The organism is Bradyrhizobium sp. USDA3010 (assembly GCF_056429065.1).
Genome location: NZ_JBWJZD010000011.1, coordinates 170,922 through 226,080, shown reverse-complemented (window position 1 = coordinate 226,080; position 55,159 = coordinate 170,922). Strand labels below are relative to the sequence as shown.

The 55,159-nt window shown below is 65.1% G+C and carries 56 protein-coding genes and 1 tRNA gene (2 of these 57 only partly in view); 30 read left to right on the top strand and 27 right to left on the bottom strand.

Annotated elements, in window-relative coordinates; all coding sequences use genetic code 11:
- Nucleotides 1-556 carry the final stretch of an NAD(P)/FAD-dependent oxidoreductase gene (locus AC066Y_RS19530; protein WP_478275300.1) on the top strand. Its footprint begins 797 nt before the window's first position, so the window shows 556 of its 1,353 coding nt (coding positions 798-1,353); its start codon lies off the left edge, out of view; the stop codon is at nt 554-556.
- A gap of 17 nt (nt 557-573) precedes the next feature.
- Complete coding sequence (locus tag AC066Y_RS19525) at nt 574-1,809, top strand: ABC transporter substrate-binding protein (protein ID WP_478275299.1); 1,236 nt, start codon at nt 574-576, stop codon at nt 1,807-1,809.
- Nucleotides 1,810-2,043: 234 nt separating this feature from the next.
- On the opposite strand, the gene AC066Y_RS19520 is transcribed toward AC066Y_RS19525, so the two are convergent.
- Both AC066Y_RS19520 and AC066Y_RS19515 read right to left on the bottom strand, forming a co-directional pair.
- Nucleotides 2,044-2,685 carry a glutathione S-transferase family protein gene (locus AC066Y_RS19520; RefSeq protein WP_478275298.1) on the bottom strand — a complete coding sequence of 214 codons (642 nt, stop codon included), beginning with the start codon at nt 2,683-2,685 and terminating at the stop codon, nt 2,044-2,046.
- A 304-nt stretch (nt 2,686-2,989) separates the two neighbouring features.
- Nucleotides 2,990-4,318, bottom strand: a complete 1,329-nt coding sequence (locus AC066Y_RS19515) for a dicarboxylate/amino acid:cation symporter (protein WP_478275297.1) — start codon at nt 4,316-4,318, stop codon at nt 2,990-2,992.
- A gap of 141 nt (nt 4,319-4,459) precedes the next feature.
- Here AC066Y_RS19515 and AC066Y_RS19510 point away from each other — a divergent pair, with 141 nt between their 5' ends.
- A complete protein-coding gene (locus AC066Y_RS19510) occupies nt 4,460-4,618 on the top strand; it encodes a DUF5993 family protein (protein WP_176531827.1) in 159 nt (52 codons plus the stop codon).
- 8 nt (nt 4,619-4,626) lie between these two features.
- The gene (locus AC066Y_RS19505) at nt 4,627-5,181 is read left to right on the top strand and encodes a disulfide bond formation protein B (protein ID WP_478275296.1); all 555 of its coding nucleotides are present in this window, start codon (nt 4,627-4,629) and stop codon (nt 5,179-5,181) included.
- On the opposite strand, the gene AC066Y_RS19500 is transcribed toward AC066Y_RS19505, so the two are convergent.
- Complete coding sequence (locus AC066Y_RS19500) at nt 5,178-5,882, bottom strand: glutathione S-transferase family protein (RefSeq protein WP_478275295.1); 705 nt, start codon at nt 5,880-5,882, stop codon at nt 5,178-5,180. The two genes, AC066Y_RS19505 and AC066Y_RS19500, sit on opposite strands and share 4 nt — an antisense overlap.
- A 79-nt stretch (nt 5,883-5,961) precedes the next feature.
- Between AC066Y_RS19500 and AC066Y_RS19495 the strand changes: the two genes are divergently transcribed.
- Nucleotides 5,962-6,831, top strand: coding sequence for an SDR family oxidoreductase (locus AC066Y_RS19495; protein WP_478275294.1), 870 nt, complete (start codon nt 5,962-5,964; stop codon nt 6,829-6,831).
- Nucleotides 6,832-6,861: 30 nt separating this feature from the next.
- Here AC066Y_RS19495 and AC066Y_RS19490 read toward each other — a convergent pair whose 3' ends face one another.
- Complete coding sequence (locus AC066Y_RS19490) at nt 6,862-7,206, bottom strand: Lin0512 family protein (RefSeq protein WP_229170061.1); 345 nt, start codon at nt 7,204-7,206, stop codon at nt 6,862-6,864.
- A 63-nt stretch (nt 7,207-7,269) separates the two neighbouring features.
- Nucleotides 7,270-7,563: a hypothetical protein gene (locus tag AC066Y_RS19485; RefSeq protein WP_478275293.1), complete on the bottom strand. Its 294-nt coding sequence runs from the start codon at nt 7,561-7,563 to the stop codon at nt 7,270-7,272.
- 250 nt (nt 7,564-7,813) lie between these two features.
- Between AC066Y_RS19485 and AC066Y_RS19480 the strand changes: the two genes are divergently transcribed.
- On the top strand, nt 7,814-9,727 hold the full coding sequence (locus AC066Y_RS19480) for a right-handed parallel beta-helix repeat-containing protein (RefSeq protein ID WP_478275292.1): 1,914 nt from the start codon (nt 7,814-7,816) through the stop codon (nt 9,725-9,727).
- A 40-nt stretch (nt 9,728-9,767) separates the two neighbouring features.
- Here the strand turns inward: AC066Y_RS19480 and AC066Y_RS19475 are convergent, their stop codons facing one another.
- The 3 genes from AC066Y_RS19475 to AC066Y_RS19465 all read right to left on the bottom strand — a co-directional run bounded on the left by AC066Y_RS19475 (nt 9,768) and on the right by AC066Y_RS19465 (nt 11,879).
- Entirely contained in the window at nt 9,768-10,463 is a 696-nt protein-coding gene (locus AC066Y_RS19475) for a GNAT family N-acetyltransferase (protein WP_478275291.1), read from the bottom strand.
- A 121-nt stretch (nt 10,464-10,584) separates the two neighbouring features.
- Nucleotides 10,585-11,235 carry an O-methyltransferase gene (locus tag AC066Y_RS19470; RefSeq protein WP_478275290.1) on the bottom strand — a complete coding sequence of 217 codons (651 nt, stop codon included), beginning with the start codon at nt 11,233-11,235 and terminating at the stop codon, nt 10,585-10,587.
- Between the two features lie 23 nt (nt 11,236-11,258).
- Entirely contained in the window at nt 11,259-11,879 is a 621-nt protein-coding gene (locus AC066Y_RS19465) for a PadR family transcriptional regulator (protein ID WP_478275330.1), read from the bottom strand.
- Nucleotides 11,880-12,367: 488 nt separating this feature from the next.
- Here AC066Y_RS19465 and AC066Y_RS19460 point away from each other — a divergent pair, with 488 nt between their 5' ends.
- A complete protein-coding gene (locus tag AC066Y_RS19460; RefSeq protein ID WP_478275289.1) occupies nt 12,368-12,721 on the top strand; it encodes an MmcQ/YjbR family DNA-binding protein in 354 nt (117 codons plus the stop codon).
- A 21-nt stretch (nt 12,722-12,742) separates the two neighbouring features.
- Here AC066Y_RS19460 and AC066Y_RS19455 read toward each other — a convergent pair whose 3' ends face one another.
- Both AC066Y_RS19455 and AC066Y_RS19450 read right to left on the bottom strand, forming a co-directional pair.
- Nucleotides 12,743-13,309: a histidine phosphatase family protein gene (locus AC066Y_RS19455; RefSeq protein WP_478275288.1), complete on the bottom strand. Its 567-nt coding sequence runs from the start codon at nt 13,307-13,309 to the stop codon at nt 12,743-12,745.
- An 83-nt stretch (nt 13,310-13,392) separates the two neighbouring features.
- Nucleotides 13,393-14,358 (bottom strand): GlxA family transcriptional regulator, encoded by a 966-nt coding sequence (locus AC066Y_RS19450; protein WP_478275287.1) that lies wholly within the window; start codon nt 14,356-14,358, stop codon nt 13,393-13,395.
- A gap of 225 nt (nt 14,359-14,583) precedes the next feature.
- On the opposite strand from AC066Y_RS19450, the gene AC066Y_RS19445 reads away from it, so the two are divergent.
- Complete coding sequence (locus tag AC066Y_RS19445; protein WP_478275286.1) at nt 14,584-15,225, top strand: HD domain-containing protein; 642 nt, start codon at nt 14,584-14,586, stop codon at nt 15,223-15,225.
- A 46-nt stretch (nt 15,226-15,271) separates the two neighbouring features.
- On the opposite strand, the gene AC066Y_RS19440 is transcribed toward AC066Y_RS19445, so the two are convergent.
- Nucleotides 15,272-18,616 carry a DEAD/DEAH box helicase gene (locus tag AC066Y_RS19440; RefSeq protein ID WP_478275329.1) on the bottom strand — a complete coding sequence of 1,115 codons (3,345 nt, stop codon included), beginning with the start codon at nt 18,614-18,616 and terminating at the stop codon, nt 15,272-15,274.
- Between the two features lie 156 nt (nt 18,617-18,772).
- Nucleotides 18,773-19,231 (bottom strand): SRPBCC family protein, encoded by a 459-nt coding sequence (locus AC066Y_RS19435; RefSeq protein ID WP_478275285.1) that lies wholly within the window; start codon nt 19,229-19,231, stop codon nt 18,773-18,775.
- 77 nt (nt 19,232-19,308) lie between these two features.
- On the opposite strand from AC066Y_RS19435, the gene AC066Y_RS19430 reads away from it, so the two are divergent.
- A complete protein-coding gene (locus AC066Y_RS19430) occupies nt 19,309-20,400 on the top strand; it encodes an adenylate/guanylate cyclase domain-containing protein (protein WP_478275284.1) in 1,092 nt (363 codons plus the stop codon).
- A gap of 5 nt (nt 20,401-20,405) precedes the next feature.
- On the opposite strand, the gene AC066Y_RS19425 is transcribed toward AC066Y_RS19430, so the two are convergent.
- Nucleotides 20,406-20,594 (bottom strand): hypothetical protein, encoded by a 189-nt coding sequence (locus AC066Y_RS19425; RefSeq protein ID WP_229172537.1) that lies wholly within the window; start codon nt 20,592-20,594, stop codon nt 20,406-20,408.
- A gap of 152 nt (nt 20,595-20,746) precedes the next feature.
- Between AC066Y_RS19425 and AC066Y_RS19420 the strand changes: the two genes are divergently transcribed.
- Together AC066Y_RS19420 and AC066Y_RS19415 are read left to right on the top strand one after the other, a co-directional pair.
- Nucleotides 20,747-21,967, top strand: coding sequence for a helix-turn-helix domain-containing protein (locus tag AC066Y_RS19420; protein WP_478275283.1), 1,221 nt, complete (start codon nt 20,747-20,749; stop codon nt 21,965-21,967).
- Nucleotides 21,968-21,995: 28 nt separating this feature from the next.
- Nucleotides 21,996-22,640: a Vgb family protein gene (locus AC066Y_RS19415; protein WP_092113305.1), complete on the top strand. Its 645-nt coding sequence runs from the start codon at nt 21,996-21,998 to the stop codon at nt 22,638-22,640.
- A 28-nt stretch (nt 22,641-22,668) separates the two neighbouring features.
- Here AC066Y_RS19415 and AC066Y_RS19410 read toward each other — a convergent pair whose 3' ends face one another.
- Nucleotides 22,669-23,886, bottom strand: a complete 1,218-nt coding sequence (locus tag AC066Y_RS19410; protein ID WP_478275282.1) for an MFS transporter — start codon at nt 23,884-23,886, stop codon at nt 22,669-22,671.
- Between the two features lie 665 nt (nt 23,887-24,551).
- Between AC066Y_RS19410 and AC066Y_RS19405 the strand changes: the two genes are divergently transcribed.
- From AC066Y_RS19405 to AC066Y_RS19395, 3 genes are all read left to right on the top strand, one after another.
- On the top strand, nt 24,552-25,892 hold the full coding sequence (locus tag AC066Y_RS19405; protein WP_478275281.1) for an RtcB family protein: 1,341 nt from the start codon (nt 24,552-24,554) through the stop codon (nt 25,890-25,892).
- 24 nt (nt 25,893-25,916) lie between these two features.
- Nucleotides 25,917-25,991, top strand: a tRNA-Cys gene (locus tag AC066Y_RS19400).
- Nucleotides 25,992-26,141: 150 nt separating this feature from the next.
- Complete coding sequence (locus tag AC066Y_RS19395) at nt 26,142-26,693, top strand: AAA family ATPase (protein ID WP_478275280.1); 552 nt, start codon at nt 26,142-26,144, stop codon at nt 26,691-26,693.
- Nucleotides 26,694-26,741: 48 nt separating this feature from the next.
- On the opposite strand, the gene bamA is transcribed toward AC066Y_RS19395, so the two are convergent.
- Nucleotides 26,742-29,255, bottom strand: coding sequence for an outer membrane protein assembly factor BamA (bamA, locus tag AC066Y_RS19390; RefSeq protein ID WP_478275279.1), 2,514 nt, complete (start codon nt 29,253-29,255; stop codon nt 26,742-26,744).
- A gap of 288 nt (nt 29,256-29,543) precedes the next feature.
- Between bamA and AC066Y_RS19385 the strand changes: the two genes are divergently transcribed.
- Both AC066Y_RS19385 and AC066Y_RS19380 read left to right on the top strand, forming a co-directional pair.
- Nucleotides 29,544-30,266: a response regulator gene (locus tag AC066Y_RS19385; RefSeq protein WP_456762988.1), complete on the top strand. Its 723-nt coding sequence runs from the start codon at nt 29,544-29,546 to the stop codon at nt 30,264-30,266.
- Nucleotides 30,263-31,606 carry an ATP-binding protein gene (locus tag AC066Y_RS19380; RefSeq protein WP_478275278.1) on the top strand — a complete coding sequence of 448 codons (1,344 nt, stop codon included), beginning with the start codon at nt 30,263-30,265 and terminating at the stop codon, nt 31,604-31,606. Before AC066Y_RS19385 ends, AC066Y_RS19380 begins: the two co-directional genes overlap by 4 nt.
- A gap of 4 nt (nt 31,607-31,610) precedes the next feature.
- On the opposite strand, the gene AC066Y_RS19375 is transcribed toward AC066Y_RS19380, so the two are convergent.
- Together AC066Y_RS19375 and AC066Y_RS19370 are read right to left on the bottom strand one after the other, a co-directional pair.
- Nucleotides 31,611-32,039, bottom strand: a complete 429-nt coding sequence (locus AC066Y_RS19375; protein WP_478275277.1) for an EF-hand domain-containing protein — start codon at nt 32,037-32,039, stop codon at nt 31,611-31,613.
- Between the two features lie 211 nt (nt 32,040-32,250).
- Nucleotides 32,251-32,718: a MarR family winged helix-turn-helix transcriptional regulator gene (locus tag AC066Y_RS19370; protein WP_478275276.1), complete on the bottom strand. Its 468-nt coding sequence runs from the start codon at nt 32,716-32,718 to the stop codon at nt 32,251-32,253.
- Between the two features lie 147 nt (nt 32,719-32,865).
- On the opposite strand from AC066Y_RS19370, the gene AC066Y_RS19365 reads away from it, so the two are divergent.
- Entirely contained in the window at nt 32,866-33,267 is a 402-nt protein-coding gene (locus AC066Y_RS19365) for an Ohr family peroxiredoxin (RefSeq protein WP_057019809.1), read from the top strand.
- A gap of 101 nt (nt 33,268-33,368) precedes the next feature.
- Entirely contained in the window at nt 33,369-33,773 is a 405-nt protein-coding gene (locus tag AC066Y_RS19360) for a cupin domain-containing protein (RefSeq protein WP_478275328.1), read from the top strand.
- 52 nt (nt 33,774-33,825) lie between these two features.
- Here the strand turns inward: AC066Y_RS19360 and AC066Y_RS19355 are convergent, their stop codons facing one another.
- Nucleotides 33,826-35,343: an MFS transporter gene (locus AC066Y_RS19355; protein WP_478275275.1), complete on the bottom strand. Its 1,518-nt coding sequence runs from the start codon at nt 35,341-35,343 to the stop codon at nt 33,826-33,828.
- A 214-nt stretch (nt 35,344-35,557) separates the two neighbouring features.
- Here AC066Y_RS19355 and AC066Y_RS19350 point away from each other — a divergent pair, with 214 nt between their 5' ends.
- A complete protein-coding gene (locus tag AC066Y_RS19350; protein WP_478275274.1) occupies nt 35,558-36,469 on the top strand; it encodes a LysR family transcriptional regulator in 912 nt (303 codons plus the stop codon).
- A 27-nt stretch (nt 36,470-36,496) separates the two neighbouring features.
- Here the strand turns inward: AC066Y_RS19350 and AC066Y_RS19345 are convergent, their stop codons facing one another.
- Nucleotides 36,497-37,408: a LysR family transcriptional regulator gene (locus tag AC066Y_RS19345; RefSeq protein ID WP_478275273.1), complete on the bottom strand. Its 912-nt coding sequence runs from the start codon at nt 37,406-37,408 to the stop codon at nt 36,497-36,499.
- 124 nt (nt 37,409-37,532) lie between these two features.
- On the opposite strand from AC066Y_RS19345, the gene AC066Y_RS19340 reads away from it, so the two are divergent.
- Both AC066Y_RS19340 and AC066Y_RS19335 read left to right on the top strand, forming a co-directional pair.
- Nucleotides 37,533-38,969 (top strand): MFS transporter, encoded by a 1,437-nt coding sequence (locus AC066Y_RS19340; RefSeq protein WP_478275272.1) that lies wholly within the window; start codon nt 37,533-37,535, stop codon nt 38,967-38,969.
- Between the two features lie 20 nt (nt 38,970-38,989).
- A complete protein-coding gene (locus tag AC066Y_RS19335; protein ID WP_478275271.1) occupies nt 38,990-39,499 on the top strand; it encodes a DUF1993 domain-containing protein in 510 nt (169 codons plus the stop codon).
- 3 nt (nt 39,500-39,502) lie between these two features.
- On the opposite strand, the gene AC066Y_RS19330 is transcribed toward AC066Y_RS19335, so the two are convergent.
- The 3 genes from AC066Y_RS19330 to AC066Y_RS19320 all read right to left on the bottom strand — a co-directional run bounded on the left by AC066Y_RS19330 (nt 39,503) and on the right by AC066Y_RS19320 (nt 42,770).
- Entirely contained in the window at nt 39,503-40,966 is a 1,464-nt protein-coding gene (locus AC066Y_RS19330) for a M20/M25/M40 family metallo-hydrolase (protein WP_478275270.1), read from the bottom strand.
- A gap of 71 nt (nt 40,967-41,037) precedes the next feature.
- The gene (locus AC066Y_RS19325) at nt 41,038-42,216 is read right to left on the bottom strand and encodes an MFS transporter (RefSeq protein WP_478275269.1); all 1,179 of its coding nucleotides are present in this window, start codon (nt 42,214-42,216) and stop codon (nt 41,038-41,040) included.
- On the bottom strand, nt 42,213-42,770 hold the full coding sequence (locus tag AC066Y_RS19320; RefSeq protein WP_478275268.1) for an N-acetyltransferase family protein: 558 nt from the start codon (nt 42,768-42,770) through the stop codon (nt 42,213-42,215). Before AC066Y_RS19320 ends, AC066Y_RS19325 begins: the two co-directional genes overlap by 4 nt.
- A gap of 99 nt (nt 42,771-42,869) precedes the next feature.
- On the opposite strand from AC066Y_RS19320, the gene AC066Y_RS19315 reads away from it, so the two are divergent.
- A complete protein-coding gene (locus AC066Y_RS19315) occupies nt 42,870-43,772 on the top strand; it encodes a LysR family transcriptional regulator (protein ID WP_478275267.1) in 903 nt (300 codons plus the stop codon).
- A 34-nt stretch (nt 43,773-43,806) separates the two neighbouring features.
- On the opposite strand, the gene AC066Y_RS19310 is transcribed toward AC066Y_RS19315, so the two are convergent.
- The gene (locus tag AC066Y_RS19310; RefSeq protein WP_478275266.1) at nt 43,807-44,604 is read right to left on the bottom strand and encodes a DUF899 domain-containing protein; all 798 of its coding nucleotides are present in this window, start codon (nt 44,602-44,604) and stop codon (nt 43,807-43,809) included.
- A gap of 214 nt (nt 44,605-44,818) precedes the next feature.
- Between AC066Y_RS19310 and AC066Y_RS19305 the strand changes: the two genes are divergently transcribed.
- The 4 genes from AC066Y_RS19305 to AC066Y_RS19290 all read left to right on the top strand — a co-directional run bounded on the left by AC066Y_RS19305 (nt 44,819) and on the right by AC066Y_RS19290 (nt 47,721).
- Nucleotides 44,819-45,328: a MarR family winged helix-turn-helix transcriptional regulator gene (locus tag AC066Y_RS19305; protein ID WP_478275265.1), complete on the top strand. Its 510-nt coding sequence runs from the start codon at nt 44,819-44,821 to the stop codon at nt 45,326-45,328.
- Nucleotides 45,325-46,185, top strand: a complete 861-nt coding sequence (locus AC066Y_RS19300; RefSeq protein ID WP_478275264.1) for a DMT family transporter — start codon at nt 45,325-45,327, stop codon at nt 46,183-46,185. The genes AC066Y_RS19305 and AC066Y_RS19300 overlap by 4 nt, the downstream gene beginning before the upstream one ends.
- 99 nt (nt 46,186-46,284) lie before the next feature.
- On the top strand, nt 46,285-47,154 hold the full coding sequence (locus AC066Y_RS19295; protein WP_478275263.1) for a bifunctional helix-turn-helix transcriptional regulator/GNAT family N-acetyltransferase: 870 nt from the start codon (nt 46,285-46,287) through the stop codon (nt 47,152-47,154).
- 69 nt (nt 47,155-47,223) lie between these two features.
- A complete protein-coding gene (locus AC066Y_RS19290; RefSeq protein ID WP_478275262.1) occupies nt 47,224-47,721 on the top strand; it encodes a peptide deformylase in 498 nt (165 codons plus the stop codon).
- Nucleotides 47,722-47,728: 7 nt separating this feature from the next.
- Here AC066Y_RS19290 and AC066Y_RS19285 read toward each other — a convergent pair whose 3' ends face one another.
- Both AC066Y_RS19285 and AC066Y_RS19280 read right to left on the bottom strand, forming a co-directional pair.
- Nucleotides 47,729-48,991, bottom strand: a complete 1,263-nt coding sequence (locus AC066Y_RS19285; RefSeq protein WP_478275261.1) for a serine hydrolase domain-containing protein — start codon at nt 48,989-48,991, stop codon at nt 47,729-47,731.
- A gap of 253 nt (nt 48,992-49,244) precedes the next feature.
- Nucleotides 49,245-49,718, bottom strand: a complete 474-nt coding sequence (locus tag AC066Y_RS19280; RefSeq protein ID WP_478275260.1) for a VOC family protein — start codon at nt 49,716-49,718, stop codon at nt 49,245-49,247.
- 1,041 nt (nt 49,719-50,759) lie between these two features.
- Between AC066Y_RS19280 and AC066Y_RS19275 the strand changes: the two genes are divergently transcribed.
- On the top strand, nt 50,760-51,413 hold the full coding sequence (locus AC066Y_RS19275) for a glutathione S-transferase family protein (protein ID WP_478275259.1): 654 nt from the start codon (nt 50,760-50,762) through the stop codon (nt 51,411-51,413).
- 181 nt (nt 51,414-51,594) lie between these two features.
- On the opposite strand, the gene AC066Y_RS19270 is transcribed toward AC066Y_RS19275, so the two are convergent.
- Nucleotides 51,595-52,248 (bottom strand): glutathione S-transferase, encoded by a 654-nt coding sequence (locus tag AC066Y_RS19270; RefSeq protein ID WP_478275258.1) that lies wholly within the window; start codon nt 52,246-52,248, stop codon nt 51,595-51,597.
- Between the two features lie 114 nt (nt 52,249-52,362).
- On the opposite strand from AC066Y_RS19270, the gene AC066Y_RS19265 reads away from it, so the two are divergent.
- Nucleotides 52,363-52,926: a TetR/AcrR family transcriptional regulator gene (locus AC066Y_RS19265; RefSeq protein ID WP_478275257.1), complete on the top strand. Its 564-nt coding sequence runs from the start codon at nt 52,363-52,365 to the stop codon at nt 52,924-52,926.
- Nucleotides 52,927-53,081: 155 nt separating this feature from the next.
- Here AC066Y_RS19265 and AC066Y_RS19260 read toward each other — a convergent pair whose 3' ends face one another.
- Nucleotides 53,082-53,978, bottom strand: coding sequence for a LysR family transcriptional regulator (locus AC066Y_RS19260; RefSeq protein WP_478275256.1), 897 nt, complete (start codon nt 53,976-53,978; stop codon nt 53,082-53,084).
- A gap of 289 nt (nt 53,979-54,267) precedes the next feature.
- Between AC066Y_RS19260 and AC066Y_RS19255 the strand changes: the two genes are divergently transcribed.
- Nucleotides 54,268-55,002 carry an SDR family NAD(P)-dependent oxidoreductase gene (locus tag AC066Y_RS19255; protein WP_478275255.1) on the top strand — a complete coding sequence of 245 codons (735 nt, stop codon included), beginning with the start codon at nt 54,268-54,270 and terminating at the stop codon, nt 55,000-55,002.
- A 47-nt stretch (nt 55,003-55,049) separates the two neighbouring features.
- Nucleotides 55,050-55,159, top strand: the start of a protein-coding gene (locus AC066Y_RS19250; RefSeq protein WP_478275327.1) for an NADPH-dependent F420 reductase. It continues 490 nt past the right edge of the window; the window shows 110 of its 600 coding nt (coding positions 1-110); it begins with the start codon at nt 55,050-55,052; the stop codon falls past the right edge of the window.

The following is a 55,159-nucleotide window of genomic DNA, read 5'->3' as shown; positions in this document are numbered from 1 at the left end:
CTTCATCGCATCGGTCAGGACGCTGCGGACACAGACGATTTATGCCGCGATCAAGGACGCCGTGCCCATCGGTCCGATCCACCGATTCGTCTTTCCGTCGAGCGTTCGCCGCCGATTCGAGGCCCTTGAGCGCTTTCCGGATCGTCTGCTGCTGCTCGGCGATGCGATCTGCCGCTTCAATCCAGCGTCTGGCCAGGGCATGAGCGTAGCCGCGCAGGAAGCCGCTGTCCTGAAACGGCTGATCGAAGTGCGGGCCTTGGATGCGCAGCCGCTCAAGGGGATCGCGCGATCCTTCTTCGCGTCGATACAGGATCTTCTGGCTGCGCCGTGGGCGACTGCGGAGAGCGACTTCATTTATGAAAAGACACGCGGAGAGCGTCCGCATGATCTCAGCGAGCGCATGAATTTCAATGCGGCCCTGCAGCGCCTGGCGAGCCAGGATGCCGCAGTGCATCGGATCATGAGCGAGGTGGTACACCTCGTGAAGCCGTCCAGCGCTTTGCGCGATCCCCGGATCGTCGGTCGGGTCACAGCGCTGATGGCTGCCTCCGCTTGATCCCTGGAGAAGAGCCAATGTGCAGCCTCGTGCGAAAATTCGTGATGCTTTCCGCCTTGCTCGTCATGTTCGTCGGCAGTGCATCCGCTCAGAAGCAATACGGTCCCGGCGTCAGCGACACCGAGATCAAGATCGGCAACACCATGCCGTACAGCGGTCCGGCATCGGCCTACAGCGTCATCGGCAAGACGATGAGCGCCTATTTCCGCATGATCAACGACAATGGCGGCATCAACGGCCGCAAGATCAACTTCATCTCCTATGATGACGGCTACAGCCCGCCAAAGACCGTGGAGCAGGCGCGACGGTTGGTCGAGAGCGATGAGGTGTTTCTGATGTTTGCACCGCTTGGCACCGCGACCAACGCTGCCATCCAGAAGTATATGAACACCATGCGCGTGCCGCAGCTCTTCGTGCTGAGTGGCGCCTCGCGCTGGGGCGACCCCGAGCATTTTCCATGGACAATCGGCTTGCAACCCAACTACCGCGCTGAAGCGCGCGTCTATGCCAGCTATGTTCTCGGGCAACATCCCGGCGCCAAAATCGGCATCCTCTATCAGAACGACGATTTCGGAAGGGACTACCTACTGGGATTGAAGGATGTGCTGCAGGACAAGTACGACGGGATGGTCATTGCCAGCATGCCGTATGAAACCACGACGCCAACGATCGACTCGCAGGTGGTCGCGATCAAGACTGCCAACCCTGACATCTTCCTCGATATCGCCACGCCGAAATTTGCAGCCCAGGCGATCAAGAAGATCGCCGAACTCGATTGGCACCCCGTCCATATCGTGACGAATATATCGGTTTCTGTCGGAGCCGTGCTGAAGCCCGCCGGACTCGACAACGCCAAAGGCATTCTCAGCGCGGGTTTCCAGATGAATGTCACGGATCCGCAGTGGGACGGCCACCCAGGCATGCAGCGCTTCCGCGCCTTCATGGCAAAATACTACCCGGAAGCAGATCGTTCGGAGAGCAGCCCCATGATCGCCTTCAACGCATCGAACGCTCTGGTCGAGGTGCTCAAGCGTTGTGGCGACAATCTCACGCGCGAGAACGTCATGAAGATCGTCGCCAACCTCGATTTCGAGATCGATGGCTTGATTCCCGGCATTCGCGTGAAGACGACCGAGACGGATTTCTATCCGATTGAACAGGTGCAAATGATGCGCTTCACCGGCGAGCGGTGGGAGGCATTCGGGCCGATATTGGATGGCCATGTGGGGCAAATTGCTCCCTCCTCGAACTAGGCGCGGCTGCAAACGGTCGTTGGTGAAGCATGGCTTCACTTGCCCACATATCGCCCCAGCGGGGCCGCTTCTTTGGTTTCGCTCACGTCGCTTGTTGGCCCTTCGGCGATCTCGGGAGATGTCCGCTTTTCCGCCGCTGTTGCGCTCAAGCGGACATCAGGCGCCGGCCGCTCAATGAGTACACGGCTTACGCGGTACTACTCCAGTCGCTTGGCCGCTCCGATGAAGCGAGCGCTACAATCCCGGTGATCTCGCCGCCCAAGCCTTGGTGGCCTGGCAGCTTTCCATCGCTCTGGTGTAGGCGGGGCGTGACGTCGTCCGGGCGAGATAGTCCCGCTCGGTCAAACCGGGGACGTAGTTGCCGGTTCGCATGCCGAGCAGGAGGGCGTAGCTCACCGAGATATCGGCAGCAGTGAATCGGTCGCCGGCGAGATAGGGACAATCCGCGAGGCGGCGGATAACCAACCCCAGCCGGCTCTCGAAGGTCTCGCGTGCCCAGCAGGTCACCCGGGCATCTCGCTCGGCTGCGGGCGCCAGTTGGCGACCGACAATGACGGCGTTCATCGGCCCGGCGAGCCCGGCCTCGCCCAGGTGGAGAAATTGCAGATAGGAAGCGAAGGCGGGATCATCAGGGGCGACGACAAGCGAACCTGAGCCGTGGCGGGCGAGCAGGTATTCGAGAATCGCGATCGATTCGACCATGATCGTCTCGCCGTCCTGCAGTGCGGGAATGAAGCCGGCGGGGTTGATCGCGAGGAAATCGCGATCGTTCCCGACTGCGAGCAGATCGACCGGGCGCAGCCGATAAGCCAATCCCAATTCCTCGAGCAGCCAAACGACACGGAAGCCACGACCTTCGCCATAGACGGTGAGCATAGTTGAGCATTCCTGGATTGGGCTGGATGAGGCGCATTCCCTCTTCCCGCCTGCGCTATGGAAGCATCAGTTGCAAACGCCGCAACTGCCATAGGGCAAAAGGCAAACGGCAAAAGGCAAAAGGCAAAAGCCTTGGGGCGAGCGGACGCTGGCGCAATTTCTGAATATTAGAAATATATTCCTGATTTGCCCGACGTGTCAAGTTGCCTGGTCGAACGCCGGCCGCCGCCGGCTCCTTTGCATGGGGTTGTTTTCGATATTTTGGCAGCGCCCCCCTGCGACGGCCCCATAACTTCATATTGCTCTAGCCGGAGCCGCCCGGCTCGAGCGCTTCGCCGAGCTCGAGCGGATGCGCCATGGTCTCGTGCAACGCGTCCTTGTCGAGCTCGCCCTCGGAGAGGCTGATCACGACGCAGGCGACGCCGTTGCCGATCAGATTGGTCAGCGCGCGGCACTCGCTCATGAACTTGTCGATGCCGACCAGGATCGCGATCGACTGGATCGGAATGTCGGGCACGATCGACAGCGTCGCGGCGAGCGTGATGAAGCCGGCGCCGGTGACGCCGGAGGCGCCCTTCGAGGTGATCATGGCGATGCCGAGGATGCCGAGCTCCTGCCAGATCGTCAGATGGGTGTTGGTGGCCTGCGCCAGGAACAGCGTCGCCAGCGTCATGTAGATGTTGGTGCCGTCGAGATTGAAGCTGTAGCCGGTCGGCACCACGAGGCCGACCACCGAGCGCGAGGCGCCGAGATGCTCCATCTTCTGGATCATCTGCGGCAGCACCGTCTCCGACGACGAGGTGCCGAGCACGATCAGGAGCTCGTCCTTGATATAGGCGATGAAGCGGATGATGGAGAAGCCGGATAGCCGCGCGATCGCACCGAGCACGATCAGCACGAACAGGACGCTGGTGAGGTAGAAGGTGCCGATCAACGCCGCCAGATTCACCAGCGAGCCGAGGCCGTAGGCGCCGACCGTGAAGGCCATCGCGCCGAACGCGCCGAGCGGCGCGACGCGGACGATCATCCGGATGATGCCGAAGAACATCTTGGACGCCTTGTCGATCGCCTCGGCGATCGGCTCGCCGGGCTTGCCCATCAGGGCGATGGCAAACCCCGAGAGGATCGAGATCAGCAGCACCTGCAGCAGGTCGCCGCGCGCCAGCGCGCCGAAGAAGCTGTCGGGAATGATCGCCATCAAATGGGCAACGATGCCCTGCTCCTTCGCCTGCGTCACGTAGGTGGAGACCGATTTCGGATCGATCGTGGCGGGATCGATGTTGAAGCCGCGGCCGGGCTGCAGCAGCTCCCCGATCAGAAGGCCAACTGCGAGCGCGACCGTCGACACCGCCTCGAAATAGACCAGCGCCTTCAGCCCGACCCGGCCGACGCGCTTGAGGTCGCCCATCGAGGAGATGCCGTGCACCACGGTGCAGAAGATCACCGGCGCAATCATCATCTTGATCAGCGCGATGAAGCCGTCGCCGAGCGGCTTCAACTGCTTGCCGAGGCCGGGGTAGAAGTGTCCGATCAGGACGCCCGCCACGATCGCGATCAACACCTGGATGTAGAGGATCTTGTACCAGGGCTGATGTTTGTGATGGGCGGCGGGCTTGATCGCGTCTGTGGCCATGAGATGTCCCGGGCTGGAATGAACTCAACTGGTGATGCCATCTTGGCGGAGCCGCGCGCAAGCGACAATGGCCATTCGCGCCCGCCGCGTGCGCACACGAATCTGTCATAGACTACGGCCGGTTCGCATCCGGAGGCTGAGATGGAATTCACCGCGCTGTTTCTCGCCATCACCATCGCCATGCTGGTGGCCTGGCGTGGCCCGCGTCCGGTCGCGATCGGATTGTTCGCGGTGATCCTGGTCGCCTGCGTCGCGACCTTGCTGCACCACGCCACCGACCGTCTCACCCTGTCGTTCTGAGGCCAGCCATGACCGACACGCAGGCGGTGACCCTCAATGCCTTCGCGCTCTATGGCCTCGCGCTGTTACTGGCCGCAGCTTTTGCGGCCCAGCTGCTGCTTCACGAGCTGCCCTGCCCGCTGTGTTTGTTGCAGCGCATCCTTTTCGCCCTGCTGGCGATCGGACCGATCCTGAACATCCGCTTCGGACCGCGGCCGAGTCATTATGCCTTGTCGCTGCTGACGGCCGTGCTCGGCGCCTCGGTCTCGACCCGGCAGGTGCTGCTGCACATCCTCCCCGGCGACGCCGGCTATGGGTCGGCGCTGCTCGGCTACCACTATTATACCTGGGCGCTGATCGGATTCATCGCCGCGATCGTCCTGCTCGCCGCCATGCTGCTGTTCGACCGCCAGTTCGACCACCGCGCGGCGCCAGGCGCCTCACCCGGCCGGTTCGCACAAGGTGCGGTGTGGCTGGTGGTCGGGCTAACGGCGCTGAACGTGCTCTCCACCCTGCTCGAATGCGGCTTTGCCGCCTGCGCCGACAATCCGATCATCTATGAGCTGCTGAAGCAGACGCGTTAGGGCCGGTTGGGAATATTCAACCCGCGTTCCACCGCCGGTCGCTTGAGACCGCGCTCCAGCCAGGCCGCGACATGGGTGAACTGGTCGAACTCGACGAGTTCGCGCGCGCCGTAGAAGCCGATCAGATTGCGCACCCAACCGAGCATCGAGATGTCGGCGATGCTGTATTCATCGTCCATGAACCATTGCCGCCCGGCGAGATGCGTTTCCATCACGCCGAGCAGGCGCGCGGATTCGGCGACATAGCGCTCAAGCGGCCGCTTGTCCTCATAATCCTTGCCGGCGAATTTGTAGAAGAACCCGACCTGGCCGAACATCGGCCCTAAGCCGCCCATCTGGAAGTGCACCCACTGGATCGCCTGGTAGCGGCGCGCGGCATCCGCCGGCAACAACTTGCCGGTCTTCTCGGCGAGATATTGCAGAATCGCCCCGGACTCGAACAACGGCAGCGGCTTGCCGCCGGGACCGTTGGGATCGAGGATCGCCGGGATCTTGCCGTTCGGATTCAGCGACAGGAACTCCGCCGTCTTTTGGTCGTCCTTGTTGAAGTCGACGAGATGGACCTCGTAGGGCAATCCGATCTCCTCGAGCATGATCGAGACCTTCACGCCGTTCGGCGTCGGCAGCGAATAGAGCTGCAGGCGGTCCGGATGCCGGGCGGGCCAGCGTTTTGTGATGGGAAAGGCTGACAGATCGGTCATATCAGACATTCTTTGCACGGTTGTTGTTGGGCGGCTAATGTACGGAGCTCATTGAAAGCCGCAAGGTCTGCAACCGCCCATGAACGATCAAGAGACAGCGGCAACGCTCGGCCCCTCCGACGACGAACTCGCGGCACATCCGACCGTGTTTGCGGCAGACGCGTTGGCCGGTCAGGTGGTTGTCGTATCCGGCGGCGCCGGCGGCATCGGCCGCGCCATCACGTGGCTGTTCGCCCGGCTCGGCGCGCATGTCGTGATCGTGGGACGCAATGCCGACAAGCTCGATGCGCTGGTCGATTCTCTCGGCCATCGCGGCCTCAAGATGTCTGCGCATGTTGCAGACATCAAGGATCCCGACGCGGTCAATGCGATGTTCGATGCGCTGTGGGGCGAGCATGGCTGTATCGATCACCTCGTCAACAGCGCCGGCGGCCAATTCCCGCAAGCCGCGATCGATTTCTCGATCAAGGGCTGGAACGCGGTCATCAACACCAACCTCAACGGCACCTGGTACATGATGCAGGCCGCCGCGCAGCGCTGGCGCGACCACAAACATCCCGGCAGCATCGTCAATATCGTCGTGGTCACGACGCACGGCCTCTACGGCATCGCGCACACGATCGCCGCGCGCTCCGGCGTGATCGGCCTGTCGCGCGCGCTCGCGGTCGAATGGGCGCCGCTGAACATCCGCATCAATTGCATCGCGCCGGGCGCGATCGAGACCGACGGCTGGAACGTCTACAGCGAGGCGGCGCGCGCCGCCTATCCACGCTCCAACCCGATGATGCGTCCGGGCACGCCCTGGGACATCGCGGAGGCCGCGGTCTATCTCGCCGCGCCCTCCGGCAAGTTCATCACCGGCGAAACGCTGACCGTCGACGGCGGCGGCCAGCATTGGGGCGAGACCTGGACGACCGGCAAGCCCGACTACTTCAAGGGCGACGAATAACGCACGCATACGCCGCCCGCGCTCCCTCGACTACTTGCCGTCGTCGAAGCTGACGATGACGGCGGCGTTCGCGATCAGGATCGGGTCGTTGCCGAGATCGGACGGAATCTCGAGCCCGCCCGCGATCGCCTTCACCGTCTTGGTGCCATAGGGCAGTTCCCTGGCAACGGCGTCGGTATCGACCGCTTCGGGATTTGGCACGGCGATTGTGACGTCGACGAACATGTCGTTCGCGGTCTTGCCGAGCATGCGGAAGAAGCCGAGGCTGGAATGGCGGATCGCATCCGAGACCGCACGCTTGGCGGCCTTGGTGGCGTCGCGGCCGTGGACGTCGACGCCCATGCCCATTTCGGTGATGCAGCGCACGCGTGTCATGAAACTTTCCTGTTGTCGTTGGCGTGAGAGACCTTCACTCCTTCGCCCTCCGCGCGCGCGGCGTCAAGCCAGGTCCTTCGCCTCGCTGACGCCGTTGTGATCGCCGTGCGCCAGCATCCATGCCGCCAGACCAGCGAGGATCGCCGCGGCAACCACCATGACGCAGGCCGCGCTCCAGCCCCATGCCGAGACGATGGCGCCGACCGCGATCGGTCCGGTCACCTGGCCGAAATTGCTGCCTGTCATCAGGAGGCCCATCATGACCGGCGCCATCGCCGCCGAGCGCGCCGCCGCGGGTGCGGGTCGAAACCGGCGCACCGTAACGCCGCGCTCGCGATGGAGGCCGATCTCTCCCACCGGCTCGACGAGCCGCTCGGCCCCGCCGCGCGCACGCAGACGCCCAAGATCAGGGGGGCGTAGCGAAGAAACACGAAGCTCAGCTGCTGCTGCGCGCCCCACTGCGGTCCGTTCGCAAGCGCCCCAATCCTCGGTCTCCCATCACGACGTCGAGAGGCCCTGCGCCTGCTGCTCGCCATTTCGCTGCGGTTCATCTCCACGGACCAATAGTGCGCGCGACCGATCCCGGTCTCGCAAGGAGCCGCGCACCATGCCGATCAGCCGCCGGCGAGCGCTGACGCTTGCCTCGCTTTTTATGGCAAGCCCGCTGCTCGGCACTGAAGGCCGCGCCGAGCCGGCGCCAACCGCCGGAGCGGCCACGTTTGACATGGCCACCTTCACAGCCGCCTCCGGCGGCGACGCCGACGCGGCCTTTGCCAAGGCGCTGGCCGCCATCGCCAAGGCAGCGGCTGATGCGAGCAAGGCGGGGCCGGTTCACATCGTCCTCAATCTGGAGAAGAACGCCAGCTACCGGATCAAGCGGCCGCTCGCGTTCCGGCAATTGCACGGCTTCGAGCTCAACGGCAATGGCGCACAGCTCATCAACACGGCACGCAGCGGGACCTTCGCGATCTCCGGCTGCAACCGCCTCACCGTCCGCGATCTCACCATCGACTACGACCCGCTGCCCTTCACCCAGGGAACGATCACCGCGTTCGACAAGCAGGCGGTCGACATCACGGTGAAGGTCGATCCCGGCTATCCCGATGATGCCGCACTGCTGGCCGCCTTCACGGATGGCTTCTTCAAGGTGATGGACCGCCGCAAGCGGGCGCTGAAGACCGGCGCCAGGGATTTCCTCTCACCGGCCCATGCCACGCGCCTCAGCGACGGCCAGATCAAGGTGCATCTGCGGTGGGGCGCGAACGATCGTTTCCCGAGCCAGCTGCCGATCGCGGTGGGTGACGTCGTCACCATCGCAAATGGCGGCGCGCATGCCATCGCGGTGGACTCCAGCGTCGCCACCAGCCTGATCGATCTGAAGCTGCTGGCCTCGCCGGGCATGGGCATCATCGAGAACGGCGGCGAAGGCTCGATGATGCTGCAGAAGGTCTCGGTCGTCCCGGGACCCCGGCCGAAGGGCGCGACGACCGACCGCCTGATCTCGACCAATTCCGACGGTTCGCACTTCACCGCGGTCGCGCGCGGTCCGACCACGGAGGACTGCAGTTTCGCAAACACCTCCGACGATGCCGTCAACGTGCACGGCTTCTACTACTACGTCGTGGCGAAGACCGCGCCGCGGCGGTTTCTGCTCAGCCCAAAATGGGACGTCGGCCTTGCGGCCGGCGACGATGTCGAGAGCTGCGACCATGCGACGTTTCGCTCACTCGGACGCGGCAAGGTCGAGCAATTGACCAAGCGCCACGCGCCCGAGCTGAGGGCGAAGATCGCCCAGCTCTGGAAGAACAGGAGCCCGACCACCCAGCCGGATCTGATCTACGACGTGGTCCTGCAGCAGGACCTGCCGCTCAAGACCGGCGATGCCATCACCTCGCTGACGCACATCGGGTCCGGCGCCACCGTGCTGCGATGCAATTTCCACGCCTGCGGCCGCGTGCTGATGAAGGCGCCGAACGCCATCGTCGAGAACTGCCAGTTCACGTTCTCGACCGGCGTCGCGCTGCAGGCAGGGAGCGGCATCGGCTTCTGGTCGGAGTCGGGATTTGCCGAGAACCTCGTGTTCCGCAACAACCGCTTCAGCCATTGCGTCAACGGCGCCAATGAGCTGACCAGCGGCAGCGGCACGCTCGGCACCATCTATGTCGGCATGGTGCCGCCGGAAGGCGCCAAGGGATTTCAGGACAATTTCCAGAACCGGCGCGTCATCATCGAAGGCAATCACATCGACGATTCCTACATCTACGCGATCTTCGTCAGCAATGCCGACGGCGTCAAAATCGCCGGCAACGTAATCGGCCAGACATTTCTGCGCGGCGGCGCGTTCGGGGCCGGCGGCTTCTTCCATATCAAGCCCGACAGCGCGATCTTCGTCGGCCGCGCCAGAAACGTCGAGATCAGCAACAACGTCGCCGCACACGGCCGGATCGCGACGAATGCGGTCGCGATCGACGTGACCTGCGACAAGCGCGCGGTGCATCTCGCCGGCAACAAGCTGGCTTGAGCCGGCACAACGCCGCTTAGCGCCATTCCCCGACTTTGCCCTACCCCTGATTCTGCAGCACCGTGATGTGCAGACGGCGGCGGACCTTCATGCCCTGGCGGCGGTAGAGCGCGATCGCCGAGACGTTGCTGGTGAAGACGTGGAGGAACGGAATCTCGCCGCGCGCCACGATCTGGCGGCCGACCGCCGACAGCAGCGCCTGCGCATAGCCGCGGCCGCGATGGTCCGGATGCACGCAGACCGCGGTCATCTCGGTGTAATTCCCGGGCTTCATCCGTTCCCCGGTCATCGCGACCAGCTCGCCGCCAACGCGAATGCCGAGGAAGGTGCCGAGCTCATGCGTGCGCGCGCTGAACGGTCCGGGTTTTGTCATTTCCGTCAGCGCCATCATCGCGGGAACTTCGTCGGCGCCGAGCGTGACGATCTCGACGCCGGGCAGAGAAAACTCCGCCGGCGGGCCGATCATCTGCTCGCCGGTCTCGGCCAGCAGCACCTTGAACTTCGGCGGCACCGTGACCGGATCGGGCGTGAACAGTACCGCGATATCAGGTCCCGACAGCAGTGCGCCGAGCGCGGCAAAACTATTGGCCGACATGTCGACCATGTCGGCGAAGGGTGCGATCGCGACCGGAAAGCGCCTTGCCTCGGCGCCGCCTTCCGCGAGGCCTCGTTGCCTCGTGGTCAGCGCGCTCCAGATTGGGCGATCAAGCGGATGGATCGGCGGGACTTCGGACATGCGGCGCTTCGCTCCTGATTTTCCTAGAACAGAGCAAGAAGCGCCGAAAAAATCCAGCGTGGCGTGATGTCGTTGCGGCTCACAATCACGCCAGCAGGATTTCGCCGTGCCGAACCGATCCTTAGGCGACCTTCAGGCAGAGCTCGGTACCGCCCTTGAGCGGCAGCGTGATCGACACAAAGCCATTTTTGGGATCGCGCACGAACTCCAGAAAATCCGCCTCGGCATTGTCGTTCATGACATAGCCACCGACGCGAAGCTGCGGAGCAACGATCTCGATCACCTGGCGGGCGAGTGTCGGTCCCTTCTCGCCGGGCCAGCCGTCGATCAGGATGAAGTCCACGGGCCCCCCGAGATCGCGCAGCGTCTGGCGCGCATCGCCCTCGCGGATCTCGGCATAGTCGGCAAGGCCGGCCTCGGCGAGATTGCGCTTCGCGGTTGCTACCTTGGCCGGCACGATCTCCGAGCCGATCACGGTGCCGCCGCCATTGTCGCGCAGCGCAGCGGCGAAATACAGCGTCGACATTCCGACCGACGTCGCGAACTCCGCGACGCGTTTGGCGCGCAGGCCGCGGCACAGCAGATAGATCAGCTCGCCCTGCTCCGGATGGATCGAGAAGCCCTGTTCTGCATAGTCGAGCGGATCGCGGCTCATCGTCGGATTGCCGCGCGGACCGCCGGCGGCCGGCCTGCGGCGCGTGGCCTGCAGGCGCGCGATGACGGCAGCGACGCGGGCGTCGGCAATCGCGCTGTGCGGTTCAGCGTTGTACATGAAGGGTCTCCCTTGCGGCTGCGTCATTGCTGCAAGATTTCAGCGGCGGCGCGGTCGAGGATTTTCGCGATGCGGCGCGCCTCGGCGGCATCGCAGCCGCGCTTCTGGCGCAGCGCGCTCTTCAGGGCGTGACGGGCGCGGTGCACGTCGTCGGAGGATTCGCCATCGAGATCGCTCACGCCGGCGAAGGCTTCGCGCACCTCCTCCATGCGGCCGCCGATCCGCGACAGCGCCTCGAGAATGGTGTCAGCGGTAGCGCGGTTCTCGGCGAGATGCGCCTTGCCCTGCTCGGTGATGCTGTAGAGCTTGCGCGCCGCATCCTGGGTAACGCTGGCGTGGCCGATCTCCTCGAGGAAGGTCAGCGCCGGATAGATCACGCCCGGGCTCGGGCTGTAGAAGCCGTCCGACCGCTCCTCGATTTTCTTGATCAACTCGTAGCCATGCGCCGCCTGCTCGCCGAGCAGCGCCAGGATGACGAGCTGCAGGTCCTGCGACGAGAGCCGCCGCGATCCCGGAAAGTCGCCGCCGCCACCCCGCCCGAAGAAACCATGGCCACCACGGCCGAAGCGATGGCCGCCCCGGCCGTGCCGTCCCATGGCGAAGAACCCAAACCGGAATCCGTCATCGTCCCGGCCGCCAAACATCGATCGTCTCATTGGTCATTCCTTACTGAAAACATATCTTACGATATATCTACAGATGAAACGGCGGCAACCCACATTTTCGTGAGTGGCTCCCGCCCCCAGCCGGGTCGGCAGCTTGGAGACTTGCTTTAGGTCCTTAGGGTTCGTGAGCGATCACTGCCGCCCCTCGTCCAACGTTGGAGGAGATACAGGGCGATCATACCGATAGGCCAACAGATGATGAACGTCCGCTCCCAGGCCTTGAAGTCGCTGTACTCGGCGAGCGTATGTGGTTGGCCCTGCTTTCCACAATATCCGCTGGCGCACACGTGCAGCGGAGCATCTGGAAACCTGACGAGGCCGTAGAGGAAGAGCGCCGCCATCAGAAGTACAATGCAATACATCACGACGCGCGCTGCGGTGATGTTGCTAAGCCAATTCGGAAGGGTATTGCCCATGTCGTAAATATGCGACGCTGAGGGTGAACATTCCACTCAACCCCGCGATTCATGCGCCCCAAGACCTTCGAAGCTCATTGCCTGCGCCTGCCCGCCGCCACCAAGGTGGTGCAATGGGAAGGCACGTCGGTGTTCAAGGTCGGCGGCAAGATGTTCGCGCTGGCCGGCGGCTTCATCGCGAGCACCGGCGGCTTCATGTTCAAGACCTCGAACATGGCCTATCAGCTTCTGATCGAGCAGGAGCTCGCGCGGCCGGCGCCGTATCTGGCGCGTGCCAAATGGGTGCAATTGATCGGCAACGACGTCCTGCCCGACGCCGAGCTCAAGGCCTATCTCGATCAGGCGCATGCGCTGATCGCCGCGAAGCTGACGCGCAAATCGCGCGAGGCGCTCGGGCTCGATTGATGGGCCGAGCCGCAGCGCGGTTCAGCCACCCAGCGGCTCGTCGGAATCGCCCGACAGCAATTTCGGAAACAGCTCCTTGAAGGCGAACTTGTCGTCGCCCTTGGCGCGATGGAAGCGCAGTACGACGTCGAACCGGCTGCTCTCCCATTTGGTGGGCGGCTTGCCCCTGCTGACTGGTATCAACGGAAGGACGTCGGCGATGATCGCCTTGTGCTCCCAGCACAGCAGCACGACGCCGTTCAGCGCCAGCAGCGCCTTGACCAGCGCCGGCTCATCACCTTTGCCAAAACCTTCGTTGGGCGTCGCGCCAAGACGCGCCGCCAGCGCCGAGATCGTCTCAGCGGGACGGCTGCTCGGCCCCCGGTTGGGCGTGGTGCCGGGCGTCGCGGCATAGATCGCGTCAGGCTTGGCATAGTCGCCGCTGGCGACGTCGCTGCCAAACAACACGGTCCATGCGCCGGCGCGTTGCCAGCCGCGCAGGACAAGCAACTCGGTATCGGGCACACCGTCCGCGGTGAAGCTGGGCCCCGGCCAGCCATCATCAGGCTTTTCGGCGTGACGGATGATGAAGAGCGTGAGTGCGTCCATGGCGTCCTCTCGGGCGAAGATGTGTTGCTGGCAAGGGCAATTTCGATCCTAAGCTGGCGGCATACTCCCCTTCATGAACAGCGTCACAATTTGCGAAAACTCGACCGGTACTGCGCTGGCGACACGCCGAGCCGCTCGCTGAACACGATGCGCATGCGGTCGGCCGAGCCGAACCCGCAATCGAACGCAACCGCCTTCAGCGGCCGGTCCGAGCCCTCGAGCAGCCGGCGCGCGGCGTCGACCCGCGCGCGTTCGACGAATTCATGCGGCGTGAGGCCGGTCTCTTGCGCGAAGGCGCGGCCGAAACTGCGCACGCTCATGCCGACGGCCTCGGCCAGCGTTTGCAGGGTGTGGCGCTCGCCGACACACTGCATGACATGCGCCTGCGCGCGCGCGATCGGCGAATCCTCGTCGACCGGCGCGGTGAGATAGGGGCTGAACTGCGACTGGCCGCCCTGGCGTTGCGCCACCACGACCAGCCGCTTGGCCACCGCGACCGCGACCTGCGGCCCATGACGCTCGGCGACCAGCGCGAGACCGAGATCGATGCCCGCGGTCACGCCGGCAGAAGTCATCAGTCTGCCGTCACGAATATAGATCCGGTCGAAGATCACCTCGGCGGCCGGGAAGCACGCCGCCAGAAGCTGCGCGTTCTGCCAATGCGTCGTCACCTTGTGCCCGTCGAGCAGCCCGGCATGGCCGAGCGCGAAGGCACCGGTGCAGATCGAACCGTAGAGCTCGGCGCGCGCGGGCGCCCCGCGCAGCCACTGCGTCAGCGCCGGATCCGGCTTGGTATCGGGCAACGCCGGTCCGCCGGCAACCAGCAGGATGTCGAATTTCTCGTCTGCCTCATCGAAACTGAGGTCGGCTGATATCTTCATGCCGTTCGATGCGCGCAGCGGTTCGCGGCTGGTGCCGACCAGCACCGTCTCATAGCCGTCGCCATCAGCGACAAAACCGTTGGTCTCCGCGAACACGTCGACGGGGCCCGCGATATCGAGTGCCTGAACCCCTTCGTGAATCGCGATCGCGACCTTCTGAACCGCCATGCCTTCTCCCTGCCCCAGCCTTTCCTTGCCTGTGGCGCGAAACGATGTCTCGTTGGCCCGATCCGGCGGCGCACGATCGTTGCGGGATCAGGCCAAGACGGGCGACAAGCACACCACGGATCACGCCACGAGGCGATCCGAACACACCGTAGAGACGAGCGCTGGCGCGCCCCGCGTGTTTCGCACGCCACGGTATCGTCTTGCCATATCGAGGAGCGTCTTGAAATGACCGAGATCATCGCCGGCATCCGTGTACCCGACAGCGCCATGGCCCGCGCCGCGACCCAGCTGGTCCGCGATACCGAGGACGACCTGCTCTATAATCACAGCCGCCGCGTGTTCTTCTGGGGCGCGCTCACCGGCAATCGCCGCAAGCTGAAGTTCGATCCCGAGCTGCTCTATATCGGCGCCATGTTCCACGACATGGGCCTCACCGCCGAACATGCGAGCCCCGATCTGCGCTTCGAGGTCGACGGCGCCAACGCCGCACGCGACTTCCTCAAGGGCTACGGCGTCGCCGAGCGCGACATCGAGGACGTCTGGGCCTCGATCGCGCTGCACACCACGCCCGGCATCCCCGAGCATATGCGTCCGACCATCGCGCTGGTCACCGCCGGCGTCGAGATGGACGTGCTCGGCATCGCCTATGACGACTTCTCGCACGAGCACCGCGACCATGTCTGCGCGCATCATCCGCGCGAGGCGAACTTCAAGGAGAACATCATCGATCATTTCGCGGCCGGCACCATCAAGAAGCCGCTGACCACCTTCGGCAACGTCAAGGCCGACGTGCTGGCGCTGAAGGACATGACTTACACACGGGTGAACTTCTGCTCGATCATCCTCGGCTCGAAATGGCCGACGTGAAATGAGCCGCCCGCCCTGGCCCTCATCAGCCGGGACGAAGCCATGCTCAATCCGCGAACAATGCCCGGACGTCCTCTTCCGTGAGCGCGGCGCCGATGCGTCCTTGCGAATCGAAAATGCTGTCGGCCAGCGCGCGCTTGCGGGCCTTGAGTTCGTCCATCTTCTCTTCGATCGTACCGGTAGCCACCAGCCGATAGACAAAAACGGCCTTGTCCTGCCCGATGCGATGAGCACGGTCGATCGCCTGCTCCTCGACTGCGGGATTCCACCAGGGATCGAAGATGATCACGGTGTCTGCGGCGGTCAGGTTGAGTCCGACGCCACCGGCCTTCAGGCTGATCAGGAACAGGTCGGTGACGCCGTCCTGAAACTCCTCGATCGCGCGCCTGCGGTCCTTCGTTTCGCCGGTCAGCACGTTGTACCTGATGGCGAGCGCGTCGCAGCGCTTGCGGATCAATGCCAGCATGGAGGTGAACTGCGAGAATACGATGATCTTGCGCTTCTCGCTCAGGAGTTCCTCGATCATCTCCATCAGCCGATCGAGCTTTGCAGACGGACGCTTGACGCCGTCGTCGAGGTTCAGCAGCGCAGGGTCGCAGCAGGCCTGACGCATCCTGAGAAGGGCTTCGAGCACAACAATATGGCTCTTGGCCAGGCCGCGCTCCCGGATCGCCTTGCGGACCTTCTCTGACATCGACAGACGGATGGCATCGTAGAGTTCCCGCTGGTTGCCTTCGAGAACGACCCTTTCGGTGAACTCGCTCTTCGGCGGCAACTCGGCGGCCACCTCGTGCTTGGTCCGCCGCAGCAAAAACGGGCGGATGCGCTGCGTCAGCGCCCGTGCGCGTCCGACGTCGGCACGCTTCTCGATCGGCGTCCGCCAGTTGCGCGCGAACGCCGCCCGATCGCCGAGATATCCCGGGATGGCAAAGCTCATGATCGACCAGAGTTCGCCGAGATGATTTTCCATCGGCGTGCCGGTCAGGCAGAAGCGATGCCGCGCACGGATGTCCTGGAGCCGCCGCGTCGTCACCGCGTTGGAATTCTTGACGGTCTGAGCCTCGTCCAGTACCGCGATGTGCCATTCACGCGCCAGCAGCACCTCGTGATCGCGCGCGATCAGCGGATAGGTCGTCAGAACAAGATCGTGATCGCCGATCGCTTCGAAACTTTGCCTGCGGTCGGGACCGTGCAGGACGAGAACCTTCAAGCCTGGCGTGAACTTGCGCGCCTCGTTGAACCAGTTGGTCATCAGGCTTGTGGGAGCGACGACGATCGCAGGATCCGTCAGATGACCGCGCGCCTTCTCCAGCGCCAGCAACGCCAAGATCTGGACGGTCTTGCCCAATCCCATGTCGTCCGCCAGCACGCCGCCCAAGCCGCTTTCCCTGAGCAGGTCGAGCCAAGCCACGCCCTGTGTCTGATAATGCCTCAAGGCCGCATTGAAATCGGGTGGCAGGACCGGATCAGGCAATCCGCGGGCGCCGAGCAACCCTGCCATGCGGCGAAGACTATCTGCTCCTCTAAAGACGAAGTGATCGGCTTCGAGACCGAGCAGCGGCACGATCTGTGCGCGCGACAGCCGGAACTTTCCCGAGGTAGCGACGAAGGTTCCGCTCAGAGTAAGGCTATGGAGCGCCAATACAAGCGGAAGGAAGCGATCGGCCGCCAGCGCCAGATAGCGGCCGTCAGCCAACGGCAGGTAGACGCTATCGCCATCCTCCGCGAGTTGCTTGACCGTCTCGGGCGCAAATCCGGGTTGCGATACCAGCGCCGCCACGAGCGGGGCGAGATCGCGGCGCTCGCCGTCGATCTCGATCCCGAGCGCAAGCTCGAACCAGTCGATACCGCTGCTCTCGAAGTCGGCATCGAACACCCCGGATGAGGTCGCGAGCCGGTACGGGAAATCGTCGTCGATGCGGATTTCGAGACCGGCCGCCTGCAAATTGGCCGCATCAACATTGAGGAAGTCGAGCCAATCGGTCGACTGCGCGAAGGTCAGATCATACGCATGCGCGAGATCAAGCTGCAGGAAGGCCGATCTCACTTCGACCAGGCCGAGACTGGTTAGTCGTGCAGTCATCTCCTTCTCTTTGGTCTTGCGTCGCGTGACGACGTAGAGGATTCCGTCCCGGAACAGCTCCACCCGGTGGGCGCTTTCCGACCGTTCGATTTCGACCGGGCCGTAGCGGAAGCTGAGGCGGGCCACCGGCACGCGGTCGGGCGTACCGTCGCCATAGTAGTAGTAGGCATGAGCCGCCTTGCGCCCCGACATCAAACGAAGCACCGGCTTTGGGTCCGTGTCGATCTTGGTGGCGGCGGCCGGCGGCGCGGGCAACCAGCTGTGATCCAGGCTCGGTAACTTCTGGCCAAGGCGTTGCACGACTTGCGCGACATGGGCATGCGGGATGGCTGGAGCCAACAGAAGCCGGCTGCTCAGCCGCTCCGGAAGATTCAACGTGATCGGCCCGATCAATCCGGCGGCGGCGTCGACGTAGACCGGCGGCTCGGCATTCAGCGCCGTTGCGCCCTCGACGATCAGCAGCGGAGCAATGCCGTCCCTGGTGACCTGACGCCACGCGATGCGACCGTTGCGCGGACCGCCCCATTGCAGCGGCGCACCGCTGTGATCGCGCCAGAACGCCCGCCCCGTCGCGACGACCTGTTTCAGGACATCAGCCGAATAGGTGCGTCGGCCGAACGTATGGCCGGACCGATACTCGCTGGACAACCTGATAAGGATGTCGATGTCGGAACCAAGGTAATATTTCGGAGCACGGTCGACCGAAAATTCGTTCAAGGATGGCTGCGACACCTTGCTGCCGAACTCGCCGGTCTTCAGGATCTTAACGGATACCAGCGACACATCCATGCAGGGGGTACCACCACCCCCTACCCCCTCGGGCTGCAGGTAGTAAAGCAACCGCTGTGTGACATCGTGCGGATATTCCGTGTTCCGCATCGACCGGCCGACCGTCTCGATCCATTCCGCGATTTGGTAGGGCAGCACCGCGTCAGGCCGCGACTGCCCGTTGCCCGCGGCGCTTCGCGGCTGCTGCAGTGCCACGCCGGTCGGCCGTACAGGCGAATGCAAGGCTTCAAAGAGCGTCGCGGCAACGTGCTTGCAGTTCACGGCCATTGGACAGGTGCAATCGCCGTCGACGTCGACCAGTCGATTGCCGTCGAACTCCAGCTCGATATCGACCTGATAGGGCTTGCGTTCGGTTCCGCTTACCTGCGCCTGCACGCGGGTGAGATCCGGACTGACCACCAACGCCGAGACACGGCCCTGAGCACGGTAGGCAAAGGCCTTGTCCACAGCCGACCGGCTGAAGAAGCCGAGGATGTCCTTCTGTTTCAGTCGCTCGGAAAGGTTCGGAACGTCGGGCATCAAGGATTGCGGTTTCAGGAACGTGGCGGCGCCGGGACAATCCACCATTAGCAGGCGGAATATGTCGGCCAAACGGCATCGACGAGTGCCTGCCCTGCTTCCACACCTTCCTTTGTCGCCGGCCGCGGCACATTGCGGTCGGCGGACGCCCGCAGTCTAACTGCCGTGCGCCGGACCGCGGTCCGGCCCAGGATCGCGACCGGCGGCCACGAGCGCGAGCCTGGCAAGGTAGTGCGTCCAACCCTTGCTATGGCTCGCGCACTGCTCGGCGTTCGGCAGGCCGCTATGGGTCATCCGCAACAGCGTGCCGCTGTCCTTGTTGATCAGGTCGATCTCGATCAGGCTCGATCCCGGAGGGACCTCGGCGCCGCCCTCCCAGCCGAAACTGTAGGCGAGACGATGCACCGGCACGACCTCGCGAAATGCGCCGCGTGCCGCCCGCGACAGATCGCCGGAGACGCCCTTGAGCAGATAGAGTCCGCCGGGATGCAGCTCGGTCTCGGCCTCGAGCCCCATCCAGCTCACGATCTTCTGCGGATCGGTCAGGAAGGCGAACACGGTTGCGGGCGGCGCCGCGATCTGGATCTCGCGTTGAACGATGAAGGCTTCAGTCATCGATCCTTCCTCCATTGACGGTGGGTCTTCAGGGATAATTCGTGACAAGGGTGGCGCATCAACCCCATGATGGGGTGATGCGATTGTCCTCGACGTTGAGCTGGCTGGTCGACGCCGCCGCCGAGACCGCGGGCGCCAACCGGTTGCTGGCGGACCTGGGTCGCCACCTTATCACGGATGGCCTGCCGCTTGCCGGCGGCGCGCTGACGCTCGAAGTTCCGCACCCGTTGATCGCCCGGCGCACCTGGCTGTGGCGCGCCGGCAATGGCGAGGTGATCGAGGCGCTCGGCTTCGCGCCGGAACAACCCTTTGCGATGCCCGATATGGTCGGATCCGGCGATGCCGGCCGGCGCTGGCTCAATAGCCTCGCGCCCGGCCCGATCCACGAGGACACCATCGGAACGCGGCCGGATGGCCCGACCCTCGGCTGGATCGGGACCCGTGCCTTCACGCCGGCCGAGGCGGATCAATTGCGCGAGGCGGCGCGCTTCACGGCCGCACCGCTCGCCGCGCTGGCGGCGCGCGCGACATTGACGGCGGCGCTTGAAGCCTATCTCGGCCGGCGCAGCGCCGCGCGCGTCCTGGCATCGCCGTTGCGGCGCAACACCGGTGAAACCATCCGGGCGGCGCTGCTGTTTGCCGATCTGCGCGGCTTCACCGCGCTCTCCGAAAGCCACCCGCCGGCCGAGGTGATCGCCGCACTCGACGCCTGGTTCGACCGCATCGCCGGCGCGATCCACGCCTTCGGCGGCGAGGTGTTGAAATTCATCGGCGACGGGCTGCTCGCGATCTTTCCGGTCACGACCAGCGCGCGCAGCGCATGCGAGGCAGCATTGCGCGCGGTGTCGGCGGCCCGCGTCGGCATGGCGCATCTCGATACCGAGCGGTGCAAGCACGGCCTGCCGCCACTGCCATTCGGCGTGGCGCTGCATCTCGGCGAGGTACATTGGGGCAATATCGGCGCCGCCGACCGCCTCGACTTCACCGCGATCGGCGCCGCGGTCAATCTGGTCAGCCGGCTGGAAGGCCTGTGCAAGCCGCTGGAGCAGACCGTGCTGGTGTCGGGCGCGCTTGCCGCCGAGACCGAGACGCCACTGGTCGCGCTCGGCACCCATGAGCTGCGCGGTATCGCACGGCCCTGCGCGGTCTTCACCCTGCCGGAGGGATGAGCCGGTCATCGGAACAGGCGCAACCACGGCGCCAGATGAAATGCGCTCATCAGCGCGTACATCGGGACCATCCCCTGCAGCGAGAGCGGCCCCTGCATGGCGCCGCAGATCATGTCGGCCGGCGCCAGCGCGGCCACCAGCGCCATCACGGCGAAGGTCGGCGCCGCCGCCAGCGACAGCCAGCGCGCGACCATGGCACCGCGGCCGCCGAACCGGCCTTTCAACCAATCCTCATGTGTCTCGATTCCGGTCATCATTCGACCTCTCTGGAGATGATCCATGTCGTCATGTGCTAGGTTAGGACCGGGCCTCGGAGGACGAGAGTGACAAGTGTGTCGGGATTCGAATGGACTCGCTGATTACGGCTGCGGCGCGCGCGCTCGCGGCGGGTGATCCCCTCGGCGCACTGAAACGGGTAGCCCTGCGCGACGATGCGCCGGCGCTGGCGCTGCGCGGCATCGCGATGGCCCGGCTCGGCGATTTCACCCGCGCCAAGGAGCTGTTGCGGCGCGCGGGCCGCGCCTTCGGTCCGCGTGAAGCCATCGCGCGGGCGCGCTGCGTGGTGGCTGAAGCGGAGATCGCGCTGGTGTCGCGCGACCTTTCGTTTCCGAGCAAGAGCCTTGCTGCGGCGCGCGCGACGCTCGCGGCGCGTGGCGACGCGCTCAACGCCGCGCATGCCGGCTATCTCGAGATCCGCCGGCTGCTGCTGATCGGGAGCCTTGATGCGGCCGAACGCATGCTTGAAGACCTCGACCCGGCACCCTTCCCGCCGGCGCTGCGGGTCGGACATGAACTGGTCGTCGCCGGGATCGCGATGCGGCGGCTGCGGACGAAGCCGGCGCGCGAGGCCCTTGCACGGGCAAGGGATGCCGCGCGCCGCGCCGGCATCGCCGAGCTTGCGGCCGAGGTCGAAAGCACCGCGAACCTGCTCGCCACGCCGGTCGCGCGCCTGATCGCGCGCGGCCATGAGCGCCCGCTGCTGCTCGCGGAGGTCGAGGCCCTGATGGGATCGAAGGCGCTCGTCGTCGATGCCTGCCGCTACGTCGTGCGTGCTTCCTGGACCACGGTCCCGCTGACGCGGCGGCCGGTGCTGTTCGCGCTCGCCCGTGCGCTCGGCGAAGCGTGGCCGCAGGACGTGTCGCGCGGCACGCTGATCGCACGCGCGTTTCGCGGCAAGCATGCCGATGAATCGCACCGTGCGCGGCTGCGGGTCGAGATCGGACGACTGCGGCGGGCCTTGCTGCCGCTCGCCGATCTCAGCGCGACGCCTGACGGCTTCGTGCTGGAGCCGCATGGCCGCCGCGAGGTCACCGTGCTGGCGCTGCCGGTCGAGGAGGAGCACGCGGCGGTGCTGGCGTTCCTCGCCGACGGCGAGGCCTGGTCGAGCTCGGCGCTGTCGGTGGCGCTGGGCGCGAGCCAGCGCACCGTGCAGCGCGCGCTCGACGCCCTGGCCGCCACGGGCAAGGTGCAGTCGGTCGGCCGCGCCCGCGCAAGGCGCTGGATGACGCCCCCGGTGCCGGGATTCACGACGACGTTGTTACTCCCTGCCCCGCTGCCGAACGGCTAGAATCAGGCCGCAATCACAGGAGCGCCGCATGAAGAAGTCCGAGGCCGAGATCATCCGGGAATATGCCTTCGAAGGCGTCGAGAGCGTGGGCGGCGTCAGCTTCGACGGCGAGCAGGTCTGGTTCGCGGCCGGCGGCCGGTTGGTCGCCTTCGATCCCGACAGCGGCAATACCACCCGCACCCTCGACATCGCGGCCCATGCCGGCACCGCCTTCGACGGCAAGCACCTCTATCAGATCGCCGAGGACCGTATCCTGAAGATCGAGCCGAACAGCGGACGCGTGGTGTCGACGATCCCCTCACCCGGCGGCGGCCGCGACTCCGGTCTTGCCTGGGCGGAAGGCTCGCTGTGGGTCGGCCAGTATCGCGATCGTACCATCGTTCAGGTCGATCCGGACACCGGCAAGGTCTTGCGCACCATCGAAAGCAACCGGTTCGTCACCGGCGTCTCCTGGGTCGATGGCGAACTCTGGCACGGCACCTGGGAAGAGGATCAGAGCGACGTCCGGCGCATCGATCCGCAAACCGGCGAGGTGATGGAACGGCTCGAGATGCCGCAAGGCGTGTTCGTCTCCGGGCTTGAGTCCGACGGCAAGGACCGGTTCTTTTGCGGCAGCGGCTCGACCAACAACAAGGTGCGCGCCATCCGGCGGCCGAAGCGCAGCCGCGCGTGAAGCAAATGACTTCACGCGCGCACCGGACTTACGCCGGCGCGGGCACCGCCGCTGGCCGCGCCGCCGGAATCGGCCGGAAGGTCATCATGATCAGGAACGCGCCGAGGCCGACGGCCCAGGAGCCGACATAGAGCCACGTATAGCTCGCAAAGGTGTCGTAGATCAGGCCGCCGGCCAAGGGACCGGTCGCCATGCCGAGGCTGCCGGCCATCGCGGTGCCGCCGATCACGGTGCCCATCATCCGCAGCGGGAAATTCTCGCGGATCAGCACGGAGTACAGCGGCATGGTGCCGGCATAGATGAAGCCGAAGATTGCCGCGACCGCGTAGAATGCGGCCAGCTCGCGCACGAAGACATAGCCGAGCGCGCCGAACGCCTGCGCCAGCAGCCCCAGCACCAGCACGCGCTTGGCGCCGAAACGGTCGCCGAGCAGGCCGAAGGCGATGCGGCCACCCATCCCGGCGAGCCCCTCCACGCTGTAGATCGTCACCGCGGCGACCATCGGGATGCCGCAGGTGACCGCGTAGCTCACCGTGTGGATGATCGGCCCCGAATGGGTGGCGCAGCAGAAGAAATTGGTCGCGATCAGGATGATGAATTGCGGCGAGCGCAGCGCCTGCGCCAGCGACATCGACGGCTCGCCATTCGTGCTCGCCGCTTCAGCGTGGCCGCCTTGCAGCGCCGGCGGGCGTCGGACCAGGAGCGAGACCGGGATCATGATCGCGCCGACCACGCCTGAGACGATCAGCATCGACGTCCGCCAGTCGTGGTTGGAGATCAGCCAGGCCGCGAGCGGCGACATCGTCATCGGCGCCATGCCCATGCCGGCCGACACCAGCGAGACGGCAAGACTGCGATGGGTGTCGAACCAGCCGGTGACGCAGGCCATCATCGGGGCGAAGATCGCGGCCGTTGCCGCGCCGACCAGCGCGCCGAAGAGAAACTGAAATGCCAGCAGCGACGGTGCCTGGCTTGCCAGCGCGAGGCTTGCCGCCAGCACGACCGATCCGGTCAGCACCACCGGAAGCGGCCCGAAACGGTCAGACAGCGTGCCCCAGATCATGCTGGTGAAGGCCATTGCGAGGAAGCCGATCGTCATTGCGCTGGAGATGCCGGTCACCGACCAGCCGGTCTCCCGCGCCATCGGCTGCAGGAACACCGGCAGCGAAAACATGCCGCCGATCGCGACGCAGCCAAGCAGGCCGCCGGCCGCGACGATCACCCAGCGATAGGCTGAATTGGTCATTCCGGAACTCCCATGCAGTGCGTTCTGTCTGGAAGACGAACGGACCTGGGTGAAACCGACAGCAGACGATCGCCCTGGCTCACTTTTTTGCGAGCGTGGCGGGCCACTATCGCGATACCCGGGCTACCGTCAGCGACCAGCCAAACTGCATCCGGGCTGCGGGCGCGATCACGCCGAGTGGCCGAACCTGCGTGATGCCATGTGCGGCTTCCCTTTGAGCAGGATGCAACCATGCTTGATCGAGTCTATCGGCGCGGCGCTGAAGAATTCGTCAAGCACACCCCGCTTGCGTCACCTTGCATCGAGATCGGCGCCGCCGCCACTTGACATTCAGAGGTTGCAGGCGTATTTCGGCGGCCCTCGCGAGCGCTACGTTGGCGAACCTATGCGAGCGAAGCGATGCAACCGATACCGCAGCAAGGATACGAACGGATCCGCCGACTGTCAGCCAGTCTACGGCCGATCGTCTGCGCATGCCCGGTTCATGGGAGCGGTCTCGCTTAGGCGCGATCGACAATCCGTACTTCACGGACCCTCCCGAGCCAGCCGCTTCGGAGGGTTTTTTGTTGCCCACGCGCGGCTTGGTCCGAACACCAAAAGCGACAAATCCCGAATGGCCGTGCGGAGTGCGCGCGGCTGATCCGGATTCAGCAGGAGCCAACACAATGCGACGACCTGATCCCTACCAGGAGCGCGCCCGCGAACTCTGCCTCGCCGCGGGCATCGATCCGGATTCCCGCGTCGGCGAAGGCCGTGGCCAGCCGGCCTGGTGTCTGTATCGCGATGCCGCTCGCAAGGAGAAGCTTGCGCGCGAAGCCGATGCGGCCTCGGCGGAGATTGCGATGCTGCGCCCGCAAGAGGAGCGCTTCAAGAACGCGCCGCTGAAGGTGTTCGGCGAGCATGATCCGGCGACCATCAAGCAGATGCGTAACTGCATGGCGGTCGGCAACGTCGTGTCCGGCGTGATCTGCGCGGATGGCCATCTCGGCTACGCCCAGCCCGTCGGCGGCGTGATCGCCTACGAGAAGCAGATCAGCATCTCCGGCGTCGGCTTCGACATCGGCTGCGGCAACATGGCCGCGCGGCTCGATGTGCGCTTCGACGACATCCGCGCGACTGTCCCGACCATCATCCGCGACGTTGCCAAGGTGATCTCGTTTGGCATCGGCCGGAAGAACGTCGAGAAGGTCGAGCACGCGCTGTTCGACGATGGCGACGCCTGGCGCGAAAGCGACATGGAGGCTTACCGGCAGAAGGCGATCGGCCAGCTCGGCACCGTCGGCTCCGGCAACCACTATGTCGACCTGATGCGCGACGAGGCCGGCTTCGTCTGGATCGGCGTTCACTTCGGAAGCCGCGGGCTCGGGCACACCAGCGCGACCCGCTACCTCAAGGCCGCCGGCGGCAAGGACGGAATGAACGTTCCGCCTGCCATCGTCGACGAGGATTCCGAACTCGGGCGCCGCTACATCGCCGCGATGCAGCTCGCCGGGCGCTATTCCTATGCGGGCCGCGAGTGGGTCGTGGACCGTGTCCGCCAGATCATCGGCGGCAAGGTCACCGATTCCGTGCACAACCACCACAACTATGCCTGGCGAGAAACGCATGATGGCAGGGATTTGTGGGTGGTGCGCAAGGGCGCGACGCCGGCGTTCCCCGGCCAGCGGGGATTTGTCGGCGGGTCGATGGGCGATGATGCCGTCATTCTCGAGGGCGTCGATAGTCCGGAGGCGAAGGCCTCGCTCTACTCGACGGTGCACGGCGCCGGCCGGCGGTTCGGCCGCAACGAAGCCAAGCGCCGCTTCACGCGCGAGGAGATGGACTGCTGGCTCAACGAGCGCGGCGTCACGCTGGTTGGCGCCGATCTCGATGAAAGCCCGATGGCCTATCGGCGCCTGCCGGAGGTGCTTGCCCGGCATGCCGGAACGGTGAAGGTGCTGCACACGCTGCGGCCGTTTGCCGTGGCCATGGCGGGCGAAGGCGAGTTCGATCCGTTCAAGGATTAAGGCGAGGCGTACGCGCCTCGCTCGGGTGCGGTGGCGAAATGGGAACGCTGCGGTCTGCAAAACCGCGATGAGCCGGTTCGATTCCGGCCCGCACCTCCAGCAATGTTGCCTGCGCTCGCCGCGAACGCTAACCTGATCGCGCCCGTCGAGCGATCTCCGGGCAATCCCCCAGACATGCGAGTGCCGTCAGACGTTCCGCGACCGCGGGACGCCACTCTGCTTTCTCCGTTACAAGGAAAGGACCCCCTCTTGAACAGTCGCTTCGTCCTGATCTCCGGCTGCTCCGGCGGCGGAAAATCGACCCTGCTGGCGGAACTGCGTGGCCGCGGCCATCCGGTCGTCGAGGAGCCCGGCCGCCGCATCATCGCGGAGGAGCTTGTGTCGGGCGGCAACGCCCTGCCCTGGGTCGATACCGCGGCCTTCCTGCGCCGCGCCATTGACGTCGCGCTGAAGGATATGGCGATCGCCGAGGCTCAATCCGGATGGGTGTTCTTCGATCGCGGCCTCGTCGACGCGGCGTCGGCGCTGGAGGCGTTGACGGGCGCGCCGGTGCTGCGCCCGATCTGCTCCGACCATCGCTACCACGCGCGCGTGTTCGTGACACCGCCGTGGCCCGAGATCTACGTTACCGACGCGGAGCGACGGCACGGCTTCGAGGCCGCGACGGCCGAGTATCAGCGGCTGATGGAGACGCTTCCCATGCTCGGCTACGACGTCATCGACCTGCCTAGGACATCACCGCGAGAGCGCGCCGATTTGGTGCTGGCAACGCTCGGCGGCAGCGCGGCATCGATAGACTGATCAGAGCGTCAGTCCGCCGCCTCGTCGGTAGGTGGCAGGCTTGCCAGATCAGAACGACGTCCCGCCGCCGAACCTGAACTCCTGCACAATGTCGTACTTGCCTTTCGTGATCGGCACGGCGTAGTCGAAGCGCAGCGGCCCGAACGGCGACGCCCAGATCAGACCGACACCGACAGAGGTTCTCACGACGTTCTGATCGTCGTATTGCAAGCCGCAGGTCGGGCACGCCGGCGTGTTGACCTCGCCGGTCGCGGTCCACGAGGTCGGCCCTTCGTAGCCCCAGAGCGAACCGGCATCGGCATAAACCGCGCCCTTCAGCCCAACCTCCGAGGGCAGGAACCAGAACGGCATCTGCAGCTCCATCGACGCACCCCAATATTTGGTGCCGCCGAGCGCATCGCCGACCGCCCCGAAGCTCGCATAAGTGATGTCACGCGGCCCGATGCCGTTGGTGGCAAAGCCGCGCACCAGGTTCGGCCCCATCTGGAAATGATCCAGCATGCGCAGATCGTTGTCGCCGACCTTGGTGAGCACGCCGCCCTGCAGATGGATCAGGCCGATGAGGTCGGACACCAGCGGCGTGTAGTATTTCGCATCGACCGCACTCTTCAGATACGTCACGTCGCCGCCGACGCCGGCAAAATCCTGCTTGAAGTCGATCAGCAGGCCGTCGGTCGGGTTCTTGGTGTTGTCGAGCGTGTTGTAGGTCAGCGTATAGCCGATTTGCGAGGTCCAGGTCGCGCCCGCAGCCAGCTCCTTGCGCACCGGCAAGGTTGATTCGCCGTCGCCGTAGCAACCATATCCATAGAGTCCTGATGAGACCGAGTTGGTCGGATCGACGCCGCCGAGCACATCCTTGATGTAAGCGGGCGTCGGATTGAACGCGAGCGAGGCGTTGGAGGCATTGTTGTTGCAGTTGTTATAGGCGCTATCGAGCGAGATTTCCTGCTGATAGAGCGAATAGCGCAGCTGGAGCGTCAGGTCCTCGCGCAAGGCGAGACCCAGCCGCGGCGAGAACCCGATCGTCTTCACGCCGTAGGTCGTGTAGTCGGTCGGCAGCTGCTCCTTGTAATACGCATCGAGCCCGAGCGCGACGCGGTAGTCGAGCAGATACGGCTCGACAAAGGAGAGCGACAGGCCGCGCGAATACTGGCCATAGCTGACCGTCGCTTTCGCGAACAGGCCGCGGCCGAGCAAATTGCGTTCGGAGACGCTGACCTCGGCGAGCGCGCCGTCGGTCGTCGAGTAACCGCCCGAGACCGAGAAGTCGCCGGTCGACTTCTCCTCCAGATCGACGATCAGGATCACCCGATCGCTCGATGAGCCGGGCTCGGTGGTGATCTTGACCGTCTTGAAGTAGTCCAGATTCTTCAGCCGCCGCTCGGCACGATCGACCAGCGCACGGTTATACGCATCGCCCTCGGAGAGATCGAACTCGCGCCGAATCACGTAATCGCGCGTTCGGCCGTTGCCGCGAATGTCGATCCGCTCGATATAGGTGCGCGGCCCCTCCTCCACGCGGAACATGATTCCCACCGTGTGGGCCTCGAAGTTCCGGTCGCCGTCCGGACGGACCACCGCGAAGGCGTAGCCGCGGCGCGACGCTTCGATCTGCATTTCCTCGACCGACTTCTCGATCGCCTCGACATTGTAGAGCGAACCTTCGCTGACCCGCGAAAGCGAACGCAGGATGCTCGGATCGAAGCCCGCAACAGTCGAGCGGAAGCTCACCGTCGCAACGCGGTACTGCTGCCCCTCCTCGATCTTGAAGGTGACCTGAAAACCCTTGCTCTCGCGGTCATACTCGGCGAGCGCGGCCACCACCTGCACGTCCGCATAGCCATGCTTCAGGTAGAAGCGGCGGATCAGGTCGCGGTCGGCCTCGACGCGGTCGGGGTCATAGATGTTGGCGCTGCCGAGAAAGCTCAGAAAGTTCGTCTCATGGGTCTTGATCACATCCTTCAGGCGCGCGGCCGTGAAGGCGTTGTTGCCCATGAACTCGATGGTCTTGATACCGGTCTTGGCGCCCTCGTCGACAGTGAAGACGAGGTCGACGCGGTTGTTCGAGCGTTCGATGATCTCAGGCGTGACGCGCACGTCGTAGCGGCCCGAGTGGCGGTAGATCTCGGCGATCCGCAGCGCATCCGACTGCACCATTGGTCGCGACAGCGTGCCTCGCGGCTTGGATTGCACCTCGGCCGAGAGCTGCTCGTCCTTGACCTTCTTGTTGCCTTCGAACACGACACGGTCGATCACCGGGTTCTCGACGACCGAGACGACGATCCGTCCGCCGGTGTGATTGATCTTGACGTCCTGGAACAACCCGGTCCCGACCAGCTCCTTGAGTCCATCGTCAATCGCAGCCTGATCGAGATGGCCGCCCGGCCCCGGCCTGAAATAGGAGCGGATGGTCTCCGCCTCGACCCGCCGATTGCCTTCGATCGCGATCGCATCGACCGATTGGGCCGCCACCGGTGCCAACAACAGCCAAGTCACCGAAGTCGCCGGGATCGAAAGGCCCGAGAGCACAATCGCCGCGACAAAGCTCCGCCACATCTTCATTCCACACCTCGCGAACAAGCCACCCGTTGTGACGGGATCGTGATGGCTGCGGTGTGGCTGCTGGATTGCGGGATTATTTCCAGTGATTGGGGACTGTGAGCGCTGTACGACGCAGCCCCGGTCCCGGTTTTGTTTCCGGCCGCGAGCGCCGCTTACAGTTCAGAAACACTATGCTTACGAAAAGGCGCAATGCCGCCCACAAGCGATGCGCATGCTGGTCGATTGGTGGCTAAGCCAGCGCGCTGCAATGCGCGCAAATGCCCTGATGACGAGGTCTAGTCGCAAACCATGCTCGCACATACGCCAAAGATCCTGGTCGTCGAGGACGATCTGCCGACCAGAGACTTGATTGCCCGCTACCTGCGCGACCAATCGTGCCTGGTGGCCACCGCCTCGAACGGCAAGGAAATGGATCGTTACCTTGCCGGACACTCCCTCGATCTCGTCGTGCTCGACCTGATGCTGCCGGGAGAGGACGGGCTCACGCTGTGCCGGCGCCTTCGCAGCGACTCGACGATTCCAATCATCATGCTCACGGCGAAGGGCGAGGACCTCGACCGGATCCTCGGGCTCGAGATGGGGGCGGACGACTATCTCGCCAAACCCTTCAATCCGCGCGAGTTGCTGGCGCGGATCAACGCGGTGCTGCGCCGCCAGGCCCAGGCCGGTCTTGCCGGGCGCTCCGGCCAGAGCGCCGCGCGCCTGCGCTTCCAGGATTGGACCATCGATCTTCGCCTGCGCGAACTGCGCGATCCCGACGGCGCCCAGGTCCCGCTGACCAGCGCGGAGTTCGACCTGCTGCAGGCCTTCTGCGAGCGGCCCGGCCGGATCCTGACGCGGGATGGCCTCTTGACCATGACGCGCAGCCGGCCGGCCAGCCCATTCGGGCGCAGCATCGACGTGCTCGTCAGCCGGCTTCGCCGCAAGCTCGATATCGGCGAAGGACCGTCGGTGATCAGGACGGTGCGCACCGGCGGCTACATCTTCACGCCGCATGTGGAGGATGCATGAGCTGGACCCGCAGGATTGTCGCGCTCTTCAGCTTCCGGCGGATCAGCGGCCAGATCGCCGCGCTGGTCCTGTTTTCGCTGGTGTTGATCCACGCGCTGATCGGGCTTTATTTCACCAGCCAGAAACCGAGATCGTTTGCGGACAGGCCGATCCATCAGTTCCAGCTGGTTGCCCGGCTTCTCGCCGAGACCCCTACTGCCGAGCGCGCAATGCTGCTGCAGGCGGCCGATCGGGCGTTTCCCCGGCTGCATTTCACACTGCGCGACGCAGGTCCAGGCGCGTCTGACGATACGTCGTCCGGAGTATCAGGCGTCGACGATGTCGATGAGCTCGCGTCGAAGACCACGCCGGCGGCGGTGCGGTTGCCGGACGGGGCCCTGTTCGAAGCGACGATCGGCCCGACGAAAATGCCGCCCTTCTTCGGCGTGTTCTGGGTCAGCACATTCCTGTTCCTGTTCGTGAGCGTCACGCTACTCGGCGTGTGGGCCGGTCGCGCGCTCAGTGCTCCGCTCTCGGCATTTGCCCGCGCCGCCGAGAATTTCAGCATCAGCCAGGCGGCCGCTCCGCTTGCGGAGACCGGCCCGGAGGAGATCCGCGCCGCCGCGGTCGCACTCAATCGGATGCGCGAACGCATCACCACGCTGATGAATGACCGCACGCGCATGCTCGCCGCCATCAGTCACGATTTGCGAACGCCGATCACCCGGCTGCGGCTCAGATCCGAATATATCGAGAACGACGCCCAGCGTGCTGAGACCCTGCACGACCTCGACCAGATGCAGGCCATGCTGGAATCGGTGCTGTCATTCCTGAGCGGCGGCAGCGCGGCGAAACCGACCCTTGTGAACGTAGCCGCCCTGCTGCAGACGATCAGCGAGCAGTTCTCCGATTGCGGCCATGTCGTGCGCTACCACGGTCCGCTCAGGGCTTCGCTGCTGATCCGCCCCAGCGATATCAGCCGGACCGTGACGAACCTGGTGGAGAATGCGCTGCGGTTCGGCAGCGAGGTCGATATCCGGCTGACCGCATCCGCCGATCACGCCACCATCGACGTATCGGACGACGGCCCGGGGATTCCGGAGCACCGCCGGGCCGAGATGTTGAAGCCCTTCGTCCGCGGCGACGAGGCCCGCACCATGGACGAGAAGAGCGGCTTCGGGCTCGGCCTTTCGATCGCTCATGCCATGGTATGCGGCCACGGCGGCGAGCTGTCGTTGCACGACAACGCACCGCACGGCCTGCTTGTCCGGATCAGATTGCCAGGCGCCGTGCATCTTGGATCGGATCGGAGCACGGCAAGCCAGGCCCACGCCGCGCTTCCGGAGCTCGTGTCCGGCTAGCCCCTCAGAATCGCTTGCCCCTGCCGCCGGGCTTCTTCTCCTCCGTCGTCGACCCCTTGAGCTCCTCCGGCGTGACGCGGCAGTCGCCGTTCTTGTCGTTCTGCAGGATGAACTCGTTCGGCTTCTCGACGAACTCGCGGCGGGTAATCTTGCCATCCTGGTTCTCGTCGAAATAGCCGAAATCCGCATCGGCGAGCGCGCTGCCGGCGCGACGAACGCCCTCGAACTCCGCAGGCGCGAGTTGTCCGTCGTGATTGCGGTCGGCGCGATCGAACAGCCGCCCGAGATAGGCTTTCCACTCGTCGCAGGTGTAAACGCCATCATGATTGGCGTCCCATATCTCGGCCGCGACCGCCGGCGAACGATCGCCGCCCGCGCGCTGCGATGGCGGTGCTCGATCCGGTGAAGCCGGTTGCGCCAGAGCGATCGGCACTGTCGTCCAAAGCAAACTCGCCGTCGCGATCATCCCGCAGACGGATGGCAACATTCTGCGCAAGTCGAACTCTCCTCCGCGTCATCCAGAAGCGGAGCGGAGTTGCCGGTTGCGCCGTGGCGAAAATGCGGAACGACGCGGCGCGGATATAGCCCGTTACAATTTGGTCCGGCGGCACGTCGTGGAGTACCGGCGCGTCGCTGCCGCAGCATCAGCCCTTCTTCGAATCGCCGCGCGTGTGGTGCAGCAGATTGTCGCGCAGCCTAACCACGCTCTTCTGCACGATGGGAAATTCGTCGCCGAGCCCGGTGGCGTCGACCAGCGACGCGTTGATCTCCCTGTCGAGCAGGCGCCGGCCCGCCGCCGTCAGGCTCACGCGCACCTGCCGCTCATCGGCGGGATCGCGGACGCGGCTGATGTAGCCGCTCTGCTCCAGCTTCTTGAGGATCGGCGTCAGCGTGTTGGATTCCAGGAACAGCTTTTCGCCGAGCGCGCTCACGGTCTGCTCGTCGGCCTCCGACAGCGCCACCAGGGCAATGTACTGGGTATAGGTCAGGCCGACCGCGTCGAGGATCGGCTTGTAGGCGCGGCCAAAGGCCAGATTGGCCGAATAGACCGCAAAGCACAGAAAATTCGAGAGTTTTCGGCCCTTGGTCTCGGCCTTGGCGGTGCGGGTCACGGGCGTCTCCGGAGTTTGTGAAGTCTCGGCCAATATAAATCGTATCCGATTAAATCGGAAGTGCTTGACATGGTCAAATGCGAGGTCTATTTCAACGCGCATCCGATTAGATCGGATACGATCTATCTTCAACCAAAGGAGCTCGCCATGACCGCCAATGCCAAGGTTCTCGTTACCGGAAAGACCCACGTCACCGCCGGCCCGAACGGCGCCGCCCGCTCGCGCGACGGCTTCCTCGACGTCAAGCTGCCGCAGCCGCACCCGGCCGCCGAAAACCTGTTCGCCGCCGCCTGGTCGGCCTGCTACATCGGCGCGATCCAGCTCGCCGCCGGACAGCGCAAGGTCAAGCTGGCGAGCGAGCCCGAGGTCGACGCAGAGATCGATCTGAACCAGGCCGGTAGCGCCTTCTTCCTGAGCGCGCGCCTCAACGTCCACGTTCCCGGCGTCGAGCGTGAGGTTGCGCAGGAGCTGATCGAAGCCGCGCACGGCATCTGCCCCTACTCCAAGGCGGTCCACGGCAACATCGACGTCACCACCACCCTCGTTTGAGACGATCGCATGACGACCTCCGACGCGGACCGGCCGCCTGCCGGTCCGCGGTCGGACAGGCCCAGAAGACAACCCCGGAGTTCAAGATGACCAGCAAGCTGATGACGGCGACGCGCCTGCTCGCAAGAGCGGCCCTGATCGCCGGAAGTTTCCTGACGATACCGCCGGCCCAGGCGCAGCAGCCGGCCGGGTTCACGCGAACCGATTTGCAGCGCCACGACCTGAGCGCACCCGGACGCGAAGCCGTCCAGGTGCGTGTCGACATCGCGCCCGGCAAGGCATTCGACCGGCATACGCATCCCGGCGAAGAGGTTATCTACGTGCTCGCCGGGACCCTCGAATACGATGTCGACGGCCGACCGCCGGCAACGCTGAAGGCTGGCGACGTGCTGTTCATCCCCGCAGGCACGATCCATGCGGCAAGGAACGTCGGCAGCGTCACTGCCAGCGAGCTTGCGACCTATATCGTCGAGAAGGACAAGCCGCTGCTGACCCTCGTGAAGTGACCGATGCGCCTGCCCGCCCCTGTCGCGCGGGCCGAGCGCGGCGACATCAGGTTCACTTGGTGCCCTGAACTTCGGCCTGCCGCACCGGCCGAGCGTTGAAGATCAGGAAGCTGATCGCGGCCATGATCCACACGCCGATGCCGCCATAGAGCATCACCCAGCCGAAGCCGCTCGCCAGCGCCTGATGCACGACAGGGCCGGTCAGCTCCGGCGCGGATGCGGCATCACCGGACGCGATCCGCTCCGCGATGCTGCGGAGCTGCGCGCCCTCCAGCGCCGGCAGCACGGCCTTCAGATGCGCCAGCACGCCGCTCGCCAGGATGAAACCCATCAGGGCGATGTTGACCGAAAGCGAGACCATCCGCGCGCTCATGTCGATGCCGGAGGCCATGCCGGCGCGGTCGCTCGAGACCGAGCCCGTCGTCGTGTTGGTGACCGGCGTGTTGGTGATGCCGAGGCCAATTCCGGCGATCAGGCAGCCCGGCAGCATCGTCAGCCAGTCGGGCTGTGCGGTGGCGCTGCCGAACTTCATCAGCATGAATCCGATGCCGATGGTGAACAGACCGGCCGGAATGATCAGGCCCGGCTGGTAGCGCAGCGACAGACGCTCGGCGAAGGGCGGCATCACCAGCGTCGGCAGCGTGTAAGCGAGCAGCGCGAGCCCGGCGGACACGCTGTCATAGCCAAGGCCGGCGTGAAACCAGATCGGCAGATAGATCATGAAAGGCCAGTAGCTGAGGTTCATCGCGGCCGAGCCGACGATCGAGCCGGAGAATGCCGGGATCCGAAACACCGAGAAGTCGAACATCGGCCGCCGGCTGATTCTCTCGGCAACGAGGAATGCGATGAAGCTCACCGCGGAGACGCCGAGGATCGCAAGCCCCTTCGGGCTGACGAAGCCGAGATCCGGCCCCTGCGTGATGTAGAAGGCGAGGCAGAACACCGCGAGCGACATCGTCACGATGCCGGCGACGTCGAGGCTGCTTGCTTTCGGATCCTTCGATTCATGCACGCCGCCGATCGTGAGCACGAACGCGACGGCTGCGAACAGCACGTGGACAAGGAATACCCATTCCCAGCTCAGCAGCGCGACCACGGCACCGCCGATGATCGGCCCGAAGCCGAGACCGATGCCGAAGATCACGCCCCACCAGCCCCAGGCGACGGCGCGCACCCGGCCGCCCTGGAATTCGTGCGACAGCACGGCGATCTGGCAGATCAACAGCGCGCCGCCGCTCAGCCCCTGCAGCAACCGGGCGATAATCAACATTTCGACGCTCTGGGCGACGCCGCAGATCAGCGAGGTGATGCCGAACGCCGCGATCGCGACCAGGAAGATGCGCTTGCGCCCGTAGCGGTCCGCCACCGTCCCGATCGCCATCAGCACCGTGGTCACCGCGATCGTGTAGGCGTTCATGATCCATTGCAGCGCCTTGAAGTCGGCATGCAGCACCCGCTCCAGCGTCGGCAGGATCGCCGGAATGCTGGATATCTCCAATCCAAACATCAGGCAGGCAAGACATACGGCGGACAACACGACGGCGCCGCGGCGGCTCAGTTCAGTGGACATGATCAGGCCTTTTGTTGTGGCAAGCCAACGGAATACCGCACGCTCTTGCCAGGGTGCTGGCAGCAGCGTCGGTCGATCGACTCACGATGTATTGAGACAGCAGCGGCAGGAATCGGGTGGCCGCGGCGCTTCACAACGCAAAGCTAGTCACGGCTTGAACATTGGTGAATTGGATGACTAGATATTTCAGAGACAACAATTCCGGATGACTGACATGACCACACTCGATGTCGATGCCGTGAAGGCGTTCGTGACGATTGCCGAGTTGCAGAGCTTCACCCGTGCAGCCGCCGCGCTCGGCACCACGCAAGGCGCGATCAGCGTGAAGTTGAAACGGCTTGAGGACCGGGTCGGCCAAAAACTGGTCGAGCGAACGCCGCGGCTGGTGCGCCTGTCGGCACAGGGCGCCGTGTTTCTCGAATCAGCTCGCGCGTTCCTTGCCGCGCACGACCGCGCGGTCGCCGGATTGTCGTCAGCGCGACGCCGTTTCTCGTTGGGAATCGCAACCCATGTCGGGGCCCCCGAGCTTCCCACCTTGCTGGCGCGGCTGAATGCGCATGACCCGGCACTGACGATCGAGGTGCGGCTCGACGATGCCCGCGACCTGCTCAGTTCCTTCGATCGCGGAGCCATTGATGCCGTTATCGTGTTTCGGGAGGACGACCGGCGCGACGGCGACGTTCTGGGACCGGACCATTTCGGCTGGTTCGCCACGCCGGATTTCATCCATCGCGCCGGAGAGCCGTTTCGATTGGCAGCCTCATCACCGTCGTGCGGCATCCTCAACACTGCCACGCATGCGCTCGACGCGGCGGGACTTGCGTGGACAGAGACCTTCCTTGGTTGCGGCGCCTTCGCCGTCGCCGAGGCGGTCTCGGCCGGCCTCGCCATCTCGGTATTCTCATGCCGCGTTGCCCCGCCCGGCACAATCGAGGTGAGCAGGAAATTCGGACTCCCCGCGCTGCCGCCGTCCGAAATCATGCTGCTATCGACCTTGTCGGACTCGAGATCACGTGCGGCGCTGAAAACGCTGGCAAGCGCCTTTCGCGAGCATCATCGTCCGCCGGTGAGCACAGGCAGCGCAGCTAGCGGCACGCGAGCGGTCACCGCGGCACTCGGGTCCTGACCGAGACCGCACGATCATGACTGTCGGCTATCGCCCCGCGCGGCCGGCTCGCCTTCCCTCGAACAGCGCCCGCTCCGATGCGAGCGCCTTGGCCAGGTAATCGAGCGTGGCGCGGATGCGCGCCGTACGCTTGAGATCGTCATGCGTCAGTAGCCACAGCGCCGAGCGCGGCTCGGCGAGCGCTTTCGGGGTCAGGCGGCGCAGCGCGGGCGCGAGATCGCCGACGTAGCAGGGAAGCAACGCCAGCCCTAGTCCCGCGGCCGCGGCGTCGCGCAGCGCCGGAAGCGCGTCGACGCGGCAGGCGAAGCGCGCCGAGCGCAGGTTCTCGCGCATCCAGCCGGCGATGACGGTTGCCGCCAGCACATCGTCGAGCCCGACCCAGTCATGTGCCGACAGATCCTTGTCGTCATGCCGGGCGAGATAGGTCCGCGATCCGTAGACCGCGTGGGCGATATCGGCGACGCGCCGCCCGACCAGCAGTTCGGACGGCGCCGGCGTCGGCCGGATCGCGATCTCGGCCTCGCGGCGCGTCAGGTTCGCCAGCGCATTCGAGATGATGATCTCCGGCTGGATCTCCGGATGCGCGGCGCGCATCGCGGGCAGATGCCGCATCAGCACTGCGCCGAGCGTATCGGTCGTCGTGATCCGGACCGGGCCTGACGGCCTGAGGTCCTGTCCCGCCAGCTTGCGCTCGAGCGCGAGCACTTCATCCTCGAGCCGGGCCGCCGACGCCGCCGCCGTCTCGCCGGCCGGAGTCGGCGCGTAACCATCGCGGGAGCGCTCGAACAGGCGCGTGCCGATCGCTGCTTCGATCGTGCCGAGGCGGCGGAACACCGTCGAATGCGTCACGCCCAGCCTGCGCGCCGCCCCGGACAGGCTGCCTTCGCGCGCGACGGCGAGAACGAGGCGAAGATCATTCCAGTCGAGCGGGCTGTTCATTTTTGCAAACTCGATTAGCAGAGTTCGCGAATATCTTATCACAAACAGACAGGCCATCTTCCCGAAAAGTTTGACCGACGGGCGCACCTCGTGCGCCGCGCCGGCAACGCAGAGGAGCTGGCGGGTGACAAGCGAGACCACCGAGACGTTGCAATTGCACGGCACGCGGCCGGCAACGGTCGACCCGCGGCGATGGCTGGCGCTGCCCGTGCTGCTCACCGGCGCCTTCCTGCCGATCCTCGACTTCAACGTCGTCAACCTTGCGCTACCGGCCATTCGCGACAATCTCGGCGCTACGGCGAGCGAGGTGCAGTTCGTGATCTCGGCCTATGCCGCGACCTACGCGGTCTTCCTGATCACGGGCGGGCGGCTCGGCGACCTGCTTGGCCGCAGGCGCATGTTCCTGACCGGCGTCGCCGGCTTCACGATCGCGTCGGTGCTGTGCGGCGTTGCGTGGTCGCCGGACGTGCTCGTCGCCGGGCGGATCCTGCAAGGCCTCACCGCCACCGTGATGGCGCCGCAGGTGCTGGCCTCGATCCGCGTGCTGTTTCCAGCGGCCGAACAGGGCCGCGCGCTCGGCTTCTACGGCGCGACGTTCGGCCTTGCCAACATCTGCGGCCAGGTACTTGGCGGCGTCCTGGTCTCGGCGCATCCGTTCGGGCTGGCCTGGCAGGCGATCTTCCTCATCAACGTGCCGATCGGCCTCATCGCGTTCATCGGCGGACTGCTGTTCCTGACCGACTCGCGTGCCGAGCACGCCCAACGGCTCGACATCGGCGGTGTCATCCTGCTGTCGCTCACGCTCGGCTTCCTGGTCTATCCGCTGATCGAGGGCCGGGAATCCGGCTGGCCGGCCTGGATCGTCGCGATGCTGCTGGCCTCTCCGCTGATGCTCGCTGCCTTCGTCCGCTTCGAGGCGCGCCTCGCAGCCCGCGGCGGCGACCCGCTGGTCGCGCTGCATCTGCTGCGCAACAGCGATTTCGTCATCGGGCTGGTGATGGCGCTCGCCTTCTACATGCTGTCGTCGTTCTACCTGACCTTTGCGGTCTACCTGCAAAGCGGGCTGCATTTTTCACCGCTGGCGGCCGGCCTCGCCACCCTGCCCTTTGCCACCGGCTTCTTCGTGAGTTCGCTGGTGTCGTCGCTGGTGATGCAATGGCTCGGCGCACGCACGCTGACGCTGGGCTTCGCGCTCCAGGTCATCGGCTTCGGTGTCGTGATGCTGTCGGTCAGTGGCGCGCTGCCCCAAAGCGTTGAATTCGGCCTGATCTGCGGCGGGCTCGGCTTCGGCACCGTGATGCCGTCGGTCATCAAGGCCGTGATCGGCAGCATCGATCCGCGTCACGCCGGGCTGGCATCGGGGATGATGATCTCGACCTTCCAGATCGGCGCCGCACTCGGCGTCGCTGTGATCGGCGGCGTCTTCTACAGCCTGCTCGGGCCGCATCCGCAGGCCGACGATTACGCCCACGCCTTCACGGTCGCGCTCGGCTGCAATGTCGCGCTGCTGGCGCTCGGCGGCTGGCTATCGCTGTGGCTGCCGCGCGAGCCTTCGGCTTGAAGTGAGACGAGGACAATTCCATGAACGCCCCGTTATACGACGCCTCGGTTCCGGTGTTCCGGCAGATGCTCGACGCGCTTGCCAATCTGCTGCGCAAGGGCGAGGCCCACGCCCGCGAACGCGGTCTCGATCCCGACGCCATGCTCGCGACACGGCTGGCGCCCGACATGCTGACGCTGGTCGGCCAGGTGCAACGGGCCAGCGATCACGCCAAGGGCGCTGCCGGGCGGCTCGCCGGCCTCGAGCCACCGCCCTTTGCCGACGACGAACGGACCCTCGCCGAGGCCTACGCCCGGATCTCGCGAACGCTCGACTACATCGACACGGTCCCGGTCCAGGCCTTCGATCAAGCGGCGGAACGCACCATCACCTTGCCGTTCGGCGTCCCGCCGATGCCGGCAGCGCGCTATCTGTACGGCTTCGCGCTGCCGAGCCTGTTCTTCCACATCACGACCGCCTACGCCATCCTGCGCCATCGCGGCGTGCCGCTCGGCAAGCGTGATTTTCTCGGTAACTACATCTCGCACTGAGCCCTACTTCTTCGCGACCTCACGAAGCGTGTTGTAGACCCACTCCGCCCCCTGCTTGATGGCCTCGACGCCGATCCTTTCGTCGTTGCCATGCATCCGGCTCAGGATGTCGTCGTCGAGCGGATAGGGATAGATGCCGTAGACGGGCACGTTGCGCTCGCGCCAGGCGATGGCGTCAGTACCCGCCTCGAACATCGTCGGCACCAGGACGGCGTCCTTCCAGACCCGCTTTGCGTTGCGGTCCAGCGCCGCATAGAGCTCGGTATTGATGGGGGACGCCGGGATCTTGGAGCGCATCAAGTAAGCGTCCCGCGCATCCTGCTGCGACAGCGACGTCACAATGCTGACTTCGATGCCGGGATCGCCGATCACACGCTTGATTTCCTCGATCATCTGATCCGTGGTGGTGCGCGGCAGCAGCCGCGTGTTCACGACCGCCTTGGCGTCGCCGGGGATGACGTTGGGCTTGATGCCGGCGTCGATCATGGTGATGACCATGGTGTCGCGCAGCAGCGCGTGCAGCAGCAGGCTGTCCTTGGGATTGTCGGCGACCAGTTTCTTTCCGGCTACATCGAGATCGCCCTGGTCCTTTGCGGCCAGTAGCTGCTTGATGTCGGCTGCCGTCTGCTCCGAACTGATCGGAAGCAGCGCCTTGAAATAGGCTTCGGTCGCCGGCACCAGCTTGACGGCCGGATCATGCACCGCCAGCTTGGCCAGCGCCGCGATCAGCCGGTCGTTGGCCATGGCGCCTGCCGGGAACGGCCGCGAGGAATGACCAGAGGGACCGGTCGCCTTCAAGGCGAAGGTCGCCGAGAGCTTTTCCGCCGTCGTGACATTGATCTGGCGCACCGTGCCGTCGCGCTCCTGCAGCACATAGCCGCCTTCGTTCAGCGCGAATTCCGCGTCAATCTTGTCCCAATGGCTCTTCGCCAGCCACACCGTGCTGTACTGCCCCTGCTCCTCGTCGGCCTCGGCGAGGAAGATCACGTCGCGCGACAGCGGCGTCTTCTCCTCCGCGAGCCGCATCACCGCGCTGGCGAAGACGGCGAGCCCGCCCTTGAAGTCCATCGCGCCGCGCCCGTAGACGAACCCGTCCTTCTCGACGCCGGCGAACGGCTCCACGGTCCATTTCTCGCGCTCGACCGGAACGACGTCGGCATGCGCCGCCAGCAGCACCGGTTTCCGCGAGCCGTCGCCGCGCAGCCGCGCGATGAAATGCGCGGCCTTGCCGTTCGGGGCGACGAAGATGTCCACCTCGGCGCCGAGCGGCGCGAATTGTGATTTCAGATACTCGGCGAGCGCCCGCGTATCGCCCGGACCGTTCGAGGTATCGAAGGAAATCAGCTTCTTGAGCAGCGCAACCGTCCGGTCGCCCGGCGTCTCGGCGCGCGCCAGTCCCGCTCCGGCACAGGACAGCAGCGCGGCAAGAGCCAACGCAGCGACGCGGGTCTTGGTCGACGGCACCATGTTCTTCTTCCTCCCTTATCTGGTTTTGCAACAGGATAACTTGCGCCGCGCACCGCAGCGAGTCCTTGAACTCACGAAGTTCTGGGGAACATCACCTTCAGCATCGCGGCCGCGAGCAACGTCGTCACGGCAAGGCCAGTGGAGAGATAGAGCGCGCTGGCATCGCCGTACCGGTCGATCACGATCGCATAGATCAGCGGCGCCGCCGCGGGCAGGATGAAGCTCGGAACGATGAGCCGGCCGACCAGCGTGCCATAGCTGCGATGATCGAACAGGATCAGCGGCAGCGTTCCCCTGGTGATGGTCAGAATGCCGTTGCAGGCGCCGTAGAGCAGCGCGAAGGCGATCGCCATCTCCTTCGCCGTTCCGCTGAACAGACCGGCGATGAACGACAACGGCATGATCAGGCAGGCCATCAAATTGAGCGCGAGCGGATCGAGCCGTGCACCGAACAGCACTTCGCAGAGCCGCGCGGCGGATTGCCCAATGCCCCGAAGGGTCGCGATCCATACGGCTACCGTGACGGTGAGCCCCAGCCCGGCGAGCACCGCGATCATGTGCGCGGACAAGCCTGCATTCAGGAAATTCGCGCCGGTCATGATCACAGCATAGAGCGCGCCGGCCGCCGCAAGTTGCTGACCGTCGGCAGCGCGCGGTGGCTTGAGTACCACCGTTGCGGAACCCGACACGCCGTCAAATCGCTTGTTCGGGATCAGCAGATGCAGCGGGACCGTCAACAACACAAGGCCGGCATATGCCAACACGGCGATGCGCCAGCCGAAATGCTCCGACAGCATATGGCCGAGCGGCCAGAACACGGTTGCCGCCAACCCGCCGAGCAAGGTGATCCCGGACATCGCGCGGCGCGCCTCCGGTCCGCCGATCCGGGCCAGCGCGGCGAACGCCGCATCGTACAGCGTCAGCCGCATGCCGAGGCCGAGCACGATCCAGGATGCGAAATAGGTGCTGATCTGATGCGAGACCGCCAGACCGGCGCAGCCGAGCGCGTTGACCACGGCGCCTGCGACCATGACTTCCCGGCCGCCGATTCTGTCCACCCATCTCCCCGCAAGCGGTGACGCCACACCCATCACCAGCAGCGCCGCGGCGAATCCGCCGTAGACGAAGTCGCGCCCCCAGCCGAGATCCGCTGATATCTGCTCGCCGAAGCCGCCGATCAGATAGTAGGTCGCGCCCCACGAGATCAGTTGAGCCAGCCCGAGGGCGGCCACAACGCGGCGGGCGATCACCGTGGCAATTCCCTCTCCGCGGGAAGCGTGGAGGCTCCCGGCCCAAGCGGCCGCTGCATCAGCACGGTGTCGACCCATTGCCCCAGCTTGAAGCCGACCGATCTCAGCGTCCCGACCATCTCGAAGCCCATGCGACGGTGCAGCGCGATCGATCCGGCGTTGCCGCTGTTGCCGATCACGGCCAGCATCTGCCGCCACGGCCCCGCTTCGGCGCGCGCGATCAAGCCCTGAAGCAGCGCCACGCCGATACCGCGGCCGTGTAGCCCGTCGGATACGTAGACCGAGTCCTCGATGGTGTGGCGATAGGCCGGTCGCGGCCGATACGCTGTCGCATAGCAATAGCCGGCGACAAGGCCATCCACCTCGGCCACCAGATACGGCAGGCCCGCGGCCACCACGGCGTTCCGGCGGCTGCGCATCTCGTCCACCGTCGGCGGCACTTCCTCGAAGGTCGCCAGTCCGTTGAGCACGTGATGGGCGTAGATGCCCTGCACGTCAGCCATGTCGTCGTGCGCTGCGTCGCGCACCACGACGCCGTTGCTGCCTGCCGTCATTCCGTCTCTCACCCGAGCCGTCAATATTGCCCGAGCATGCGCCCTCGCGTTATATAAGTGAAGCTTTGGTTAGTTATGCGTAGCATAAGAGATGCTTTGATGAAGAACCTCAACCTCGACTATCTCGAAAGCTTCGCCGTCGTGATCGATTGCGGCAGCTTCTCCGCCGCGGCCGAACGGCTGCAGCTCACCCAGCCGGCGGTGAGCCTGCAGGTGCGTCAGCTCGAGCGCAGCCTCAACGCAACTTTGATCGAGCGAGTCGGACGCAAGGCCAGACCGACCGCCGCAGGCGCAGCGTTGCTGTCGCATGCGCAGCAGATCAACGCGGCGGTGACGTCGGCGGTCGACGCCGTTGCGCAGCAGACCACGGGAACGGCAGGCCGCGTGCGGCTCGGCACCGGTGCGACCGCCTGCATCTTCCTGCTGCCACCGATCCTGAAGGAGCTGCGCGCCGCACTGCCCTCGCTCGAGATCACGGTCACGACCGGCAACACCGCGGAGATCGCACGGGCGGTCGAGGACAACACGATCGACGTCGGGCTGGTCACGCTGCCGGTGTCGGGGCGAAGCTTTGAGATCACACCCGTCATGAATGACGAGTTCGTGCTGATCGCGCCCCGCGACATGCTGCTGCCGGCGCGGATCACGCCGGAGGTGCTGGCGACCAGGCCGGTTCTGCTGTTCGAGCCCGGCGGCAACACAAGGCGCACTGCCGACGAGTGGCTGGCACGCGGCGGCGTGTCGCTGAAGCCGTTGATGTCTCTCGGCAGCGTCGAGGCGATCAAGGAGATGGTGCGCGCCGGCCTCGGCTGCGCGATCCTGCCCGGCATGGCCGTGCCTGCCAGGACCAAGCAGCGCGACCTGATGGTCCGGTCGTTGTCGCCAAAGCTCCACCGCCGGCTCGCGGTCGTGATCCGCCGCGACAAGCGCCTCGACCGCGGGCTGCGGCAGACGCTGTCGGCGTTGAAGGGACTCGCGGGCGCGAAGGACGACGGCCGGTAGGAAGGACGCCGCGCGTCCTCCCTACACTCACCCGTCAAGTGGCGTTGCGTTCCTGTTCCGCGATCTTGCGGAACGCGGCCTCGCCGGCGTCGGTCACGGCGGCCCACTTCGCGTTCGGCGCGGCCTCGGCCTCGTAATTGTCGTGCCAGTTCCACCATTTGTAGGTCGGGCCCTGCGGATAGCCTTTCGGCGAATCCTCCCACAGCTCCTGGCGGCCGAACGGCGTGATGTCGAGATAGCTCCACACCGTGCCCATCGATTCATCGCCGCGGCTGTTGACGAGATAGGTGCGGAAGACCCGCTCGCCATCGCGGACGAACACGTTGTGGCCGTGCCATTCGGCGACGCCGAAGTCGGCATCAAAGCTGTCGGTGATCGTGTACCACGGCATCTCCCAACCCATCCGCGCCTTCAGCCGCGCGATATCGGCCTGCGGCGCGCGCGAGGCGTAAGCCAGCGTGGTGTCGCGCTGGTTCAGATGCGAGAGATGACCGACCTGATCGGCACCGAGCGAGCAGCCGCGGCAGGCGTGATCCGGCCAGCCGAACACGCCGGGCTCAAAGAACGCGCGGTAGACGATCAGCTGCCGGCGGCCTTCGAACAAATCGAGCAGGCTCGCCTTGCCGTTCGGCCCCTCGAAGACATAGGCCTTCTCGACCGCCATCCACGGCATCCGCCGCCGCTCGGCGGCGAGCGCGTCGCGCGCCCGCACCTGCGCCTTTTCCTTCACCAGCATCTCCAGGCGCGCCGCCTCCCACGCCTCCTTCGACACCACCGGCGGTGTCTGCATCCCCGCCAGCCCGCCGCGATCGTTGTCAGCAGATTTATTCATGATGGTCTCCATCTTTCGAATTGGACGAACTCCGCGACCACGGCGCGGTTCCCGCGCCGAGGCCGTTCGTCATTGGCCATGCCGCAATCTGGCGCGTCGGCAACGGATGATGGGAGTGACAAGTGTGTCGGGATTTTCGCGCATGCGCTCCGATCGCTTCAATCTCTTTGCATAATACTTGCACTCTGCAATTATCTGTGCGAGCCTCACCGGCATGAAGCAAACCGCCGCCCCCGCATCCGACGATGGCCTGAAGCTCAGCGCCTGGCTGCCCTATCGCCTGTTCCTCGTCGCGGCGCAGGTCGCCCGCCCGCTCGAGAGCTTCTACGGCGAGACGTTCGGATTGAGCCAGGCCGGCTGGCGCATCCTCGCCGTCATCGCCGAGCGCGACGCCGCCAATGCCTCCGAAATCGGCCGCGCCTGTGCGCTCGATCCGTTCGCGGTCAGCCGCGGCATCGGCCAGCTCACAGAGCTCGGCTTCGCGGTGCGACGCCCCGGCAAGACCGACCGCCGCTTCGCCGCCGTCAGCATCACCCGCAACGGCCGGACCGCCTTCAACCGGATCGCCGCATTGGGCGGCGCGATCGAAGCACGGTTGCTTGCGCGCCTGTCGGACAGCGAGCGGACAACACTTGATTCCGCACTCACCCGGCTCGAGGGCGAGAGTGCGCGGATCGACGCCGTCGGCTGGCGCGCGCTGCTCGACGACGCCGGTACGCCATGACGGCCGCACTGTTCGCGCTGACCGCACTGCTGTGGGGCGGCGGCGCGCTGGCAACCGCGATGCAGGCCGGCGTCACGCCCGCACCATGGTCGGTCGCGCTGCGCATGGTGGTCGCGGGCCTCATCCTGCTCGGCTACGGCCGGCTACGGGGCGTGCCGCTCGCGATCCCGCGCAAGGACCGGCTGGCCGTCGCATCGCAGGGCCTGCTGTTCTTCGCCATTGCCTTCATCGCGTTCTATCAAGCGACCGCGCGGATGCCGAGCGGACTCGCGGCGCTGGTGCTGTCGACATCGTCGCTGTTCGCGGCCGTGATCGCGCGGGCCGCGCTCGGCGTCCCGATCTCGCCGAGCTTCGTGTGGGGCGCGCTGTGCGGCATCCTTGGGCTTGCGATCATCTTCCTGCCCGGCGCCACCGCGCATGGCGCCGCACCGCTTGCGGGTCTCGCCTGGGCGCTCACGGCGGCGATCGCGACAGGTGCCGGGACGACCGTCGGCGCGCGCAACCAGCGCGCCGGACTGCCTGTCGTCTCCGTGCTCGCCTGGGGCGCATTCGTCGGCGCGGCGGCGAGCGCGCTCTGGGCCGTCGCGACCGGCGCGCAGTTTGCCGCCGACGTCTCGCTCTCCTATTTGACGAGCTTCCTCTATCTCGCCGTCGCCGCCTCCTGCGTCACCTTCATGCTCTATTTCGAGCTGGTGCGCCGGCTTGGTCCCGGCCGCGCCGCGTATACGCTCGCACTGGTGCCGCTCGTGGCGCTCGTGCTGTCGGCGCTGTTCGAGCATCTCGTGCTGGGCTGGCCGGTGCTCGCCGGCGCAGCCGCGATCCTTGCCGGCAACGTGCTGGTGCTGGCGCGGGGCTAGGTTCCAGCAATATCCGGCTCGCAGCAGGTTCGCACCGGCTCCATCAACGGGATCGGCCGCCGATTGACACTGCAACGATATCTGACTAAAGTCAGATATATGCTCGACCCTGTCTCCCGCGTCCGTCGTTTCAACCGTGCCGTGACCTCCGCTGTCGGTGCGCTCGACACCTCGTTCCTCGGCCGCGGCCGGCCGCTCGGCGCGGCGCGGGTGCTGAACGCGATCGGGCACGGCCGCGCCGATGTCGGCGACATCAGGGAATATCTCGGGCTCGATTCCGGCCTGATGAGCCGCCTGCTGCGCAGCCTCGAGGACGAAGGGCTGATCGAGACCACGGCGCATGACGGCGACGCTCGCCGCCGCATCGCCAAGCTGACGCCTGCGGGCAAGCGCGAGTTCAACGCCTATGAGGCGATCTCCAACCGGCAGGCCAAGGATTTTCTCGCCCACCACACCCAGCGCGAGGCGCTGCTTTCGGCGATGGATCTGATCGCCTCGGCGCTCGGGCGCGACGGCACCGCCTTGCACGAGATGGACCCGCGCGGCGACGAGGCGCGCTATTGCCTCGGCGAATACTACGCCGAGCTGGCGCGGCGCTTCAAACAGGGTTTTGACGTCAAGCTGTCGCGCGACCCTGATGCGAAGGACATGGTCCGCCCGCGCGGCAGCTTCATCGTGGCGATGTCCGACGGCCTGCCGATCGGCTGCGTCGGGCTGAAAGGCAGCAGTGAGTTCGCGGAGATCAAGCGGCTCTGGGTCGCACCTAGCGCCCGCGGTCTCGGCCTCGGCCGCCGCCTGATGGACGCGGCCGAGAAGGCCGCACGCGAGCTCGGCATCGCGGTGCTGCGGCTCGACACCAACAGCGCGCTGGCCGAAGCCGGCCAGCTCTATCGCCGGACCGGCTGGACCGAGATCCCGCGCTTCAACGACGACCCCTACCCTGATTTGTTCTTCGAAAAGCATCTCTGAGCGGCGCGCCGCACGCGGCATCTGCATGCGCGTGTTGTCCGGCGTCCTGCGCTGGCCTATGACGCTCCCATGACCATTCGCCCCATCGTCCGCTATCCCGATCCGCGGCTGGCGCTGCCAGCCGAGCCGGTGACCATGTTCGACGACGCGCTGCGCGAACTGGCGCAGGATCTGCTCGAGACCATGCGCGCCGCGCCCGGCATCGGCATCACCGCGCCGCATATTGGCGTGGCGCTGCGCGTCGTTGTGCTCGAGCTCGACGCGCGCGAGGGGCCGCGGACCTATGTCAATCCGGAGATAATCTACACCTCGGATGAGATGATCCTGCACAAGGAGGGCAGCGTCTCGATGCCCGGCGTCACCGACGAGGTCGAGCGCCATGCGCGCGTCCGCATCCGCTATCAGGACAGCGACGGCAACACGCAGACCGAGGAGTCTGACGGCCTGCGCGCCGTCTGCCATCAGCACGAGATCGACCAGCTCGACGGCGTGTTCTGGATCAGGCGGCTGTCGCGCTTGAAGCGGGAGCGCCTGATCAAGCGGTTCGAGAAGATGTCGCGCGCGTGAGCCGACTTCACCCTCCGGCCATCAAATCTTTCGCCAGCGCCATGTACGCCGGCAGCGTCACCGGGTCGTTGGCGGCGTTGCCGGCCATCGGGTGCGAGGCGTAGCGCGCGATCACCATCTCGGCCTTCGGATCGATATAGATGCCCTGGCCGTGCACGCCGCGAGCCATGTAGGCGCCGTGCGCATTATGCGTCACCCACCACTGATTGCGGTAGGACGCACCGGGCAAGGTGGTGTAGCCGGCCGGCTTGAATTTTTCGGGATCGCCGCCGCGCGCGATGTCCTCGACGACCGTTGACGGCACGATCTGGCGGCCGTTGAATCGGCCGTGGCTGCGGATCATCTCGCCGAAGCGGGCGAGATCGCGCAGCGTCGTCGAAAGCCCGCCGCCGCCGCTTTCGGTGCCGATGCGATCGACGTGATAATGCGCATCCTCCTCCGCGCCCATCGGCGCCCAGATCTTCTCGGACAGCAGGTCCGACAGCGTCATGCCGCTGGCGCGCCGGCAGATGAAGGCCAGCACGTCGGTGTTGACGGTCTTGTAGGCGAAGGCCTTGCCGTGCCCGTCCTGCTTCTGCTGCGCGCAAAGGAAATCGAAGATGTTGGTGGCGCCCTCATAACCTGCCGGGATCGGCGCCATGCCGTTGGCGCGCCGCAGTCCCCACACGTCGGAATTCTTGTCGGTATAGACCTCGGTGTATTTGAGGCCCGTGGTCATATCCATCACCTCGTGCACGCGCGCGTCGCCGAACGCACTTGCCTTCAGCTCCGGTACAGAGTCGGTGACCGGCGCCCGCGGATCGATCTTGCCCTCGGCGACCAGCAAGCCAGCGAGCACGCCGGTGAACGACTTCGTCACCGACATCGCGATATGCGGCTTGTGCGGCTTCAACGCGCCGAAATAGCGCTCGTAGATCAGTTTGCCCCGGTGCAGCACGGCGATGCCGTCGGCGTAGCTCTCCTCAAGCATGCGCGCGAACGTCTGCGGGCGGCCGTCCATCGTCACCGACGCGGAGGCGCCGATGTCGTGATCTGCACGCGGTAGCACCGACGCCGGCCCCGCCCCGCGCCAAACATTCACGGTCGGCACCAGCTGGCGGATGTTGCTCCAGGCCCAGCGCAATTCGGGGAAGCTGCGGAACGAGCCGTCCTGGAATGTGATCGTCTTGTCCTGCGGCGGCGGAAAGCCCTGCATCCAGCCGAGCGTCTCGGGATCGCTCTCGGCGGCGGTGGGCGTTTGTTGCGGAGTGGCGGCGGCTGCGACGGACATCAAGGCGGGCTCCAGAGCTGCGATGCGAACTCCGTATCACGCAGTGGCAAGGGGCACATCCCGCGTTTGCGCCGGGGTGACCGTCGCGGCGAGCCTACCATTGGGGTAGGGCGGGTTAGCGAAAGCGTAACCCGCCATGACGCCTACGGCTCGTTGAGACGATGGTGGATTACGCCTTTGGCTAATCCACCCTACGCTGTCTCGATCGGACACGTGACTGTCGCGTCCGGGCCAAATCATTCCACCAAGCGGATTACGCCGAGGCCGCCCGCTCGATCGCGGCGATGTCGATCTTCTTCATCGTCATCATCGCCTCCATCGCGCGCCGTCCGGCGGCGCGATCGGATCCGTTGACGAGCTCGAGCAGCCGCCGCGGCGTGATCTGCCAGGTAAATCCCCAGCGATCCCGGCACCAGCCGCATGGCAATTCCTTGCCGCCGTTCGAAGTGACCGCATTCCAGTAGCGATCGGTCTCCTCCTGGCTGTCGGTGAGCACCATGAAGCTGACCGCCTCGTTCGGCGTGTAGTTGGAGCCGCCATTCAGCCCGACGAAGCGGCGGCCGAGCACGGTGAACTCCACCGTCAGTTCATCACCCTGCCCGATTCCAGGTATCGGCGAGACATGCCCCGCATCGACATGGCTGTCGGGAAAAGTCGCAGCATAGAATTCCGCCGCTGCGCGCGCCTGGCCCTGATCGAACCAAAGGCATGTGACGAGATCGGTCATTTGCAGTCTCCTGGTTTGTGCGAAGGACGCTTGGCGAAGACGCCAGCCGACAGGCCGACGAAAATAATCTGCGGGAACTGCGTTTGTGACGACACGCCTCCGCACACACCACCGTCGTCCTGGCGAAAGCCAGGACCCATAACCACCGAATTTGATGATGAACCGGATCATGCCCCCACGTCGCGCGACAATTCTCATCCGGGGTAATGGGTCCTGGCTTTCGCCAGGACGACGGCGATGGATGGCTCTCGATTCAAAACGTCAAACAGCTTGTTCGGCGTCATCGCCCGGCTTGACCGGCGATCCGGAGACGCCAGTGCTTGAACCGAGAAGCCGCGGCGTACTGGATCGCCCGGTCTAAACATCGAGCCGGGCGATGACAGCTGAGGATGGAGACGTACCTTCGTATTCTCGCGACATGAATTGCCCGAGCTTTGCTCTTCGTTCCGCCCTCTCTGAGACAGAGGACGCAGGGAAGACCGGGTGCCGATCGCACCCATGGGCCCCGTGCAATGAGGTAAGCACGGGGGTAGGACCACAGGTGTAACCGGGAACATCCCGGCCTTCCCTGCGCGATGGGTTACGGCTTATACGTGCTCTCCCCGGCGAGACTGGGCTTTTTTGTCACCGCCTTCGCAAAAACGCTTTCGCGTCTTGCGAGAGGACACCTGCCACTAGGGCGTCAGGCCTGCACGATTTCGCCGTCCGCGTCACGCGCACTCGTCAGTTGCGCAATCAGCGTCCACCGCATCTCGACCCACGTTCGTGACGATCGCGAAGCGCCCCTCGTGTCGGGTGAGACGCACAGATTGAACATCTGAGTTGGGTGAAACGCCAAGCGGAATATTTTCTTATGCTAATATTGACAGGTTTTGGTGAGTTGCCCGTCGGGGTGATTTGTCGCAGGCGGGGAAACCAGATTTGATTTGCGTCGAGGCAACTCAGGCACGCGAACAGCGTCGAAAGATTCCAGGATCGGCTGTCGTGACACGCGCCGCCCGCTCGTCCTCGGGACACCAGGCAAGGACACGGAGAGAAACGATGACCCCCACCATCACCGCCTTCGAACGGTCGCCCGATGGCGGCAAGGGACTGGCGCGCGATACGCGCGTTCGCTGGGCGCTGGAAGAAGTGGGCCAGCCTTACGAGGTTCGCCTTGTCTCGTTCCAGGCGATGAAGGAGCCGGCGCATCTGGCGCTGCATCCGTTCGGCCAGATACCGACCTATGAGGAAGGTGATCTCGCGCTGTTCGAGACCGGATCGATCGTGCTCCATATCGCCGAGCGTCATGGTGGCCTGCTGCCCGGCGATGCCAATGCCCGCGCCCGCGCAATCACCTGGATGTTTGCCGCGGTCAACACGATCGAACCGCCGATCCTCGAACTCGTCACCGCCAGGATTCTGGAGAGCGACAAGCCATGGACCAGGGAGCGCCTGCCCCTGGTCGTGGATCGCGTTCGCGACCGGCTGAAGCAGCTCTCCGTCCGCCTGGGCGATGCCGACTGGCTCGATGGCACGTTCAGCGCGGGCGACCTGATGATGGTGTCGGTGCTGCTCAGGCTGAGAATGTCCGGCATCCTCGACGAATATCCGAACCTTTCCGCCTACGTCGCCCGCGGCGAAGCCCGGCCGGCTTACAAGCGGGCTTTCGCCGCACAGCTCGCGGTGAACACAAGCGAGCTACCGACCGCTTGATCAGGGGGGCGTCTCGCGTGGATTCCGTTGCAGTCGACGCATGATGTCGTTCCGCCGCATATCCCGCACGAGCGGAGCGACATGCGGGATACCAACGATGTGCTGATCGGAAACGCCAGAATGTCGTTGCATCCGGGCTATGCTTGCCGGTCGAGCAGTTGTTCGCAGACGACGATTTCAATCAAGATTCCTCGATCGGCTCGGACATCGTTATCCGGTTCTTGACACTGGGACGCTCCTGCATCCTTACATACCATGCCGAAAGAGCCTCGCATTCCACCGGCACCGGCACGTTTACGAGTCCCGCGAAGATCAAGCCGCCTATGAGGGTGATATCGGCCATTGTGAACGCCTCGCCCGCGACGAACGGCTGTCTTTTCAGAATGCCGTCAAAATAGTGCATCCCCCTGAGGGCCTTGTCGCGCTGGCGGAATCCCCATTCGGGATTCTGATAGATCTCGACATGAGGCCCAAGACCCGGCGTGGCGTGGTGGAAATAGACACTGATGGCGTCGAGCAGTTCCAGTTCGGCGCGCTTGCTCATCATGTGGATCACGCCCTTTTCGCGCGGCGTCCTGCCGGTCAGCGTCGGCGCGCCATCAAGCGCGTCAAGGTACTCGGTAATGGCCGTGCATTCGCCAATGAAGGTGCCGTCGTCGAGTTCGAGCACCGGCAGCGTGCCCGAGTAGTTCTTGGCCAGGAATTCCGGCTTCTTGTGCTCGCCCTTGTAGAGATCGACCAGGACGAACTGCACGCGCGACCGCAGGTTCTTCTCGGCCAGGGCGATGCGAACGCGGGCCGGATATGGGCCGGTCGGCCAATCGTAGATGTTCATCATAACTCCAATCTTGCCTATCTGTCACTTGGTAGGTCCGATATGAATACTTCACATCTGGCTGGTCAAGCCCTACCTGTCACTTGGTAGATAACGAAGCAGTGAGAAGACAAAGTGAGTTCAAGCGCTCGGGAAGCCATCTTGGCGGCAGCAAAGCGGACCGCGCAGGCGCGCGGCTATGGCGGCTTGAATTTCCGCGATCTCGCCGACGAGGTCGGGATCAAGGCCGCCAGCATCTATCACCATTTCCCGAGCAAGGCCGATCTCGGCGTAGCTGTCGCGCGGCGATACTGGGAGGACACCGCCGCCCAACTCGAGTCGATACTGGCAGAGGCGACGGATCCTGTCCGCTGCCTGCGTCGATATCCCGATGTGTTTCGCAAAGCGCTCGAGAGCAACAATCGCATGTGCCTGTGCAGCTTCATGTCCGCGGAAGTCGACGATCTTCCAGACGCGGTGAGGAAGGAGGTCCAGACCTTTGCCGACGTCAACGTCGCGTGGCTGAGCAAGTTGTTGGTGGCCGCGGGCCTGGTCAATTCGAGGAAGAGCGCACAGCGGGCCCGCGCCATCTTCGCCGCAATTGCCGGTGCGCAGCTCATCGCCAGAAGCCGCTCCGATATTTCGCTCTACGACTCGATGATCGACAACTATCGCGCCGCTGGTCTTCTGCCGGCATAGATGGTCCGAACATCGGACCGCAGTGGGGCGGCGACGCCTACTCCCACTCGAAGACGACCGTCAGCACGGGGGATTGACCGCGATGGCGCCTGGAACGATCTCAGCTCGGCTTTCCGACCAGAGTACGGCAAGCGCCATCGCCGACCCACCGGGCGTCAGTCCCGCGATATCGACAGCCCGGCGAGAAGCGGCGCGTACGCGGCGAGCCTGCGGGATACGAACTCCGTGAAGAGGCGCACGCGCTTCGTCTTGCGTGTCTCGCCCTGCGTGAGAAGCCAGAGCGTTCCGTACATGTGCAGGTCGGTGCCCGGCACCCTCACCAGCAGGGGGTCGGCATCTCCGACGAAGCACGGCAGTGTCGTAATCCCGAGCCCTTGCCGTACAGCAACGATCTGCGCCTCGGCGTCCGTGGTCCTGAATGGAACCCCCGTCGTGCGAACCTCGCCCTCGCTGGCCCAATCCGGAATGCCATGAATGCTGATGACGATCCACCGGATGGGATCAGGCGTGCCGGCGCGCCACGCCGCTAGTCGATCGCGGGACATGTAGACGCCGCCGAACAGCTCCGGTCCCTTCAGGCCGTGAAGATTGAGTGGCAGGGTTTTGCGGTCGTAGACGACGCGAATCGCGACGTCGGCCTCTCGGTTGGTCAGATTTGCCAGCTCGCCGAACGACAAGATTTCCATCTCGATGTCCGGATGCAGAAGCGCGAAATCGGCGAAGTCCGGCATCAGCAGGTGTGTCGCAAGCGGCGGTGCCAGCGTCACCCGCAAAAGCCCGCGCACGCTCTGGTCGCGCCCGAAGACGCGCGTCTCCAGCAGGTGCGACGACGCTTCCATCTGCTCCGCGAACTCGAGGACCTCCTCGCCCGCGGCCGTCAGGCGGTAGCCCGAAGGCAGCTTTTCGAACATGTGCACCCCGAGCCGTTCCTCGAGCTGGGCGATGCGTCGCAGCACGGTCGAGTGGTTCACACCGAGGCGCTCGGCGGCAGCTCGCACCGAGCCTCCGCCCGCGACGGCCAGAAAGTAGCGAACGTCATCCCAGTCGATCATGGTGCAATCCGGCACCGCGGGGTGTGCCTTCCAAAGCCTGTGTCCAATACATCAAACGGCATCCCGTATGTGGGTAGCACGGGCAGTTATCATAGCCCATGCCGACAAGCGCAGCCCAATTCCGAACGGCGGACACCGATCGTTGCGGCTGGCGTACTCGTCCAGCCGGATCGATTTCGCACCACCGATGTGCGCGCTTCCGCACTCAACGCCTGACGCCGGCGGACCCATCTCGAGGTTCTCGGGGAGCCTCCCCGAACGACCAAAGACGGAATTTGAAGGAGAAGTCATGGGAAAGCTTGAAGGTAAGGTTGCAGTCATCACGGGTGGATCGAGCGGCATGGCGCTGGCGAGCGCCAGGCGGTTCGTTGAAGAAGGCGCCTATGTCTTCATCACGGGCCGAAGGCAGGAGGCGCTCGACGAGGCCGTCAAGCTGATTGGCCGGAACGTGACCGGCGTGCGCGGCGACGCAGCCAATCTCGACGACCTCGACCGTCTGTTCGACACGGTCAAGCGGGAAAAGGGCAGGATCGACGTCCTGTACGCGAGCGCCGGCATCGGCGAAGCCGTCCCACTGGGCGAGATTACCGAGCAGCATTTCGATGCGACCTTCAACCTGAATGCGCGCGGCACTCTGTTTACGGTCCAGAAGGCGTTGCCGCTGTTCAACGATGGCGGATCGATCTTCATGACCGGGTCAGTTGCTTCGATCAAAGGCTTTCCTGGTTACAGCGTGTATGCGGCGAGCAAGGCGACGTTGCACGCATTCGCACGCGGTTGGCTCAACGAACTGAAAGGCAGGAATATCCGGGTGAACGTGCTGCACCCGGGGCCGATCGCCACGCCGATGCAGGACCAGGTTCTCACCGAGGAAGCGAAGCGGATGTTCGAATCCCTGATTCCACGGGGAAAGATGGGTCGTCCCGAGGAAATCGCGGCGGTCGCGGTGTTTCTTGCTTCTGACGATTCCAGCTTCGTGAATGGGTTGGAGTTGTCTGTCGACGGCGGCTTCTCGGCCATCTGAATGACCGGGGCATCAACATCAACATCAACACAGATCGGAGAAGTATGATGAGCTATGCGATTGTCGGATTCGGTGCGATAGGCCAGGCCCTCGCCCGCGCCTTCGCCCGCAAGAACATCGAGGTAGCCATCGCGAGCCGCCGGCCGCCCGAGGCGTT

Bases quoted from the DNA above. Each gene is read 5' to 3' on its own strand.
- AC066Y_RS19525 (WP_478275299.1), top strand. From the start codon at position 574: ATGTGCAGCCTCGTGCGAAAATTCGTGATGCTTTCCGCCTTGCTCGTC.
- AC066Y_RS19405 (WP_478275281.1), top strand. From the start codon at position 24,552: ATGCGACGACCTGATCCCTACCAGGAGCGCGCCCGCGAACTCTGCCTC.
- AC066Y_RS19335 (WP_478275271.1), top strand. From the start codon at position 38,990: ATGAACGCCCCGTTATACGACGCCTCGGTTCCGGTGTTCCGGCAGATG.
- AC066Y_RS19385 (WP_456762988.1), top strand. From the start codon at position 29,544: ATGCTCGCACATACGCCAAAGATCCTGGTCGTCGAGGACGATCTGCCG.
- AC066Y_RS19520 (WP_478275298.1), bottom strand. From the start codon at position 2,685: ATGCTCACCGTCTATGGCGAAGGTCGTGGCTTCCGTGTCGTTTGGCTG.
- bamA (WP_478275279.1), bottom strand. From the start codon at position 29,255: ATGAAGATGTGGCGGAGCTTTGTCGCGGCGATTGTGCTCTCGGGCCTT.
- AC066Y_RS19515 (WP_478275297.1), bottom strand. From the start codon at position 4,318: ATGGCCACAGACGCGATCAAGCCCGCCGCCCATCACAAACATCAGCCC.
- AC066Y_RS19260 (WP_478275256.1), bottom strand. From the start codon at position 53,978: ATGATCGACTGGGATGACGTTCGCTACTTTCTGGCCGTCGCGGGCGGA.
- AC066Y_RS19270 (WP_478275258.1), bottom strand. From the start codon at position 52,248: ATGAACATCTACGATTGGCCGACCGGCCCATATCCGGCCCGCGTTCGC.
- AC066Y_RS19410 (WP_478275282.1), bottom strand. From the start codon at position 23,886: ATGACCAATTCAGCCTATCGCTGGGTGATCGTCGCGGCCGGCGGCCTG.
- AC066Y_RS19505 (WP_478275296.1), top strand. From the start codon at position 4,627: ATGACCGACACGCAGGCGGTGACCCTCAATGCCTTCGCGCTCTATGGC.
- AC066Y_RS19360 (WP_478275328.1), top strand. From the start codon at position 33,369: ATGACGGCGACGCGCCTGCTCGCAAGAGCGGCCCTGATCGCCGGAAGT.
- AC066Y_RS19285 (WP_478275261.1), bottom strand. From the start codon at position 48,991: ATGTCCGTCGCAGCCGCCGCCACTCCGCAACAAACGCCCACCGCCGCC.
- AC066Y_RS19345 (WP_478275273.1), bottom strand. From the start codon at position 37,408: ATGAACAGCCCGCTCGACTGGAATGATCTTCGCCTCGTTCTCGCCGTC.
- AC066Y_RS19435 (WP_478275285.1), bottom strand. From the start codon at position 19,231: ATGACTGAAGCCTTCATCGTTCAACGCGAGATCCAGATCGCGGCGCCG.
- AC066Y_RS19480 (WP_478275292.1), top strand. From the start codon at position 7,814: ATGCCGATCAGCCGCCGGCGAGCGCTGACGCTTGCCTCGCTTTTTATG.
- AC066Y_RS19445 (WP_478275286.1), top strand. From the start codon at position 14,584: ATGACCGAGATCATCGCCGGCATCCGTGTACCCGACAGCGCCATGGCC.
- AC066Y_RS19330 (WP_478275270.1), bottom strand. From the start codon at position 40,966: ATGGTGCCGTCGACCAAGACCCGCGTCGCTGCGTTGGCTCTTGCCGCG.
- AC066Y_RS19295 (WP_478275263.1), top strand. From the start codon at position 46,285: ATGCTCGACCCTGTCTCCCGCGTCCGTCGTTTCAACCGTGCCGTGACC.
- AC066Y_RS19490 (WP_229170061.1), bottom strand. From the start codon at position 7,206: ATGACACGCGTGCGCTGCATCACCGAAATGGGCATGGGCGTCGACGTC.
- AC066Y_RS19315 (WP_478275267.1), top strand. From the start codon at position 42,870: ATGAAGAACCTCAACCTCGACTATCTCGAAAGCTTCGCCGTCGTGATC.
- AC066Y_RS19455 (WP_478275288.1), bottom strand. From the start codon at position 13,309: ATGGACGCACTCACGCTCTTCATCATCCGTCACGCCGAAAAGCCTGAT.
- AC066Y_RS19305 (WP_478275265.1), top strand. From the start codon at position 44,819: ATGAAGCAAACCGCCGCCCCCGCATCCGACGATGGCCTGAAGCTCAGC.
- AC066Y_RS19510 (WP_176531827.1), top strand. From the start codon at position 4,460: ATGGAATTCACCGCGCTGTTTCTCGCCATCACCATCGCCATGCTGGTG.
- AC066Y_RS19300 (WP_478275264.1), top strand. From the start codon at position 45,325: ATGACGGCCGCACTGTTCGCGCTGACCGCACTGCTGTGGGGCGGCGGC.
- AC066Y_RS19430 (WP_478275284.1), top strand. From the start codon at position 19,309: ATGCGATTGTCCTCGACGTTGAGCTGGCTGGTCGACGCCGCCGCCGAG.
- AC066Y_RS19500 (WP_478275295.1), bottom strand. From the start codon at position 5,882: ATGACCGATCTGTCAGCCTTTCCCATCACAAAACGCTGGCCCGCCCGG.
- AC066Y_RS19290 (WP_478275262.1), top strand. From the start codon at position 47,224: ATGACCATTCGCCCCATCGTCCGCTATCCCGATCCGCGGCTGGCGCTG.
- AC066Y_RS19415 (WP_092113305.1), top strand. From the start codon at position 21,996: ATGAAGAAGTCCGAGGCCGAGATCATCCGGGAATATGCCTTCGAAGGC.
- AC066Y_RS19310 (WP_478275266.1), bottom strand. From the start codon at position 44,604: ATGAATAAATCTGCTGACAACGATCGCGGCGGGCTGGCGGGGATGCAG.
- AC066Y_RS19450 (WP_478275287.1), bottom strand. From the start codon at position 14,358: ATGGCGGTTCAGAAGGTCGCGATCGCGATTCACGAAGGGGTTCAGGCA.
- AC066Y_RS19470 (WP_478275290.1), bottom strand. From the start codon at position 11,235: ATGTACAACGCTGAACCGCACAGCGCGATTGCCGACGCCCGCGTCGCT.
- AC066Y_RS19475 (WP_478275291.1), bottom strand. From the start codon at position 10,463: ATGTCCGAAGTCCCGCCGATCCATCCGCTTGATCGCCCAATCTGGAGC.
- AC066Y_RS19440 (WP_478275329.1), bottom strand. From the start codon at position 18,616: ATGCCCGACGTTCCGAACCTTTCCGAGCGACTGAAACAGAAGGACATC.
- AC066Y_RS19280 (WP_478275260.1), bottom strand. From the start codon at position 49,718: ATGACCGATCTCGTCACATGCCTTTGGTTCGATCAGGGCCAGGCGCGC.
- AC066Y_RS19350 (WP_478275274.1), top strand. From the start codon at position 35,558: ATGACCACACTCGATGTCGATGCCGTGAAGGCGTTCGTGACGATTGCC.
- AC066Y_RS19275 (WP_478275259.1), top strand. From the start codon at position 50,760: ATGACCCCCACCATCACCGCCTTCGAACGGTCGCCCGATGGCGGCAAG.
- AC066Y_RS19420 (WP_478275283.1), top strand. From the start codon at position 20,747: ATGGACTCGCTGATTACGGCTGCGGCGCGCGCGCTCGCGGCGGGTGAT.
- AC066Y_RS19255 (WP_478275255.1), top strand. From the start codon at position 54,268: ATGGGAAAGCTTGAAGGTAAGGTTGCAGTCATCACGGGTGGATCGAGC.
- AC066Y_RS19380 (WP_478275278.1), top strand. From the start codon at position 30,263: ATGAGCTGGACCCGCAGGATTGTCGCGCTCTTCAGCTTCCGGCGGATC.
- AC066Y_RS19320 (WP_478275268.1), bottom strand. From the start codon at position 42,770: ATGACGGCAGGCAGCAACGGCGTCGTGGTGCGCGACGCAGCGCACGAC.
- AC066Y_RS19460 (WP_478275289.1), top strand. From the start codon at position 12,368: ATGCGCCCCAAGACCTTCGAAGCTCATTGCCTGCGCCTGCCCGCCGCC.
- AC066Y_RS19365 (WP_057019809.1), top strand. From the start codon at position 32,866: ATGACCGCCAATGCCAAGGTTCTCGTTACCGGAAAGACCCACGTCACC.
- AC066Y_RS19495 (WP_478275294.1), top strand. From the start codon at position 5,962: ATGAACGATCAAGAGACAGCGGCAACGCTCGGCCCCTCCGACGACGAA.
- AC066Y_RS19465 (WP_478275330.1), bottom strand. From the start codon at position 11,879: ATGTTTGGCGGCCGGGACGATGACGGATTCCGGTTTGGGTTCTTCGCC.
- AC066Y_RS19355 (WP_478275275.1), bottom strand. From the start codon at position 35,343: ATGTCCACTGAACTGAGCCGCCGCGGCGCCGTCGTGTTGTCCGCCGTA.
- AC066Y_RS19425 (WP_229172537.1), bottom strand. From the start codon at position 20,594: ATGGTCGCGCGCTGGCTGTCGCTGGCGGCGGCGCCGACCTTCGCCGTG.